Raw genomic sequence first — 57,215 nt, 5'->3', positions numbered from 1 at the left:
CTGCTGACAACGGGCAACGACAGCGCGCGCGCCGTGGCGCTGGCGCAGCGGCTGGTCAGGGCGATCGACGCCGCGTTCGAGCTGGACCGCTATCTGCTGCGCGTCTCGCTCAGCGTCGGCGTCGCCCTCTGGCCGCAGCACGGCCGCAGCAAGCAGGAGCTGATGTTCAACGCCGATTCGGCGATGTACCACGTTAAATACAGCGGCCGCAACGGCTGCTGCCTGTTCGAGCCGGCGATGAGCGCCAGCGCGCAGCACCAGCTGGCGCTGGCCAACGATCTGTGGCAGGCGCTGGAGCGCCAGGAGATGCGGCTGTTCTATCAGCCGAAATTCCGCTCCAGCGGCAGCGAGCTGATCGGCTTTGAGGCGCTGCTGCGCTGGCAGCATCCCACGCGCGGCCTGCTGATGCCCGATATCTTTCTGCCGCGCGCGGAGAAAACCGGCCAGATCGTCGCCCTCGGCAACTGGGTGATCAACGAAGCCTGCCGCCAGCTAAAACAGTGGCACAGCGACGGGCATGAGCACTGGACCGTCTCCGTCAACCTCTCGGCGCTGCAGTTTCACCAGCGCGATCTGCTGGAAACCGTGCGCCAGGCGCTGCTGTGCCATCAGCTGCCGGGCGGCGCGCTGACGCTGGAGATTGCCGAAACCGTCGCCATGCGCGATCCGCAGTTTAGCCAGCAGCGCATCAGCGAGCTGCAAAAAATTCAGGTAAGCGTGGCGATCGACAACTTTGGCATCGGCTACGCCAACCTGCTGCATCTCAAGCACCTCGACGCCAGCGAACTGAAGATCGACCGCAGCTTTATCAACAGCCTGCGCGCCGACAGCGAGGACGCCACCGTAGTCAGCGCGATGCTGGCGCTGGCGCAGACGCTGAATCTGCGCATGGTGGCGGAAGGGGTGGAAACGGAAGAGCAGCAAACGCTGCTGACGCGGCTCGGTTTCGACGCGCTGCAGGGCTATCTGCTGGGCAAACCGACCCCTGCCGACCGCGTCGGCGACTTCATTGTCAGCTGACGATAGATTTTAACGCTCAGAGACATCGGAAGCTTTCATCGTGGCTGGCTAATAACCCTTTGCCTTTTGCCGATAACCTGAGCAAATAATTCATCCCTGTGACTTTTTCATTACAACACCACAGCTGCGTTTTGGGCTTTAACGGAACTTCACTATGTTAGTGACCTCATACGATTCGTTTACCGTCATTGTGTCGATCCTCGTCGCAATGCTGGCCTCCTTTACCGCGCTGGATATGGCGGGCCGCGTCGCGACCTCGACCGGCAGAGTCGCGCTGATCTGGCTGTTTGGCGGCGGCTTCGCCATGGGCGTCGGCATCTGGGCGATGCACTTTATCGGCATGCTCTCCATGACTATGGAAATGGTGATGAGCTATGACGCGTCGCTGACCGGCGTCTCGATGGCGATAGCCGTTGTCGCCTCGATCTTCGCGCTCTGGCTGGTCTGCCAGGGCGATCTGCCGCTGAAAAAGCTGCTGGGCGGCGCGCTGGTGCTGGGCAGCGGCGTGGCGGCGATGCACTACACCGGCATGGCGGCGCTGATGTTCTCGCCCGGCATCCGCTGGAACTGGGGCTGGATCGCCGTGTCGGTGGTGATTGCGCTGGTGGCGTCGGGCGCGGCGCTCTGGCTGGCGTTCAACCTGCGCGACGGCACCACCGGCCGCACCACGGTCCTGCGCCTCGGCGCCTCGGTGGTGATGGGCTTCGCCATCGCGGGCATGCACTATACCGGCATGGCGGCGGCCAGTTTCCCGGCGCACAGCCACGCCATGCAGATGGGCGTCAACAGCAACTGGCTGGCGATTCTGGTCACGGTGGTGACGCTGGCGATCCTCGGCATTACGCTGCTGGTGTCGATGCTGGACGCGCGCATGCAGGCGCGCACCGCCATCCTGGCGCGGTCGCTGGCGGAGGCGAACCGCGAACTGGCGCAGCTGGCGCTGCACGACAACCTGACGCGTCTGCCGAACCGTATTCTGCTGGAGGATCGCCTGGAGCAGGCGATCAACAAGGCCAACCGCGAGCGCACCCAGTTCGCGCTGATGTTTATGGATCTTGACGGCTTCAAGGCGGTCAACGACGCCTTTGGCCATCACGTCGGCGACAACCTGTTGATCGCGGTTACCGAGCGCATGAGCGAGCAGATGAAGGGCTACTACACGCTGGCGCGCATGGGCGGCGACGAGTTCGTGCTGCTGATTGAGATAAACGATCCCAACGACGCCGCAACGGTCGCGGATACGCTGGTGAAAGCCATTGAGCGGCCGTTTGAGATCTCGCGCTACGAGCTGATGGTGTCGCTGAGCATCGGCATCGCGGTCTATCCCGGCGACGGCAACGACGAGCGCGAGCTGATGTTCAACGCCGATGCGGCGATGTACCACACCAAAAACAACGGCCGCAACGGGCACAACTTCTTCCAGCCGTCGATGAATACGCTGGCGCAGACCCAGCTGCAGCTCAACAACGATCTCTGGCACGCGCAGGAGAACAACGAGCTAAGGCTCTTCTATCAGCCGAAATATTGCGCGCCGCGCGGGCCGATCATCGGCTTTGAGGCGCTGCTGCGCTGGCAGCATCCCACGCGCGGCCTGCTGACGCCCGACGTTTTTCTGCCGCTGGCGGAGAAGACCGGCATGATCGTCACTATCGGCGGCTGGGTGATTAATGAGGCGTGTCGCCAGCTGCATCAGTGGCGTCAGCAGGGGCATCTGAACTGGTCGGTGGCGGTGAACCTGTCGGCGCTGCAGTTTGAACAGAGCAATCTGGTGGAGACGGTGACCGAGGCGCTGGCGACCCACGACATCCCGCCTGAGCTGCTGACGCTGGAGGTAACAGAAACCACGGCGATGCGCGATCCCGACGAGAGCGTGCGCATCCTGACCGAGCTGACGCGGCTGGGGGTAAAAGCCTCGATTGACGACTTCGGCACCGGCTACTCCAGCCTGCTCTATCTCAAGCGCCTGCCGGCCAGCGAACTGAAAATCGATCGCGCTTTCGTCAATGAGTTACAGCATCAGACCGAGGACGCCACCATCGTCTCGGCTATCGTCGCGCTGGCGCAGTCGCTGGATCTCAAAGTGGTGGCGGAAGGGGTAGAAACCGCCGAGCAGCAGGCTTTCCTCACCGGCTTAGGCTGCAACACGCTGCAGGGCTATCTGCTGGGCAAACCGGTGCCGCCGGAAAAGGTCGCCGAGCTGCCCAACTTCGCGCTGGAGGCGGAAGAGAAGCGCCAGGCGGCGCTGCCGCACAGCATCTGCGAGGCGACGCCGGGTTAACGCGTAGAATTGTTGCGATGTTATTTGTGTTTGGTTAGCAAAATCATGCTTTTATGTTGAATTTGCTGATCAGCGCACATTGCAACGGCACCGGGTTTTGCCACACTTAGCTGAACGCTAACCGGAGACCCTGTATGACTGCCTCTTCTTCCAGTCTGTTGTTGCTGATGTCCTTCGCGGCAGGCACGTTCGCTGCCGGATCGTCGAATAATCCGCAGCACCTGATGCTTGCCAACCCGTCGGGCGGCGTGCCGAATAATCCTCTGCCGCTGATCATCTGGCCGCGCGTCGCGCCGGATGACGCGGAGGAGGAGGATCCCGATCTCGCCAGCTGGTTCGAGCAGACCTTTGCCCGCCACGGCTGGCCGCCCGCCTGGCGCTACGACATTTTTCCCTACACCCATTACCATCCAAACACCCATGAGCTGCTGGGCGTGGCGCAGGGCTGGGCGGAAGTGCTGTTCGGCGGCGATACCGGCCGTATGGTGACGCTGCGCGCCGGCGATGCGGTGCTGATCCCGGCGGGCGTCGGCCATAAACAGGTCTACGCCAGCGAGGACTTTATGGTGGTCGGCGCCTATCCAGAGGGATTCTCGCCGGAGACCAGCCGCGACGAGCCGGCAAAACTGCAGGCGGCCCAGCAGCAGGTGAAGCAGGTGCCGCTGCCGACGCGCGATCCTTTTACCGGCGAAGCGGGCGCGCTGACCGAGATCTGGACGCCGATCGCTGACCATCTCTGACCCGCGCTGCGTCATCATACTGAAAACATCTCGCCTTATTTTTGGCGTCATCATCGTCGAAAAAAAGGCGCGTTATGTTTTCTGTCGATCAGGTTGTCGAACGTTTCTGGCCGCAGGCGCAGCCCGCCGGCTGGCAGCGTCGCGCGCTGCGCTGGGCGCTGCGCGAAGAGGAGTTTCAGCGCTTCGCCGCGCGCTATCCGCATCTGAAAGGGCTGGATATGGTCGAGCAGATGCTGGAGCACCTCGACGTGCGCTGCGAGCTGAGCGAGCGCGATCTGGAGCAGATCCCGCCGCGCGGGCCGGTGGTGATCGTCGCCAACCATCCGCTCGGCGCGCTTGACGGGCTGGCGCTGCTGTCGGCGGTGGCGCAGGTGCGGCGCGATGTCAAAATTGTCGCCAACCGCATGCTGACGATGCTAGAGCCGCTCAACGCGCTGATGCTGCCGGTCGACAATATGGGCAACCGCACCAGTCGCGATCAGCTTGAACATATGCAGCAGCATCTCGCCGGTGACGGCGTGCTGATTATTTTCCCGGCGGGTGAGGTATCGCGCCTTGGCAGCCGCGGCGTGCGCGACGGCCGCTGGCATCACACCTTTCTGCGGCTGGCGGCGCGCGCCCGCGCGCCGCTGCTGCCGGTATTTATCGACGGCCGCAACAGCGCGCTGTTCTACGCGGCGGCGAAGATCGCCCAGCCGCTGGCGCTGCTGATGCTGGTGCGCGAAATGTTCCGCCAGCGCGGCGCGCGCATCAAACTGCATATTGGCGCGCAGATCCCGTTTGCGCACTGGCATGACGGCCATACGCCGGGCAAAGCGCTGGCGAAGCGGCTACGCAAGCATCTCTATCGCATCGGCCAGCAGCGTCCTGGCCTGTTCCAGACGGAGAAAGCGATCGCCCGCGCGGAGGATCGCGCCGAGCTGAAGCGGGCGCTGCGCGACAGCGAGCACCTCGGCACCACCGGCGACGGCAAGCAGATCTACCTGTGGCGGCGCAACGGCGCCACCTGGGTGCCGCTGCTGCGCGAACTGGGACGGCTGCGCGAAATCGCCTTTCGCGCCGTGGGCGAGGGCAGCGGCCGCCGTCGCGATCTGGATAATTTCGACGACGACTATTATCACCTGATCCTGTGGGACGACGCGCAGCTGGAAATTGTCGGCGCCTACCGCTTTATTCCCGGCGAAGAGCAGCTCGCCCGACGCGGGCTGGAAGGGTTCTACAGCCACAGCCTGTTCCACTATGACGAGCGGATGATGCCGATTTTGCAGCAGAGCATCGAGCTGGGCCGCAGTTTTATTCAGCCTGCCTACTGGGGCAAGCGCGGTCTCGATTATCTCTGGCTCGGCATTGGCGCTTATCTGGCGCGCTATCCGCAGACGCGCTACTTGTTTGGGCCGGTCTCGATCTCCGGCGGCATGCCGCTGGCGGCGCGCGACCTGCTGGTGGCTTTTTACCGCCTCTATTTCCCCACCGAACTGCCGCTGGCGACGTCGCGTCGACCTTATCCCGCCTCGCTGCCGGAGGTGCTGGCGCAGTTCAGCGGCGACAACTATCAGGAAGATTTGCGCAGGCTCAAGCAGCTGTTAAGCAATCTCGGCTGCGCCATCCCCACGCTCTATAAGCAATATTCTGAGCTGTGCGCGCCCGGCGGCGTGCAGTTTATCGACTTCGGCAGCGATCCCGATTTTAATCACTGCATCGACGGGCTGGTGCTGGTGGATTTAACCCGGCTAAAGCCGTCGCGCTATGAGCGCTATATTGCGGTGCATCAGTTGCCGGTAAAGGAGCAGGCGTAAGGCGGCGGTATATTTACCCTTTAACTTTATCTACGCAGGGCGTATTTTGACGTATAACCCTTTTTTTAGCAGGGTTAAATTTTAGTTCGCTCGCAACAGGCTTACAGATAAACAGAGGTTTCAGATTTAGCCCTAATCAGGGCTACTGATTGCTCAGGGAAAATATCGCTATGAAAAAAATGCGTCAGAGAATAATCGTTTGTCCCGTCATACAAAATGAAGGCGAATACTTGCTATGCAGAATGGCCAAAGATCGCGGCGTTTTTCCGGGGCAATGGGCGTTACCAGGCGGGGGTGTGGAACCTGACGAAACAATCGAAAACGCGTTGCGGCGTGAAATCAGAGAAGAATTAGGCGACGCTCTTGAGATCGCCCATATTCAACCCTGGACATTCCGCGATGATAAGCGAATGAAAACTTACGCAGATGGCTCACAAGAAGAAATTTATATGATCTATCTGATATACGACTGCGTTACTGCCAACAGAGCGATCACGTTCAACGAAGAGTTTCAGGAAACGGCCTGGGTTGCTCCTGCGGCGCTTAAAACGATGGACCTGAACGAGGCCACCCGGCTCACTTTCCGTCAGAAAGGGCTGATATAAGCGCCTGAAGCTCAGAACTTCCCTGCTTATATCAAATCAGCCGCCCGCTAAGCGCAATCGCGGGCGGCTTTCACTATTTCTCTGCTAAAACAACGCGTTTTATTTGTCATCTTTACAACTGAACATTTTCTCGCCACTGCCGATAACCTACCTACTAACTTTCGTTTTCAGCGCATTTATGCTTGTCAAAACAGGGCATTTCAGATGTAGTCGAAGCGGTATTAAGACATTTCTTAATTTTTTTGGGGCCACTTTAAGCAGCGCAGCAACAGGCTAATAAAAATGGATAAAAATGCTGATGTTATGTATCGGTTACTGGTACAGAGCGTGATCGACTACGCCATCTATATGCTGAAGCCAGACGGCACCGTCGCTAACTGGAACGCCGGGGCGCAGCGGGCAAAAGGCTATACGCCAGATGAAATTGTCGGTAAACATTTCTCGCTGTTCTATAGCGAGCAGGATCGGCTGAACGGCGTGCCGCAGCGCGGTCTGGAGATCGCCGCGCGCACCGGCAGCTTCGAAACCGAAGGCTGGCGCTACCGCAAAGACGGCAGCGCCTTCTGGGCGCATGTGGTGATTGACGCCATCCGCGGCGACAGCGGCGAACTGATCGGCTTTGCCAAGATCACCCGCGACTGCACGGAGCAGCAGGAGCAGCAGCGCAAAGAGCGCGAGCAGGAAGCGCGCTTCCGCCTGCTGGTAGAGGGCGTCACCGACTACGCCATCTATATGCTGGATCACGACGGGCTGGTGGTGAACTGGAACGCCGGCGCGCAGCGCGCCAAAGGCTACGTGGCGGAAGAGATCGTCGGCCAGCACTTCTCCCGCTTCTACAGCGCGCAGGATCGCCAGGCGCATATTCCGGAAAAAAACCTGCAAACTGCGTTTCGCACCGGCCGCTTTGAAGATGAGGGCTGGCGCTATCGCAAAGACGGCAGCGCCTTCTGGGCGCACGTGATCATCGATGCGATCCGCGACGACGGCGGCAAGCTAATTGGCTACGCCAAAATCACCCGCGACTGCACCGAGCAGCAGGCGCTGCTGCGCGCGCAGCGCGAGCACGAGCAGCGCTTTCGCCTGCTGGTAGAGGGCGTGACCGATTATGCTATCTATATGCTGGATATCAACGGCTGCGTGGTGAACTGGAACGCCGGCGCGCAGCGCGCCAAGGGCTACCTCGCCGAGGAGATCGTCGGTGAGCACTTCTCGGTGTTTTACGGCTCGCAGGAGCGGCTACAGCGCACCCCGGACGCTAACCTGGCGATTGCGCTGGCCAGCGGCCGCTTTGAAGATGAAGGCTGGCGCTACCGCAAAGACGGCAGCGCCTTCTGGGCACATGTGGTGATCGACGCCATTCATAACGATGAAGGACGCCTGATCGGCTTCGCCAAGATCACCCGCGACGTGACCGAGCGCCGCGAGCAGGAGCAGAAGCTGCTGCGCGCCAAAGATCTGGCCGAAGCGCAGAGCGCGAAAATGTCGGCGCTGTCGAAATTTCTCGACAACATCATCGCCAATATTCCCTCCTGCGTGTTGGTAGAAGACGCCATCACGCGCGAAATCCTGCTGGTCAACGATCGGTCAGAGAAACTGTTCGGCGTGGCGAAGGCGCTGCTGGTCAACAAGCGGCCGCACGAGTGTATGTCGGCTGAACTCAGCGACTATTTCAACAGCCTGGCGGATATCGCGCTGCGCAGCGAGGGCATCCACCAGCGCGAGCAGCTGCTGCTTACCGCCAGCGGCGAACGCATCCTGCATACCCGCGCCACCACCATCGCCGGGCAGGACGCGCGCCAGAACTACATTATGCTGATCGTCGAGGATGTCACCGACCAGCGCGCCGCCGACGCGCGCATTCACCATATGGCGCATCATGACAATCTCACCAGCCTGCCGAACCGTATTCTGTTCCGCCAGCGGCTGAGCGAGGCGCTGCGCAACGACAGCCAGAGCGGCCGGCAGACCGCCACGCTCTGCCTCGATCTCGACAACTTCAAGAACGTGAACGACGCGCTCGGCCATCAGATCGGCGACGAACTGCTGCGCGCGGTGGCCAAACGGCTGCGCGGCACGCTGCGCGATCGCGATACGCTGGCGCGCATCGGCGGCGACGAGTTCGCTATCGTGCTGCCCGCCATCAGCAATGCGGATGAGGCGGCGATCGTCGCCCAGCGGCTGATTGAGGCGATACGTCCGCCGGTGAATATCGAAGGGCACAATCTCAGCGTCGGCCTCAGCGTCGGCATCGCCCTGAGCGCCACCATCACCAATACCCCGGAGCAGCTGCTGCGCTGCGCCGATATGGCGCTCTATGAGGCCAAACGCAACGGCCGCAACCGCTACGAGCACTTTACGCTGGCAATGGACGACGTGGCGCGCAGCCGCCGCGTGATAGAGAACGATCTGCGCGAGGCGATCAGCGGTCGTCAGCTGCGGCTCTACTATCAGCCGATCACCGACGGCGAAGCGGTGCAGTCGATTATCGGCTACGAGGCGCTGATGCGCTGGCACCATCCGGTGAAAGGGCTGATTATGCCGAACGACTTTATTCCCATTGCGGAAGAGAGCGGGCTAATTCATATGCTCGGCGCCTATGCGCTCTATGAAGCCTGCCGCGAAGCGACCACCTGGGAAGGTAAACAGTCGGTATCGGTCAACCTGTCGCCGCTGCAGTTTAAAAACAGCTCGCTGGTGTCGGTGGTGGAGGCGGCGCTGCGCGACTCTGGGCTGGATCCGAGCCGGCTGGAGGTGGAGATCACCGAGTCAGTGCTGCTCGACGACTCCCTCGGCAATATCCGCACCCTGGAGAGCCTGAAGAAACTCGGCGTGCAGATCGCGCTCGACGACTTCGGCACCGGCTACTCGTCGCTCAGCTACCTGCGATCCTTCCCCTTCGACAAGATCAAAATCGATAAGTCCTTTATCAACGATATGGGCGACAGCCGCGAGGCGCTGGCGATCATCCGCGCCATCACCGGCATGAGCCGCAGCCTGGATATCCAGATCACCGCGGAAGGGGTCGAGAGCAGTGAACAGTTCGCGAAGCTGCGTGAAGAGGGCTGTACGCTGTTCCAGGGCTACTACTTCGGCCGCCCGCAGCCGTCGGAGCTGCGCCTGAAGGCGCTGGATAATCCGGCTTAGTCGTAGAGGCCGTGCTGCTGCACTGGCGCGTGGCTGAGGTTGTCGCGAATGCGCCGCACCGATTCGCGCACCACCAGCTTGCCGTGCAGCAGCAGCGTGCCGGGCAGCGCCTGCGCATTCAGGCGCATGCTCTGCACCATGCGCACCGCCTCTGCGCCCAGCTCGTCGCGCGGCACCTGCACCGAAGTCAGCGGAATATCGTGGATGGCGGCGAGGTTAAAGCCGTCCATGCTCATCACCGACACATCCTGCGGCACGTGCAGCCCGGCGCGCTGCAGCGCCTCCACCGCGCCGGCGGCGATATAGTCGCCGCTCGCCAGAATCGCCGTCGGTCGCTGCGCAAGCGGACAGTGCTTCAGATACTCGCTCAGCCTCTCCGCCGCCTCAAGACGGCTGAAGCTGGTGAGGGTCAGCAGATGCTGGCGGCTGTCGAAGCGCAGGTTCATGGCGTGCCAGGCGTCGCGCACCCCCTGTAGCCGCTGCTCCATGGTGTAGCGGCGCAGGCAGTGCAGCGTCAGGATTTGCCGGTGTCCCTGCTCGAACAGATAGCGTGCGGCGCTTTCGCCAATCAGCTGATGATGCGGCGACACCGACGGCAGGCGCATGCGGCGATCCAGCGCGTTGACCAGCACGCAGGGCTTATGCATCTCCGCCGCCAGCTGATGAATATGGCTGTCGTCGATACCCACCAGCAGCGCGGCGTCGGTCTGCTGCATCTTCTCCAGAAACAGCGCCGCGTCGCTCTCATTCTCCTCCAGCGCGCAGTAGCGCAGACGCACCTCGTGCGGCGCGATCGCCTGCGCGACGCCCTGAATCACCTTGTAGTAAAAGATATCGCTGCGCACATCGAAGGCGCGCGGCGGCGCAAATACCATCAGGGTATTCAACAGCAGGCGGCCGCTGTGCAGGTTATCCAGCACCCCCTGCTGCTGCGCCACCGCCAGCACCTTGTCGCGCGTGCTGGCGCGAGTATTGGCCTTGCCCGCCAGCACGCGCGAAACGGTGCTGATCGACACGCCGCTCAGCGCCGCGATTTCGCCTATTTTCAGCCTTTGTTTCATTTTGTGATCCCCTTCAAATCTGCTGATGAAAAAATTTTCATCAGGTGCTGAATCGCGTCAGATAAGGCAAGTAACCCGTTTTAAACGCGCCAAAAAGTTTGCCATGAAAAAATTTGCAAAAAAGTGGCTATACCGAGGTTTCGCGATTTTTTAGGGTGCGGAGACGAAACACGGAGTACGCCGATGGGCGATGTGAAGGATTAACCTGGCCTTTAAAAGCCTGCACAGGAGCTGAAAAATGAGCCTTGAATCAACAACCAGGCCTGCCGTCGCCACGCGCACCGTGCGCGCCATCAAACATCTGCGCTGGTGGATGCTGGGGCTGTTTCTGCTGGGCGTGACGGTGAACTACGTGACGCGCAATTCGCTCGGCATTCTGGCGCCGGAGCTGAAAACCAGCCTGAATATGAGCACCGAGCATTACTCCTGGGTGGTGGCGGCCTTTCAGCTCGCCTATACCCTGTTTCAGCCGCTGTGCGGCTGGCTGATCGACGTTATCGGCCTGAAGATGGGCTTCCTGATCTGCGCGCTGATCTGGTCGCTGACCTGTTTACTGCACGCTGGCGCCGGCAGCTGGCTCCATCTGGCGCTGCTGCGCTTTGTGATGGGCGCGTCGGAAGCGGCGGCGACGCCCGCCAACGCCAAAGCGATCGGCGACTGGTTCCCGAAAAAAGAGCGGCCGGTCGCCGCGGGCTGGGCGGGCGTCGGCTTCTCGGTCGGCGCGATGCTGGCGCCGCCGATTATCTACGTGGCGCATATCTCGTTCGGCTGGCAGGGCGCGTTCCTGCTCACCGGCGGGCTGGGACTGCTGTGGGTCGGCCTCTGGTGGTGGGGCTATCAGTCGCCGGAAAAACATGCGCGCCTGTCAGATGAGGAGCGCGCCTGGATCACCCAGGATAACGAAGCGGTGGGCGAAAAGCTGCCGTTCTTCCAGGCGCTGAAAACCATCGGCAAAGAGAAAAAGTTTTACGGCATCGCCATTCCGGCCTTTCTCGCTGAGCCCGCCTGGGCGGTGCTGAGCTTCTGGGTGCCGCTCTACCTGGCCAACGAGCGCGGCATGGATCTCAAGCAGATCGTGATGTTCGCCTGGCTGCCGTTTCTCGCCGCCGATCTCGGCAGCGTCGCCAGCGGCTATCTCACCAAAATCTACGTCAAGTGGTTCGGCCTGACGCGCGTCAACTCTATCGTCGCCAGTTCGGTCACCGGCGCGGCGCTGATGATCTCACTGGCGCTGATGACCATGGTTAAAGATCCTTATCTGGCGATCGCGCTGATCTCGATCGGCGGCTTCGGCCATCAGGTGATCTCCTGCATGCTCAGCGCGCTGGTGGTGGAGCGCTTCGATCGCCGCCAGATGGCGACGGTAAACGGCATGCGCGGCTCCTGCGCCTGGATCGCCAGCTTTATTTTTTCCCTGATTATCGGCGTCACCGCCGACACCATCGGTTTCAACCCGCTGTTCGTCGCCATGGGCTTTTTCGACCTGGTGGGCGCGATTTTCCTGGTGATGTTTATCGCCGAACGCCGTCAGCGCAGCGCTGAACAATAAGGACACCGCAATGAAAACCCTGAAGAACTGGACGCTGAGTCAGCACGCCGATCATTTTGTCGAGCTGAAGGTGGATAACCGCCATCTGCTGCGCCTGTATGTGCTGGAGTCGGGCCTGATGCGCGTGCTGCTGAAGCGCGACGGCGAGCTGGCGCTGAACCGCACCTGGAGCATCGCGCCGGGCGACGACGTGCCCTGGGAAGGGCGCGATCGTGAATCTCTCGACGGATTCGGGCTGCCGGCGTTTCAGCTGGAGCATGAGGCGAACCAGCTGCGCGTCAGCACCGATCGTCTGCGGGTGACGGTGCACCATCCGCTCTGCCTGAGCTGGGACCATTTTCATCAGGGAGAGTGGCGGCCGCTGGCGGCCGATCGCCACACCGGCGCCTATCTGCTTAACGCGCACGGCGACGGCGTGGAGCACTATCAGCGCCGCCAGCCAGAGGATCGCGTCTACGGTCTCGGCGAGAAGAGCGGCGATCTCAACCGCAGCGGTCGCCGCTTCGAGATGCGTAACCTCGACGCGATGGGCTATAACGCCGCCAGCACCGATCCGCTCTATAAGCATATTCCCTTTACCCTGACGCAGCGCGACGGTGTCAGCTTCGGCCTGTTCTACGACAACCTGAGCAGCAGCTGGCTCGATCTCGGCAACGAGCTGGACAACTACCATCTGCCGTACCGCCGCTATCGCGCCGAGGCGGGCGATCTCGACTACTACCTGATGCTGGGGCCAAAGCTGCTGGATGTGACCCAGGCTTTCGTGCGCCTCACCGGGCGCACGATTTTTCAGCCGAAGTGGAGCCTGGGCTACAGCGGCTCGACCATGCACTACACCGACGCGCCGGACGCGCAGCAGCAGCTGCAGGGCTTTATTCGCCTCTGCCGCGAGCATGAGATCCCTTGCGACTCGTTCCAGCTCTCCTCGGGCTACACCTCTATCAACAACAAGCGCTATGTCTTTAACTGGAACTACGACAAGGTGCCGAATCCCAACGCCATGAGCGAGGCGTTCCACGCGGCGGGCATGAAGCTGGCGGCGAACATTAAACCTTGCCTGCTGCAGGATCATCCGCGCTATCAGGAAGTGGCGGCGCAGGGGCTGTTTATCCGCGACTCAGAGCAGGATCGCCCGGAGCGGTCGGTGTTCTGGGACGATGAGGGCTCGCATCTCGATTTTACCCATCCGCAGGCGGTGCGCTGGTGGCAGGAGAACGTCACCGCCCAGCTGCTGGAGAAGGGCATCGACGCCACCTGGAACGACAACAATGAATATGAGGTCTGGGACGGCGAAGCGCGCTGCTACGGTTTTGGACAAAGCATTGCGATTAAGCATATCCGTCCGGTGATGCCGCTGCTGATGATGCGCGCCTCGCTGGAGGCGCAGCAGCGTTTCGCGCCGGAAAAACGGCCCTATCTCATCTCCCGTTCCGGCTGCGCCGGGATGCAGCGCTACGTGCAGACCTGGAGCGGCGATAACCGCACCAGCTGGCAGACGCTGCGCTACAACATCCGCATGGGGCTGGGCATGAGCCTGTCCGGGCTGTTTAACGTCGGTCACGACGTCGGCGGCTTTTCGGGCGACAAGCCGGACGCCGAGCTGTTTGTGCGCTGGGTGCAGAACGGCGTGATGCATCCGCGCTTCACCATCCACTCCTGGAACGACGATCACACCGTGAACGAGCCCTGGATGTATCCAGAGGTGACGCCGCTGATCCGCGAGGCGATCCGTTTGCGCTACCGTCTGATGCCCTATCTCTACACGCTGCTGTGGCAGGCGAGCGCGCAGGATGAGCCGATGCTGCGTCCTACCTTCCTCGATCACGAAGAGGACAGCGAGACGTACCGGGAAAACGACGACTTTCTGCTGGGGCGCGATCTGCTGGTGGCCAGCGTAGTGGAAGAGGGCAGCCGCGCGCGCGAGGTTTATCTGCCGCGCAACGCCCACGGCTGGTATGACTGGCACAGCGGACAGTGGCTGGCGGGCGGGCAGACCGTAACGCTGGAGGCGCCGCTGGATCGGCTGCCGCTGCTGGCGCGCGCTGGCGCCGCCATTCCGCTGGGGCGCTGCGAAACCACCACCGACGCGCGGCTCGACAGCGTGCGTGAGCTGCAGCTGTGGCCCGCGCCGGGCGAGGCGCGCACCGATGGCGAGTTTTTCGACGATGACGGTGAGAGTCACGGCTGGCGTCAGGGCAACGCGCTGTGGATGCGCTGGACGCTGCACAGCAGCAGCGATCGTCTCGAGCTGACGCTGGAGAAGCGCGGCGACTATCAGCCGGCGTGGCGTGAGATTGAGGTGTTGCTGCCTGCGGGCGAGCAGCGCGAGCTGTGGATCAACGGCGAGAAGGGCGAGCGGTTTAGCTTGTAAAAACGAAGAAGAGATGTTTGCGAGCGAGGCGCGAAAGCAGGTGAGATGGCCCGATCGCAAAGACGCAAAAAACGGCATCCCGGCCAGCTCGGCCCGCGCGATTACGCACCTCATCCTTGAGGTGCGCCCGTTGCCGGGCCAACGCGTTGCGTTGTTCAAAAACGCTCCCGGCGTTTTTGTCCTTGTCGCGGGACGCTTTGCTCTTCGGGCCATCTTACCCGCGTTTTGACTCAAGTATCGTCTGTAAAACCTTTAGTTAGCGCCGTGGCTTTCCGTATTCATCCGCGCCAGATCTTTATCGATCAGGAACAGGCCTTCGCCTTTATTGCCGACCAGCGCCAGCTTATCGAGCACGGTTTTGAACAGCTTCTCTTCTTCATGCTGCTCCGCCACATACCACTGCAGGAAATTAAAGGTGGAGTAGTCGAGCGAGGTAATCGCTGCATGCGCCAGCTCGTTGATTTTACGCGTGATCAGCTTCTCATGATCCAGCGCCTGCTCCAGCAGCTCGGGCAGCGAGTTATAGGCGACCGGCGGCGCGGCGATGGTGCCCAGCACCGGCATCGCGCCGGTATCGCTCAGGTAGTCAAACAGGCGCTGCATATGCTCCATCTCTTCGCGAGAGTGCTCTTTCAGAAACGCCGCTGCGCCTTCCAGACCTTTATCGCTGCACCATGCGCTCATCTGCAAATAGAGGTTGGCGGAGAAAAATTCGAGGTTAAGTTGATCGTTCAGACGCGCGGTCATCTCAGCAGTAAGCATGGGCGATTCCTTTATAGAAAGAGAGAATAATTAAACAGGTGAGAAGTGGTGAATTATGCACCATAACGCCGCGCGAAAGATAGCGTTTTGCGGAAAAAACACGTTTTATCTGTTTGATTTAAATAGAATTATTTAGCTAATTGAATGCGAGCGATTATCATTCCTGGAACGATTCGGCATCGCACCAGCGCAGTGCGCGGCCGCTGCACCCGCCTGGTGCAGCGCATATTATCTTCTCGCCCTGCGGCGTCGAAATCCCTCCTGATTTACGCCGTATAGTTTCGTCACGGAATATAAATCGATGCAGTTGTATCCGGTTAATTAGCGCAAACAGGCTCAGAGGAAAACTTTATTTTCAAAAGGGACGATACGGGGCCGCTGGCATAAATCCTGCAACCAATAGAGTTCCATATATCGCAACTGCCAGGGTTATTAAACGGGAATAACAATGTCTGATGAAAAAATAGTGCTGACGGACGCGCGCGTCACTGCCAGCAAAGGAAGCTATCTGGCGCTGGTGGCGGCCATCCTCTTTTTTTCAGGAATGCTCTACCAGGTTGAAGGCTTTCACTGGCTGAGCGCCTTTGACTTCACCACGCTGGGCGGCAGCTTCGGCACCATGAAGGATCCCGCCAGCAATACCTTTCTCGGCGCGGGTGGCCTGAGTGCCAAAGCGGGTTTCCTCTTCGCGCTCTCGCTGACGCCCACGGTGATGCTGGCGCTGGGCGTACTGGAGATCTTCACCCACTACGGCGCGATGCGCGCGGCGCATAAGCTGCTGACACCGCTGCTGCAGCCGCTGATGGGCCTGCCGGGACGCTGCGGGCTGGCGTTGATCACCGATTTGCAGAGCACCGATGCGGGCGCGGCGCTGACCAAAGAGATGTTCGACCGCGGTCAGGTAACAAAAAAAGATATTGTGGTGATGAGCGCCTGGCAATATTCCGGCGCGGGCTTAATCAATAACTATTTCGCCATCGGCTCGGCGCTGTTCGCCTCGATGACCCTGCCGATTATTATTCCGCTCGCCTTAATGTTTGTTCTTAAATTTGTCGGTGCGGCGTTGACGCGTTGTGTGTTAAACAGTGTTTATAAGAAGGATTTCCCCCATGGAAAATAACGGCGCGGTAAAAAGCAGCCAAAATCCTTTTGATATTTTCGTCACCGGCGCGCGCAAAGGTTTTCATATCGCCATTCATAACCTGATGCCTAACGTGGTGATGGCCTATGTGCTGGCGGAAGTGCTGAATCTGCTCGGCATTATGCCGTTTCTGGGGCAGGTTTTCGCGCCGCTAATGGGGCTGTTTGGCCTGCCGGGCGAAGCCATTACCGTGCTGCTCACCGCCTGGCTCTCCTCGTCCGCTGGCACCGGCGTCGCGGTAAGCCTGCTGGCCAAAGGGGTGCTGACCGGCGCGGACGTAACCATCCTCGCGCCCGCGATTTTCCTGATGGGATCGCAGCTGCAATACATGGGGCGCCTGCTGGGCGTGGCCGACGTGCCGAAAAAATACTGGCCGCTGCTGATGCTGGTGAGCGTCATCAACGCGGCGATCGCGATGTGCGTTATGCGTCTTTTTATTTAGGAGAAAAGCGGTGTCAAAGGTATTAGAGCATTACCACTACCTGCACGAAATTCCTGAACTGGGGTTTGAAGAGTTTAAAACCTCCGCCTATATCGCCGATCAGCTGGAGAAAGCGGGGCTGAAGGTGACGCGCGGCGTCAACCAGACCACCGGCATCGTCGCGGAGATCGACAGCGGCGTGCCGGGCCCGGTGCTGGCGCTGCGCGCCGACATGGACGCGCTCGGCCATATCATCGACGGCGTCGCCTGCGCGCGCCATACCTGCGGTCATGACGGCCACTCTTCCGTGGTGCTGACCGCCGCGCAGGAGCTGCTGGCGGAAGGTGCGGTGAAAAAGGGCCGCCTGAAGATTCTGTTTCAGCCGGCGGAAGAGCTGGGCGCCGGCGCGCTGGCGATGGTGGAGGGTGGCGCGCTGGACGACGTGGAGATGATCCTCGGCTTCCATCTGCGTCCGCTGGAAGAGTGCGTGGTCGGCGAGGCGACGCCTGCGGTGCTCTACTCCGCCTGCTCGACGCTGGAAGCCACCATTAAAGGCGTGCCCGCGCACGCCGCGCGACCGCATCTCGGCGTTAACGCGCTGGACGCGGCGGTGCAGGCGGTTAATGCAGTTAACGCGATCCACCTTTCGCCGGGGCTGAACTGGAGCGTGAAGGCGACGCGTTTTCTCTGCGACGCCGGCGTCACCAACTCGGTGCCTGACCAGGCGCGCGTGGTGTGGGATTTGCGTTCGCAGGAGAACGCGCCGATGGAGGCGCTGAAAGAGAAGGTCACCCAGGCGATCCAGCACAGCGTCGCGGCGCTGGGCGCCAGCGCCGAGGTCGTGGTGTTGAAAGAGATGCCGGCGGCGGAGATCCATGATGAGGCCACAGCGGTGATCCGCGCGGCCATTACCGAGGTGCTGGGTGGCAACGGGCTGCTGGAGGCGAAAACCACGCCGGGCAGCGAAGACTTCTTCTACTATCCGGTAAAACGCCCGAACGTGAAGGCGGGTTTCTGGGGGCTGGGCACCAACCTGGTGCCGGGACTGCATCATCCTGATATGCACTTCGATCTCAGCGCGCTGGCCATCGGCGTGAAGATCTTCAAATCCTGCGTAACAAGGGTGCTAGGGTAAATAAGACGAGCATAATATCGTTACTCTGGAATGGTGAAAAAATAGTCATAAAATGAAGGGGCAATGCCCCTTTACTTATTTATAGCGTTTGACGTTCATTCCACGAATCAGTATAGATAATATTGCCGTCGCAATGTTTCCAGGTGATTCGTTCATAACGTAGTTCCACCGTTTCCATATGATTTTCATTTTTATTATCTGGAGCAGCCATAGAAGGAGAGATAGATACAACGCGAACGCCTTCAAGTAACATATTAAAGTATTCCGCTTCTTGTCCCGCATCGTTAATTTTATACCACTTTATTTCAGCGGAGGTTAAGTTCTGCCCAGTTGCAACAGCTTTATAAAGATAAGGGCTAGAATAATCAAACTCCTTAACGATAAGCATTGGCGAATGAATGCGTGTGCCTGTCACTTTTCCTGTAGCATTGTCAGTAGGGATCATCAAATTATGATGAAAGCCGCGCACTTCGATGCTAAATTCACGGTCCTGTACATCGACGCCGCCTTTAATAAGCGCGCCACCGTCGTCCCTAAGCCACATATACGCTGGTATAGGCATAGTTTATCCTCCTTGTAAAAGTACCATGTCAGATATTACTGCTATGACTTAATAATAAAATTGTCTCAGATCAATGTTCGTTTTTTATTCTCTTGTTAAATAATCATCAAGATTATACGTGATTATCTTACCCGCTATGCCATGTGTGACAGTCAAAGACGCTTTACTTGTGTCAGTAAGAATATAAAGGATGATGCGATGGATACTGTTGAAGAGATAAATGGGACTTATTTCTATCATGGACATAATAATCTCAGCGCAAGAGAGCTTTTTAACTTAATATTTCTCGAGAACTTTTCCAAAGCCTTTGGTTTAAGTATGACGTCTGGTGCCTTGATTTTGAGTGGGCAGCCTTTAATGAGTGTTTCGGGAAAATTAGATGCAGCGCATAATACGCCGGGCACCAGCGTCGCTTCGGTTCTCAGCAGGAAATTGCTTAAAGATGCGCGCTTTCCTTTTGGTTTGAGGCCAGTTGCGCCTGTGGGTTCCTTTAATAAACTGAAAATGGTACCTTCTAATAAAATAGCAACTTTTGTTGGCCGCTATATCCCCTGGATTGGTTATGCGAATGCTGTGGTGACGATTCAGCGGGTTTTGAGTAATACTAAAAGAGAATACAATCTAATTGTTCGTCCACGGGATCGCATACAATGGACAGCCTTCTGATGAGTGAAACTGATTATGAAAAAAAAGTAATCGATTATTTAATGGCGCACTATCCCGTAAAGAAACGCTGGTTTCGATCGGAAATTAAACAGATTACACCGGAGTGGAGTCTGAACGAAGATTTTCAGTTTACCCCTGAAGATGCGGAAGAATTTCTAATCGATGTATTCACTGCCTTTAATGTTGATTACAGCCAGCTTGATACGAGAAATTATCTTGAATATGAATATCCTTTCTGGCAACAGACGTTTAAAAAGAGAATAAAACCGCTTACGGTAGCAATGATTATTGAGTCAGTTAAAGCGGGACGCTGGCTTTATGATTGAGTGCTGATTCTGGTGCCGCACACGACCTTGTTCTCAACGTACCAGCTTCAGGCTCCCGCATCTTGCGAGCATGACTAGCCGCAGCGCATCTGTTCCCAACAATTTTTCCTGCCCCTGTTCGCCGCCGCGCGCAAAATATTGTATGCTATGCCGCCTTAACGAAGACCAGGTAACCGGAATCGCCGCCAATGTAGAACGCGCCTCGACCACCGCCTTCTGACGCCGTTGCGTCACCCTGGCTCCGTTTACCTGCCGGATTTCCGGCCATCATGATTACTCTGCAGCGTCCCCTTACGCGACGTTGCCTCGATGAGAAGAACTCACTCATGTCTAATTTCATGCAAGAGGTGGCGCGCCGCCGCACCTTTGCCATTATTTCGCACCCCGATGCTGGTAAAACCACCATCACTGAAAAAGTACTGCTGTTCGGACAGGCTATCCAGACCGCCGGTACGGTAAAAGGCCGCGGCTCGAGCCAGCACGCTAAATCGGACTGGATGGAGATGGAGAAGCAGCGCGGCATCTCTATTACCACCTCCGTGATGCAGTTCCCCTACCGCGAGAGCCTGGTCAACCTGCTCGACACGCCGGGACACGAAGACTTCTCGGAAGATACCTACCGCACCCTGACGGCGGTGGACTGCTGCCTGATGGTGATCGACGCGGCGAAAGGCGTCGAGGATCGTACCCGCAAGCTGATGGAAGTCACCCGTCTGCGCGACACGCCGATCCTGACCTTTATGAACAAGCTCGACCGCGACATCCGCGATCCGATGGAGCTGCTGGATGAGGTGGAAAGCGAGCTGAAAATTGCCTGCGCGCCTATCACCTGGCCTATCGGCTGCGGCAAGCTGTTCAAAGGGGTTTACCACCTCTACAACGACGAAACCTATCTCTACCAGACGGGCAAGGGCCACACCATTCAGGAAGTGCGCATCGTCAAAGGGCTGGATAACCCGGAGCTGGACAGCGCGGTCGGCGAAGAGCTGGCGGCGCAGCTGCGCGAAGAGCTGGAGCTGGTAAAAGGCGCGTCGCACGAATTCGATCAGGAGCTGTTCCTGAGCGGCGAGATCACGCCGGTCTTCTTCGGCACCGCGCTGGGCAACTTTGGCGTCGACCATATGCTCGACGGCCTGGTCTCCTGGGCGCCCGCGCCGATGCCGCGCGCAACTGACGCGCGTATCGTCACCGCAGAGGAAGAGAAATTCACCGGCTTCGTGTTTAAGATTCAGGCCAACATGGACCCGAAACACCGCGACCGCGTCGCCTTTATGCGCGTCGTCTCCGGTAAATATGAAAAGGGCATGAAGCTGCGTCAGGTGCGCACCGGCAAAGATGTGGTGATCTCCGACGCGCTGACCTTTATGGCGGGTGACCGCTCGCACGTGGAAGAGGCCTGGCCTGGCGACATCATCGGCCTGCACAACCACGGCACCATCCAGATCGGCGACACCTTCACTCAGGGCGAGAACATGAAGTTCACCGGCATTCCGAACTTCGCCCCTGAGCTGTTCCGCCGCATTCGCCTGCGCGATCCGCTCAAGCAGAAGCAGCTGCTGAAAGGGCTGGTGCAGCTGTCGGAAGAGGGCGCCGTGCAGGTGTTCCGTCCGGTGCACAACAACGATCTGATTGTCGGCGCGGTCGGCGTGCTGCAGTTCGACGTGGTGGTGGCGCGTCTGAAGAGCGAATATAACGTCGAGGCGATCTACGAAGCGATCAACGTTTCGACGGCGCGCTGGGTCGAATGCAGCGATGCGAAGAAATTCGACGAGTTCCAGCGTAAAAACGAGATCAACCTCGCGCTCGACGGCGGCGATAACCTGACCTACATCGCACCGACCATGGTTAACCTGAATATCACCCAGGAGCGCTATCCTGACGTGATCTTCCGTAAAACCCGCGAGCATTAATCTGCACTGCAACAGGGCCGCCCAGCTTTGGCTGGCCCTGTTCCTCCCCTCCAGACTCTTCCTAAAAACTCTGCTTTTTCTTTTAACTGGCGTGCGATCAACCAGTTATTCAGGCAAAACGCCAAACACCAGCTATGATTATTCTGTCGGACGGCAAAAGAGAAGTTGCTTCTCCCTTACGTCCAACGATGCAGCAGCGCCGTTTGCTGCTGTTGCGCCCACGGTTGTGGGTGAGCTCACTGACAGAAGGAAGATATCGATGAATAAGACTAAGATTGCCCAAACGCTGATGGCGGTAATGGTTGGTTCCGCCCTGTTAAGCGGCAGCGCCCTGGCTGACGACTCAATGACGCAGAAAGCGCAGCAGAGTGCGGACAACGCCGGTGCGAAAATCAATAGTTCTATGAAAAAAGTCGATGGATTTATGGATGACAGCGCCGTCACCGCAAAAGCCAAAGCGGCTCTGGTGGATGACGAAGCGATAAAAAGTACGGATATCTCCGTGAAAACGCACGATGGCGTAGTGACTCTGAGCGGTTTTGTCGCCTCGCAGGATCAGGCTGAAAAAGCCGTCGCCGTGGTGAAAAACGTGGAAGGTGTGAAATCCGTCAGCGACAAACTGCACGTTAAAGACAGCAAATCACAAAGTTTGAAAGGATATGCCGGAGATGCGGCAACGACGAGCGAAATTAAAGCTAAACTGTTAGCCGATGACATCGTCCCGTCGCGTAACGTCAAGGTAGAAACCACCGACGGCGTTGTTCAGCTCTCAGGAACCGTCGCGACTAAAGCGCAGTCGGATCGCGCTGAAAGCATCGCGAAAGCCATTGAAGGCGTTAAAAGCGTTAAGAATGACCTGACCGTGAAGTCTTAACGTCGTGAGCGCGGCGTCCGCGTGACGCCGTACTGACAAAACAAAACCCAAAATGGGAAAGAAACGAGCAGTTCGATTTCACTAAGGTAAGGAGAGGCTTATGTTTCGTTGGGGTATTATTTTTCTGGTAATTGCACTGATCGCGGCGGCGTTAGGATTTGGCGGCCTCGCCGGTACGGCAGCATGGGCGGCTAAAGTTGTCTTCGTTGTTGGTATTATTCTGTTCCTCGTGAGCCTGTTTACCGGCCGCAAACGACCCTGACCGGTTGAGTCATTCTGATTTTTGCAATGAGCATGCATAAAGCGGAGACCAGCCAGCCGCCGCGCAGCGTAAAGGAAAACGCATCACGCGCGGCGGCAGCCGCCAGCTAGTCTGGCGGCGGGTCAGGAGACAACATGGCTGGTTCTCCGGGATGCTGCTGAATTCAAACGGATAAACGCAACAGCAGACCTCTGAACCCTTTCTGAGGAACAGAAGTGGGTATTCGGATCCCCGTTACGCTGGGCGCGATTGAGCCCTTAGCCCTTTCCCCCTTTAAAGCGCGTAAAATCGCTCTGGTCTGCGAAGGTGGCGGACAGCGCGGCATCTTTACTGCAGGCGTGCTGGACGAGTTCCAGCGGGCGAAATTCAATCCCTTCGATCTCTTTATCGGCACCTCGGCCGGGGCGCAAAATCTCTCTGCCTTTGTCTGCGGCCAGCAGGGCTACGCGCGTCGCGTTATCACGCGCTACACCACCAGCAAACTCTTTTTCGATCCGCTGCGCTTCGTGCGCGGCGGCAACCTGATCGATCTCGACTGGCTTATCGACGTGACGCGGCGCGAACTGCCGCTGTCGCTGGAGAGCGGCAAGCTGCTGTTCGACAGCGGACGCGAATTCTATATGTGCGCCTGCCGCAGCGACGACTATACGCCCGGCTATTTCGCGCCGACCAGCGCCAACTGGCACGATCTCATTAAAGCCTCCAGCGCCATTCCCGGCTTTTACCGGCTCGGGGTCGACCTGGAGGGCATCAGCTATCTTGACGGCGGCATCAGCGACGCCATTCCGGTGCGTGAGGCGGCGCGGCGCGGCGCGGATACCATCGTAGTGATCCGCACCGTGCCGTCGCAGATGTTTTATACGCCAAAATGGATGAAGCGCATGGAGCGCTGGCTGAGCGCCAGCGCGCTGCAGCCGATGATCAACATCCTGCATCATCACGAAGCGAGCTATCGCGAGATCCAGCAGTTTATCGAGCAGCCGCCGGACGACCTGCGTATCATTGAAATCTATCCGCCGCACGTGCTGGCGAGCATGGCGCTCGGCAGCCGCGTCGCGTCGCTGAATCAGGACTACCATCTGGGGCGGCGCTGCGGCCGCTACTTCCTGGCGACGCTGGGACAGTGGCTCAGCGACGCCGAGCCGTTCGTGCGCTATACCACCGTCACGCCGCTGGCGCCGGTCGCCAACGCGCCCGACAACCGGCCGATCATGACGCCGCCGGTCGCAGGCAACGACGCAGACTATGATGAAGGGTCGCTGGCATGAGATTTACCGACACCCACTGCCATTTCGATTTCCCGCCTTTTGTCGGCGATGAGGAAAAGAGTATCGCGCGCGCCGCCGAGGCGGGGGTCGAGCGCATTATCGTACCGGCGGTGGACGCCAGCCGCTTTGCGCGCATTGTGGCGCTGGCGGCGCAGCATCCCGCGCTTTACGCGGCGCTCGGCCTGCATCCCATCGCTATCGATCGGCATGAAGACGCGCATCTCGACCAGTTGGAGAGCTGGCTGCAGCAGCAGCCAGCAAAGCTTGCGGCGATAGGCGAGATCGGCCTCGACCTCTATATGGAGAACCCGCAGTTTGCGCGTCAGGAGTTTTTGCTCGACGCGCAGCTGCGGCTGGCGAAGCAGTACGAGCTGCCGGTGATCCTCCATTCGCGCCGCACCCACGACAAGCTGGCGCTGCATCTGCGCCGTCACGACCTGCCGCGCCGCGGCGTGGTGCACGGCTTCGCCGGCAGCCTGCAGCAGGCGCAGGCCTTTATCAAACTCGGCTACGCCATCGGCGTCGGCGGCACCATCACCTACGCGCGCGCCAGCAAAACCCGTAATACCCTGGCGCAGCTGCCGCTGGAGGCGCTGCTGCTTGAAACCGACGCGCCCGATATGCCGCTGCACGGCTTTCAGGGCGAGCCGAACCGGCCGGAGCGCGCCCGTCTGGTGTGGCAAACCTTGTGCGAGCTGCGCCCGGAGTCGCCGCAGGCGATCGCCGAGGCGCTGTGGCGCAACACGTGCGCGCTGTTCAACCTGCCTGCGTAATCTTCTCTCAATGTGATAATAGTAACATTGCGTCTCTCTGCGTTATAATAACGCCATCGCTTTCTGTTGCTGATAGCGGTGTGACGGATAACACATTCGCCAGCCGCTGGAATTGTTAGAATTATCACATTCAGCCGGCGCTTTCGCGCCTGTTTGTTATCTGGAGAACACTATGACTGACATTACCGCTGCGGCGCAGCGCGCGCTGCACCTGATGGACCTGACCACCCTGAACGAAGACGACACCGATGAAAAAGTGATCGCCCTCTGCCGCCAGGCGAAATCGCCTGCGGGCAACACCGCCGCTATCTGCATCTATCCGCGCTTTATTCCGGTGGCGCGCAAAGCGCTGCGCGAGCAGGGCACGCCAGAGATCCGCATCGCCACCGTGACCAACTTCCCGCACGGCAACGACGACATCGACATCGCGCTGGCGGAAACCCGCGCGGCTATCGCCTACGGCGCGGATGAAGTCGACGTGGTGTTTTCCTATCGCGCGCTGATCGCCGGCAACGCCCAGATCGGCTTCGATCTGGTGAAAGCCTGTAAAGAGGCGTGCGCTCAGGCTGACGTGCTGCTGAAGGTAATTATCGAAAGCGGCGAGCTGAAAGAGGAAGCGCTGATCCGCCAGGCCTCTGAGATCGCCATCGACGCAGGCGCGGACTTTATCAAAACCTCTACCGGCAAGGTGCCGGTCAACGCCACGCCGGAAGTGGCGCAGATCATGATGAGCGTGATCCGCGATAAAGGCGTGAAAGAGCAGGTCGGCTTTAAACCGGCCGGCGGCGTGCGCAGCGCGGAAGACGCGGCGCTCTACCTCAAGCTGGCGGACGACATCCTCGGCGAAGGCTGGGCCGACGCGCGCCACTTCCGCTTTGGCGCATCCAGCCTGTTAGCCAGCCTGCTGAACGCGCTGGGTCATCAGACCGCCAGCAGCAAAGCCGGCTACTGATTGCGTGACGGCGGCCGCTGGCCGCCATTCTCATCTCAACCCTGATCATGGGGGCGATTTTGTTTCTGCCGCAAGAAATTATCCGTAAGAAACGCGACGGCCAGGCGCTGAGTGAAGAGGAAATCCGCTTCTTTATCAACGGCGTGCGCGACAACAGCGTGTCGGAAGGCCAGATTGCCGCGCTGGCGATGACCATCTTTTTTCACGATATGTCGCTGCCGGAGCGCGTGGCGCTGACCATGGCGATGCGCGACTCCGGCACCGTGCTCAACTGGCGGTCGCTCAACCTCAACGGACCGGTGGTCGATAAACATTCGACGGGCGGCGTCGGCGACGTGACCTCGCTGATGCTGGGTCCGATGGTGGCCGCCTGCGGCGGCTATGTGCCGATGATCTCGGGGCGCGGCCTGGGCCATACCGGCGGCACGCTGGACAAGCTGGAGGCGATCCCCGGCTTCGACATCTTCCCGGACGACGATCGTTTTCGTCAGATCATCAAACAGGTCGGCGTGGCGATCATCGGCCAGACCAGCTCGCTGGCGCCGGCGGACAAGCGCTTCTACGCCACGCGCGATATCACCGCCACCGTGGACTCTATCCCGCTGATCACCGCCTCGATTCTGGCGAAAAAGCTGGCGGAAGGGCTGGACGCGCTGGTGATGGACGTCAAGGTCGGCTCCGGCGCCTTTATGCCCACCTTCGAGGCGTCGCACGATCTGGCGCAGGCGATTGTCGGCGTGGCGAACGGCGCGGGCTGCACCACCACCGCGCTGCTCACCGATATGAATCAGGTGCTCGCCTCCAGCGCGGGCAACGCGCTGGAAGTGCGCGAAGCGGTGCGCTTTCTCACTGGCGCAGAGCGCAACCCGCGCCTGCTGGAGGTGACCCTGGCGCTGTGCAGCGAGATGCTGATCTCCGGCAAACTGGCGGCCAGCGAAGAAGAGGCGCGCGGCAAGCTGCTGCAGGTGCTGGACAGCGGCCAGGCGGCGGAGGTGTTCGCGCGCATGGTCGCCGCGCAGGGCGGCCCGGTCGACTTTGTCGAGCGCCACGACGCTTATCTGCCCCAGCCGATGCTCAGCAAAGCGGTCTACGCCGATCGTCCCGGCATCGTCAGCAGCATGGACACGCGCGCGCTGGGGATGGCGGTGGTGGCGATGGGCGGCGGGCGTCAGCGCGCCAGCGACAGCATCGACTACAGCGTGGGCATGAGCGATATGATCACCCTGGGGGAACGCGCCGACGCGCAGCGCCCGCTGGCGATGGTGCACGCTAGCAGCGAGGCGAGCTGGCAGCAGGCGGCCGCAGCGGTGAAAGCGGCGGTGACGCTGAGCGACAGCGCGCCAGAGGCGACGCCGGTGGTTTATCGCCGGGTCACCGCCAGCGACGGCTGAGCCTAAACCGCGGATAATATGGCGCGGGCCGAACGGGCAGGGATGCCGTTTTTGCGTTTTGCGATCGAGCCCTGTTATCCGCGGCCGTATCTGACGTGACGAAGCCGCAAATCTGCGGCTTTATGCTGCCGTCAGGCAGCCATTCGGGTATACTGATCTGATCGCTTTTTTTTGACTTGTCACGCGCGCAGGCGCAGGAGACTTGCATGAAACGTGCTTTTATTATGGTGCTCGATTCCTTTGGGATCGGCTCAAGCAAAGACGCCGACAAATTCGGCGACGCAGGATCGGACACGCTGGGCCACATCGCCGAAGCGTGCTTTAACGGCGAAGCGGACAAAGGCCGTAAAGGCCCGCTGCATCTGCCGAACCTCACCGCGCTCGGCCTCGGCAAAGCCGCCGAGCTTTCCACCGGCCGCTTTCCGCTGGGCCTCGATCCCAATGCAGAGATCACCGGCGCCTACGCCTACGCCAGCGAAATCTCCTCCGGCAAAGACACTCCGTCCGGCCACTGGGAAATCGCCGGCGTGCCGGTGCTGTTCGACTGGGGCTACTTCAGCGACAAAGAGAACAGCTTTCCGCAGGAACTGCTCGACAAGCTGGTGGAACGCGCCGATCTGCCGGGCTATCTCGGCAACTGCCACTCTTCCGGCACGGTGATCCTCGACCAGCTGGGCGAAGAGCATATGAAAACCGGCAAGCCGATTTTCTACACCTCGGCGGACTCGGTGTTCCAAATCGCCTGTCACGAAGAGACTTTCGGCCTTGACCGCCTCTATGAACTGTGTGAAATCGCCCGTGAAGAGCTGACCGAAGGCGGCTACAATATCGGCCGCGTTATCGCGCGTCCGTTTGTCGGCGACAAAGCGGGCCACTTCGAGCGCACCGGCAACCGTCACGACCTGGCGGTGGAACCGCCTTCGCCGACCATGCTGAAAAAGCTGGTGGACGAAAAGGGCGGCGAAGTGATTTCAGTGGGTAAAATCGCTGACATCTACGCTCAGCAGGGCATCACGCAGAAGGTGAAAGCCACCGGCCTGGACGCGCTGTTCGACGCCACCATCGAGCAGATGAAACAGGCGCCCGACCAGTCGATCGTCTTTACCAACTTCGTCGATTTCGACTCCACCTGGGGTCACCGTCGCGACGTCGCCGGCTATGCGGGCGGGCTGGAGCTGTTCGATCGCCGTCTGCCGGAGCTGATGGCGCTGGTGAAAGAGGATGACATTCTGATCCTCACCGCCGACCACGGCTGCGACCCGACCTGGCAGGGCACCGAGCACACGCGCGAGCATATTCCGATTCTGATCTACGGCCCGAAAGTGAAACCCGGCTCGCTGGGCTACCGCGAGACCTTCGCGGACATCGGGCAGACGATCGCGCACTATTTTGGCCTGTCCGATATGGACTACGGCAAGAGCATGCTGTAAACAGAGCCGCTAAATTTAAAAAGGACAAATAACCATGGCAACTCCTCACATTAATGCAGAAATGGGCGACTTCGCCGACGTGGTACTGATGCCGGGCGACCCGCTGCGCGCAAAGCACATCGCGGAAACCTTTCTGGAAAACCCGGTTGAAGTGAACAACGTGCGCGGCATGCTGGGCTACACCGGCACCTATAAAGGCCGCAAAATCTCCGTGATGGGTCACGGCATGGGCATCCCGTCCTGCTCGATCTACACCAAAGAGCTGATCACCGATTTTGGCGTGAAGAAAATCATCCGCGTCGGCTCCTGCGGCGCGGTGCGCCCGGACGTGAAGCTGCGTGACATCGTGATCGGCATGGGTGCCTGCACCGACTCTAAAGTCAACCGCATGCGCTTTAAGGATCACGACTTCGCGGCGATCGCCGACTTCGATATGGTGCGCAACGCGGTTGACGCGGCCAAAGCGCTGGGCGTGGACGCGCGCGTCGGCAACATCTTCTCTGCCGATCTGTTCTATACCCCAGATCCGCAGATGTTCGACGTGATGGAGAAGTACGGCATCCTCGGCGTGGAGATGGAAGCGGCGGGCATTTACGGCGTGGCGGCGGAGTTTGGCGCGAAGGCGCTGACCATCTGCACCGTGTCGGACCATATCCGCACCCATGAGCAGACCACCTCTGCCGAGCGTCAGACCACCTTCAACGATATGATTAAGATCGCGCTGGAGTCGGTGCTGCTGGGCGACTAAGCCTGCGCCTGCCTGTTCCCCGTGCCGGTCGGCGCGGGGAACATCCTGTTACGTTCGTAACATTCTCACCAAATGACACACTTTTCTCGACTCCTGTGCATCTTCCCGCTGGTGCTGCTCTTTTAGCTGCCTATCATTAGCGCGACTACAAAAAATAACTCATCTGCCAATGCCGCCTAATGAATTTCCGCAATTTCGAAGCTGAAGAAAAGCTCTTCGCGCGCCGTGCGCTGGTCGCCTTCGCGCTGGTCGTGACCTGTTTCATTATTCTCGGCGTCAATCTCTATCGTCTGCAGGTGCGCGATCACGGCTACTACCAGACGCGATCTAACCAGAACGACATCAAAATGATCCCCATCGCGCCGACGCGCGGGCTGATCTACGATCGCAACGGCATTCCGCTGGTGCATAACGTCACCTGGTACGACATTATGCTCACGCCGTATAAAATCGACGATATGCAGGCGACGCTGAAGGCGCTGACGCCGATTGTCGATCTGACGCCGGAGGAGATCGACACCTTTACCCGCACCCTGAAGCAGAACAGCCGCTACAAGCCGGTGGTGCTGAAAGAGGAGCTGACCGACGAGCAGGTGGCGCGCTTCTCGGTCAACCAGTACCGCTTTACCGGCGTCAGCATCGACACCTATCAGGATCGCGAATACCCCTACGGCGCGGACCTGGCGCACGTGGTCGGCTACGTCTCTAAAATCAACGATAACGACTATAAGCGTCTCAACGCCGCCGGCATCGCCGAGAACTATGCCGCCGATCACAACATCGGCAAGCAGGGCATCGAGGGGTATTACGAGTCGCTGCTGCACGGCAAGCCGGGCTATCAGGAAGTGGAAGTGGACAACCACGGCCGCATCGTGCGCGTGCTGAAAGAGGTGCCGCCGGTGGCGGGTAAAAACATTACCCTGACCATCGATCTTCATTTACAGCAGTATGTTGAAAGCCTGCTGGCCGGGCAGCGCGCCGCGGTGCTGGTGGAGGATCCGCACGACGGCTCGGTGCTGGCGATGGTCTCCAGCCCCAGCTACGATCCCAATCCCTTCGTGAAGGGCATCAGCTACCAGGCCTACAAAACGCTGCTGCAGGACAAAAACCTGCCGCTGATCAACCGCGTCACCCAGGGACTCTATCCGCCCGCGTCGACGGTAAAACCCTATATGGCGATGTCGGCGCTGCTGACCGGGGTCATCACGCCGCAGACCAGCTTCTTCGGCGCGCCCACCTGGACGCTGCCGGGCACCGATCGCCGCTACCGCGACTGGAAAAAAAGCGGCCACGGCATGCTCGACGTCACCAAAGCGATTGAAGAGTCGGCCGACACCTTCTTTTATCAGGTGGCCTTTATGATGGGCATCGATCGTATTCACAGCATGCTCAGTCAGTTCGGCTATGGCAAATCGACCGGCATCGATCTTAACGAGGAGTACAACGGTCTGCTGCCAAGCCGCGACTGGAAGCTGAAAGTGCATAAAAAGGGGTGGTATCAGGGCGATACGGTGTCGGTAGGCATCGGCCAGGGCTACTGGATCGCCACGCCGATTCAGATGGTGAAGGCGATGGTGGCGCTGATCAACAACGGCAAGGTGATCGCGCCGCATCTGCTGGCGAAAGCCGAACGCGGCAAATCGGTGGAGATGTATCAGCCGTCGCTGCCTCAGCCGCAGATTGGCGACGCGCGTTCGCCTTACTGGGCGCTGGTGCGCCGGGCGATGTTCGGCATGGCGAATGCGCCGAACGGCACCGGCTATAAATATTTCCATACCGCGCCCTATGGCATTGCGGCCAAGAGCGGCACCTCGCAGGTGTTCAGCCTGAAGCAGAACCAGACCTACAACGCGAAGATGATCCCGGTGCGCCTGCGCGACCATATCTTCTATACCGCGTTTGCGCCCTTTAACGATCCGAAGGTGGCGGTGGCGCTGATTCTGGAGAACGGCGGCAACGAAGGGGTAACCGCCGCGCCGGTGATGCGCGAGATCCTCGATCATATCTTCCTGCCGCCGCCGAGCGAAGCGCCGGTCGAGACGGCGCATCAGCCTTAATCGCCGGGCAGAACAAGGCCTCAGTTAAACCAGCTGCCGGCCTTTTTCTCCCGCGCTTTGCCTTCGCTCTGCAGCAAATCGCGTCCGCCCTGCGACAGGTTGCGCGTCGCATCCGCTTCCGACTGGACCACGTCGGTGCGCGCGGCGCGCGATTTCAGATCCTGATCGATATACTCATCTTCGCGCGCCACCCGTGCTGCTTCACGCTTCAGCGCCAGCTTGCGCTGCTCCAGCTCCAGCTGGCGCAGCTCATCTTCATAGCTTTGATCGCGCTTCTTGTCGGCCTGATGCTCCGCCAGCACGCGCGATTTTTCCGCAGAGGCGGCGGCGTCGCGCTGACGCTGACGTTCCGCGCTGGCGGCGGCGATTCTGGCGCGTCGCGCGTGCTCTTCACGCGCCTCGCGGTCGAACCTCGCCTGACGCGCATCCTCCTGCGATTGCTCCTGCGCCTTGCCGGCGTTCTCGGCTGCCGCCACGGCGGCAAGCTGATCCTGCAACGACGCGGCTTCGGCGCTGAGCGTCGCCGTCAGGCTAAAGGTCACCAGCGAGAGAAAAGTGATAACAGATTTCACTTATCCTCCTCAGGCTTTCTTCGGACAGGCCGTGTTCGGCTGGATGCGCGTTTCGTTATTTTTGGTCGAGATCACCACGGCCAGACCCGAAGTAAAGTCGCAGGTGCGGCCCACCTGAGTGGAGGTAAAGACTTTGGTGCCCTCTTTGTAGGTCAGCGACACGCCGTCCACCAGGGTTTTATCGCTGACCAGCGAACCTGCCGCCGCGCCGACCGCGCCGCCGCCCACCGCGCCTGCGGTCGTGCCGAGGCCAGAACCGGTGCCGACGTTATGGCCGGCGACGCCGCCCGCCACGGCGCCAAGGATGGCGCCGAAGGTCTGCGCCGCTTGTTTATTACGCGTGTTATCCACCGCTACTTTGGCGGGCAGGATAGAGATGATATTAACGGTTTTGGTTTCTTGTTTGTTGTTGAGCTGCGTGGTGTCGTAGACGTTTGCCGCATAGCTGTCGGCGTTGCTCTGACAGCCCGTCAGGACCAGAGGGGAAAGAATACTTAACAGTAATAATGGTTTTGCCAGCGTCATCTCGAAAACTCCTTTTAAGAAAAGTCCGAATTAATAGCACGTCAAGCCGAGATGAAAAGTAGGCGCTACCAGAATTAGAAAAATAACTGATGTGATCGGCAAAATTTGTCTTAAGGCAGGAAAATAGCCAGCGCTAAATGCAATTCAGAAAGCGGATAAAATTGTCTTTAATCATGGTGTTGTATCAGAGGTCTTGAAGCCTCGCGCTATTGGGTTTCGAAATCATATTATTTAAGGCAAATTTCCTGATAATCCAGTTGAGCATTATTTATGTTTAAGGCGAATAGTTGTTCAGTGCTGGTTAATTGCATCGCTATGGCGATTAAAATAAATGCAAACCATTTTACTGGCGGCATCGACTGGTGATAACGCAGTCTGGGGTCGCTCAGGGGCGGGCGGTCCTCGCGCCGCTGACGCGGTTCCTTCACGTCATTCGCCTGCCTGACGGACCGGTGGGGATGGAACATCCCTGTTCCAGCCCCACCTTTCGCCCGCATCCCTGCGGGCTCTCCTGGCAGCCTCATTCTGTTCAGCGCTGCGAAAGGCCCGCCCCTGATCGGCCCCAGCCTGCTGGCCAGCTTCCGTGCGCGCGGCCCGGCAGCAGAGGAGGTGCTGTGGCCCGCACCAGCATGCCCACACGCGTAAATAAAAAGGCCGCCATTTAGAGAACATAGCGGCCTTACCTGAACATGAGCTTAACTGACAAGCATTAGGCACAATGCCGGCTTTTCTGGCTACTCCTGACTCAGGGCTTCGGTGACGTGGCTGATAGCACGCACCACTTCCGATGAGCTGTCGCGCAGCTCGCTGATAACGCCGCCCGCCTGTTGGGCCAGCACCACGCCGTGATCGGCGCGCTTCATATTGGATTCGATGCTTTTCAGCGCCTTCGACGCCAGCAGATGGTTCTGCTGCACCCGGCTCTCGATCTCGGTGGTGGCCTGGTTGATATTGGCCGCCAGCGTGCGCACCTCGTTCGCCACCACCGCGAAGCTGCGGCCGTGAGCGCCCGCGCGCGCCGCCTCCACCGCCGCGTTAAGCGCGATCAGGTTGGTCTGATCGGCGATGCGGCGAATGCTGGCGACAATCGCGCCGATGCGGTCTGAGGAGTCGCTGAGGTCGGAGATATCGTCGGAGATGCCGTGCAGCTCGCCCGCCAGCGCGTTGATGGTCTCTACGCTGTTTTCGATCACGCTGGCGCCGTGGCGGGTGCTTTCCCGAGTCTGCAACGCGGTCTGGTAGGCCTGCTGCGCGGCGTCGCGCTCCAGCTGGTTTTTCTCGACCTGCGCCGTGACGTCAGTGGCGAATTTCACCACTTTATACAGAATGCCCTCCTCATCAAAAACCGGGTTGTAGGTGGCGCGCAGCCAGATGGTGCGGCCCTGTTTATTCACCCGCTGGAACTGGCCGGAGATAAATTCGCCGCGGTTGAGCTTCTCCCAGAACGCTTTGTATTCGGCGCTCTGGCGCAGCTGTTCGGAACAGAAACGGCTGTGCGGCAGGCCGATGACCTCGTCGGCGCGATAGCCCATGGTTTTCAGAAAATTGGCGTTGGCCTTCAGCACTTCGCCTTTGAGGTTAAAGGCGATGACCGCCATCGATCGCTCAATGGCGGTGGTCATGGCGCGCTGCTCCTGGGCGTCGACGATGCGCGCGGTAATATCGGTGGCCAGCTTGACGATTTTCACCACGCGGCCGCTGCGATCCTGCACCGGCACGTAGTTTGCCTCCAGCCAGACCGGCCGGCTGTGTTTCGCCAGCCGCAGGAACTTGTCGCTGAAGCTTTCGCCGCGCTTCAGGCGCAGCCAGAAGTCGCGGTAGTGCGACGACTGCACGAAATCGGCGGTGCAAAACAGGCTGTGATGCTGGCCGACGACCTCGCTGAGCGCGTAGCCCATGCGGTCGAGAAACAGCGGGTTAGCGCCCAAAATAATCCCTTCCGGCGTGAACTCGATCATGGCGATAGCGTCGTTTAGCGAGCTAAGCGTGGCCGAGGAGTGCGTTTTATTTTGCCACGCAAGGCGTGACAAAAGACCTGATGAAATAGTAGAAAACATGGTGCACCTTATTATGGGTATGAAGTGTCACGATCGTTATCGGCACGGCTGATGAAAAAAACAGCGCGGCGGGCGGCGAATGCGGTTTTTTTTACCAGTTGGTCTGCGGGTTGCTATAAAACGCAGCAGTCAGTGACAATTTGATGAAAAGCGTTTGACGCTGTGAGGGCATTAAGGTTTAATGCGCCCCGTTGCCCGAATAGCTCAGTCGGTAGAGCAGGGGATTGAAAATCCCCGTGTCCCTGGTTCGATTCCGGGTTCGGGCACCACGAATTAAAGAACCCAGCCTTATGGCTGGGTTTTTGCTTTTGTGCGGAACCCGTCATCGAACCGGTTCGATAACCTCGCCGCGTCCTGCGGCTCGCCCTGCGGGTTTGCCGCGCAGGCGCGGCAAAGCAAAAATGCTCCCGGCATTTTTGTCCGGGTTCGGGCACCACGAATTAAAGAACCCAGCCTTATGGCTGGGTTCTTTAATTCGTGGTGCGCAAGCAAAATAATCAAAAACGCAAACGCCATTCCAAAAAAAGTGTCAGTCTCACTCTCTCATATCAAACAGATCAAGCCTTATGCGCACCCGGCAGCACCGCCGCCATCGCCAGCGCCAGCGCGGCAAAGCCCAGCAACGCCGCACCCGCGCCCAACCCTGCATAAAACGCGCCGAACAGCGCCGATCCTGCCACCTGACCAGCCGCCAGCATAAAAAACGCCACGCCGACGCCCGAGGCGGCTGAAGCAGGAGTCGCGGCTGCGCCGTAGACCAGCAGCACGCCGGAGAGCGTAACGTAGCCCGCGCCGCCCAGCGCCACGGCGGGAAACAGCCACCATGAAAAACCGTTCAGGCTCGCCAGTAGCAGCAGCGGCAGCGCCATCGCGACCTGCGACAGCCGATAAATCTGCGCCATGCTGAGCCAGCGCCGCGCCAGGCCGGTCAGCGCGCCGGCAATGCCCGCGCCGCCGCTGATCAGCCACAGCAGGCTACTGTCGCGCCCATCCAGATGAAGATAGTTACGCAAAATCTCCGGGCCGAAGCTCCACCAGGCCGCGCTGGCGGATCCGCTGATAAACGCCACGATCCCCAGTCGCAGCAGGGATCGTTGCCGTACCAGATCGCGCCAGCTAAGCCGATCTTTTTCTGTCACGCGCCGATCCTTTGGCAGATAGCGCCGGGCCGGCAGCAGGCAGATCAACGCCAGCAGCGCAAAGAGCACGCAGGCCGCGCGCCAGCCGCCTGGCAGCAGCATCAGCACCGGCACGGAGAGCATAATGCCCGCACTGGTGCCGGCGTTGATCGCGGTATTGGCGGGATCCTGCTGCGCAGGCGGCAGCGTGTCGCCGACCGCGCTGGCAACGGCAGGCGAGGCGACACCCGCGCTCAGCCCGGCGATAAACAGCCCGGCGGCAAGCATCAGCGGGGAAACGGCGCAGGCGAGCAGCAGCAGCCCGCCCGCGGCGCAGAGCGCGGCAAGGCAAGCCGAGGCGCTGGCGCCAAAGCGCGCCACCAGCCCAGGCGCGGCGGCGGTGGACATACAGTAGGAGAGATAGCTACAGGCGGTCAGGATGCCGGCAAGATGCACGCTAAACGGGATCTCCTCGCTCACCGCAGGCATCATCAGGCCCCAGGAAAAGCGCGCCAGCCCGTAGGTGACGGCAATCAGGGAAAAGCCGGTAACGCCCAGCGCCAGGGAAGATCTCATCGCGGCTTCTCCCACGACAGCAGCTGCGCGGCGGCTTCGCCCGCGTGCTTCGCCGCGTCCGGACCGAGCATCAGCGCCGAAATTACCGCGCCTTCAAACAGCATCCAGACCGCATTCGCCAGCCCCTCATCCGCCACGCAGTCGCCGATATAGCGGCGCAGCGCGTAGCGATAGTCGAGCGCATGCGCCGCCAGCATCGCGTCTTTCTCCGCATATTCGCCCCAGGCCTTAATAAAAAAGCAGCCCTGCGCGCCATACTGCTCTGTCCATGCGCCCAGCGTCTCGAACAGCCGCTGTAGCGCCTGCGGATGCTGCGCAGGCAGCAGGTCGCCGAAAAATCGCGCGCGCCGCGCCGCCATTACGCTGAGGGTCAGCGCCTCGCGCGAGGCAAAATGATGGTAGAGCGTGCGCGTCGAGACGCCCGCTTCCCGGCAAAGCTGGTCGGTGCTGGTGGCGTGAAAACCGTTGTTGTAGAACAGCCTCTCAGCCGCCTGCAAAATATCATCGCGTTTGTTCATCTGTTAAAAGTAAACCGATCGTTTTACTTTTGCGTAGTAGCGAGGCGATTTTTTTCTGACGACGTGAAAATTACTCCAGACAGCGCAAATAACGCCCGCCCGATCGCCTCACCACCTGCTTCGCCTCTTGCGTCACATCCTGACCTTCGAACGCGCCATAGAGCCGGGAAAAATCCAGCGCGTCGCAGCGGCGCAGAATGTCGCTCACCGTCGCAGCAGAGAGCGGCAGCATATTGGGATAGCTCCACATAAAAGAGACCGCGTCTTTGCCCGGCGCCGCCTGAATAATATCGCCCGCCAGCACCACGCCGCCGTTGGCTTTCCAGTGCAGCACGCAGCCGCCGGCGAAATGGCCGCCGAGCCGTACAATATCCACCTCGCGGTTGAGCGGCAGCACGTCGCCCTGCCAGAACTGAATGGCAGGACTGTCGCGCATTACCCACTGGCGATCGTCGGCGTGCAGATAGATCGGCGCATTGAACTCCGCCGCCCACGCCTGCATGGTGGTGTAGTAGTGCGGATGAGAAATGGCGATTGCGGAGAGGCCGCCGATCCCGTGGATCAGTGCCGCGGTGGCGGGATCGAGGTTGGCGATGCAGTCCCACAAAATATTGCCGCCGCCGCTGCGCAGTAAAAGGGCGCGCTGGCCGATGGCGAAAGCCGGCACGGTTTTTATGCTCAGCAGGCCCGCTTCAAGCTGCTGCCACTTATTCTGATGGCTGCGCGTCAGCGCGGCAAAATCGATCCACTGCTGGCCGGTGGCGGGCACCCACTGCCGTTCGTCCTCGCAGATTAAACAGCGTTGCGGCGAAGCCGCCTCGTAAGCGGTGCCGCAGGTGACGCAAAGTTTCATTTTTTATCGCCTTATCCAGGAAAGGTATTCTGACTATAGCGGGTGGCGACGCCCCGGCCGGTACAGCGGCTAAATATGACGCGCTGCCGTTGAGTGTGGCGGAAAGCACGCTTTAAACCAGATAAAATCCCGTTATTAAGCGGATAAATCGCCGCTCATCACGTTTCCAGCGCCTCTCTTTACAGAAATATCCGCACAGGCAAAATACATCTTATTTCTCAACGTCCGCGTGCCATGTCTGAAGAAGCGCTGCGTCAGCAGATACAGATTTTGAAAAAGCATAATGCGCGACTCAAGCGTATAGCGCATGACGCCCGCAGCAAGCTCGACGCGGCGCTGGACGGCACCGGGCTCTGCCTGTGGCAGCTCGATATTCCTACCGGCAAGCTGGTGATTTTTAACCGGCGCTGGGGCGCGATGCTCGGCTATCAGCCGAAAGAGAGTCGGGCGCTTTTCTCTGAGTGGAAAGCGAGCCTGCATCCTGACGATGCCGCCGAGGTGCTGAAGGCGTTCTACGACCATATCGACGGCAAAGCGCCTTACTATGAGGCGCTGCACCGCATGATCGCCAAAAACGGCAGCATCACCTGGGTGCTGGATCGCGGTCGCATCAGCGAATGGGATGAGCAGGGCAGGCCGCTCAAGGTCACCGGCACCCATATCGACATGACCAAAGAGAAACAGTACGAAGCGCAGCTGGCAATGCTGGCGAATCACGATCCCCTGACGCAGCTCGCCAACCGTCACGCTCTGCGCAACGCCTTTAGCCAGATGCGCCAGCAAGCGGCGCTCTGCGTCGCCTTTATCGATCTCGACGACTTCAAGCATGTCAACGACACCTTCGGCCATCGCAGCGGCGACCGGCTGCTAATCCAGCTTAGCCAGCGGCTGAGCAAAGCCTGCCCCGAGTCGGTGGTGGCTGGCCGCCTCGGCGGCGACGAATTTGTGCTGCTGATGCCGTTCGGGCAGGACGATCCGCAGGTGGCTGAGGTCAGCTACGCCTGCCTCGAGGCGGCGATCGCCCCTTTCGAACTGGAAAACGGCACCGCCACTATCGGCGCATCAATCGGCATTGTGCAGGCGCGGCCGCAGGAGGGCTTTAGCGCGGTGCTGAGCCGCGCCGACGAGGCGATGTACCGCATTAAGCGCAACGGAAAAAACGGCGTCGGGCTGGGATAGGCGTCACGACCTTTCTGCCGCCGTCGGGCTATCCGCGCGGAATCAGCCAGTTTTTCAGCCAGCGCGTCAGCAGCGGCATCCACAGCCAGACCACCAGCGCAACCACGGTCGCATCCCCTAGAAAATGTCCCCACAGCGTGCCGCGGCTGGCGGGCAGCAGCGCGCCCCAGAGCGGCGGAACAATCAGGGTCGAGGGAAAAATCACCCCCAGCGTCAGCAGATACTGTTTCCACTTCGCCGGACGCGGCGCCACCTTGCTGGTGGGAGTAAACCAGAACGCCGCGCCGGGGCGCACGTCGATATGCTCCGGGCCGGAAAGCAGCTGCGGCAGCTCGCTAATCAGCCTCTTGCGCGCGTCGGACTGCGTCCAGTTGAACAGATTGTCGAGGCTGTCGAAGCGGATCAGCACGGTGTAGACGCTTTCGCCGTGTACCGGGCGCAGCACGTTTACCCCAAGATGACCGGGAAACTGCGCCGCCTGCGGCATAATTTGCTCCAGCCACTGCTCATACGCCTGCTGTTTCTCCGCCTGTACGCTGTGGGTGATCACCAGCGTGACGTGACTGGCCTGATGCGGATTGTTCATATCGCCTCCCGGCGCGCTAAAAGTGATTTACAGCGGTTGCGCTGTTGGATACAAAAATACGAGATGAGAATCTTTATTGTTAGCGGAATGATTTTGCGTTGTTGTTCAACAATTTTTGGGGAGAACTAAGGAATGCGATTAAACCTCGAGGCGCTGCTGATCCTGGATGCGCTCGACCGTCACGGCACCTTTGCGGCCGCGGCGGCGCGGCTGTTTAAAACCGCGTCGGCGTTAAGCTATACGGTGCAGAAGATGGAAGGCGACATGAAGATCACGCTGCTCGATCGCTCCGGCCATCGCGCCACGTTCACCCCAACCGGACGGCTGATGCTGGAAAAAGGCCGCGCGCTGCTGCGCGCCGTCAACGAGCTGGAGCAGCAGGCGCGCTACGTCGAGAGCGGCTGGGAGAGCAACCTGACCATCAGCGTCGACGCCTCGGTGCCGTTCTCACTGCTGTCGCCGCTGATTGACGAATTTTATCAGCAGCATCCTCATACCCAGCTGCAGTTTCGTCAGGACGTGCTGGCGGGCTGCTGGGAGGCGCTGAGCTACGGCGAGGCAGATCTGGTGTTCGGCGCGGTGCAGGAGCCGGCGACACGAAAAGATATCGGCTGCGTGGCGCTGGGCTGGCTCGACTATGTATTTGCCGTGGCGCCGGGTCATCCGCTGGCGCAAATGCCGGAGCCGCTGCTGCGCGAGCAGATCCGTCAGTATCGCGCGGTCACGGTGCACGACTCGTCGCGCCACGGCGCTGGCGTGGATTTGCGCGTGCTGGATGAGCAGAAGACGCTGAGCGTGCACGATTTTCACGCCAAGCTGCAGGCGCAGCTGGCCGGGCTGGGCTGCGGCTATCTGCCGCGCTATCTCGCCGCGCCTCATCTGGCCGACGGCACGCTGGTGGCGCGGCAGCTCGACAGCGAAACGCGGCGCGATATGGCTTACCTGGCCTGGAATGAAGGCGCCAGCGGCAATGCGGCGCGCTGGTGGCGCGACCGGCTGCAAACGCTGCCGGGGCTGCGCGACATTTACGCCGCGCCCTAAGCAGTAGACGCGCGGTTTTTGCACCGCGCGCCTGCGTTTACAGCGAAATAAAGTGATGCGCTTTCGGCGGGCCTTCGCCCTGATGGAACGCCAGCACCGCCGCCTGCAGCGCCGCGTCCGCTTTTGACACGCGCTGATGCTGACGCAGATGCTCCTGCCACGACTCTACTAAAAACCACTCCTGAATCAACGCCGCATCCTCGGTGTGCGTCATCACGCCCCAGGCGTAGGCGCCATCGCGACGGCGCGCCAGCGCCAGCTGATGAATAGCTTGCAGAAAAGCGGGGCGATCCGCTTCCGCCACGCGATAGTGGATCTGCACCATTACCGGGCCGCGACGCGCGTCGATGCTCTGCGCTACCGCCGGTTCCTGCCAGTGCAGCGCCGGCTGCAGATCCGCCTCCCCCTCCGGCAGCGCTTTGCGGCGCAGCAGCAGCGCGCTCAGCATCAGCGCGACGGCGGCGATGGTCAGGGTGACGACCACGCCCGCCAGCTGCGCCACCAGGCCCCACAGCAGGCTGCCGCCCGCCAGCGCGCCGTTAAACACCATCAGATAGACTGCCAGCCCGCGTCCGCGCACCCAGTCCGGCAAGACCGCCTGAGCGACGCCGTTCAGCGTGGTCAGGGCGACGATCCAGCCGCTGCCCAGCACCAGCATCAGCGCCAGCGCCAGCCACTGCGGCGGCGTCAGCGCCAGGCCGAGCATCACCAGGCCATTAATGGCCGCAGCGAGCAGCAGCAACGCGTCGGCGTTCATTCTGACGCGCAGACGCGGTAACAGCAGCGCGCCGCCGATGGCGCCGAGGCCGACGGCACCGAGCATCAGCCCGTAGAAGCCCGCCGTGCCCTGCAGCAGCTGGCGCGCCACCAGCGGCAGCAGCGCCCAGAGCGCGCTGGCGAAGAGAAAGAACATCGCAGCGCGAAACAGCACGCGATGCAGTTCGCGGCTCGCTTTGACATAGCGCAGCCCGGCGCGAAACGCGCCGAAGAAGTGCTCGTTGAGCGCATCCTGCGCTTTGGCGGGCCGCTTCCAGCAGAGCAGCGCGGCAATAACGATAAAGTAGCTGGCGACATCCGCGCCGTAGGCGGCCATCGCGCCGAGGCTCGCCAGCAGCAGGCCACCGGTGGCCGGGCCGATAGCACGCGCGATATTAATGCCGAGCGAATTGAGCGCGACGGCGTTTTTCATCTCCTGACGCGGCACCAGCTCCGGCACAATCGCCTGCCAGGCCGGGCCAAACAGCGCTGCGCCGATGCCGCCGACGAAGGTCAGCCCAATCAGCCACTCAGCGGTGAGCCAGTTATTATGAGAGAGGATCAGCAGCGTGCCGCTGACGCTGGCCATCAGGATCTGAATGGCGATCAGCAGGCGGCGACGGTCGAAAATATCGGACAGCACGCCCGCCGGCAGCGCCAGCAAAAACACCGGCAGCGTGGCGGCGGTCTGCATCAGCGCGACCGCGGCAGGGTTGTCAGAGAGGCCGGTGATCAGCCAGGAGCTAGCGACATCGCGGATAAAGCTACCGGTGTTGCCCAGCACCGACGCGCTCCATATCAGGGCGAACATCGCATAGCGAAAGGGGGAAAAGGCGCCGCCTGCAGGCGAGGGGGTCATGCTCTGGCTCATCTTCTTTCTCCTGCCGCGCCGGTGAGCGCAGCGTTATTAAGTGGTGATAGCTTGAACATTACGAGCACGCTGCCAGGCTTGATAGCGGAATATCTGCGGCAACTTGACCAGGATTTTTTCACAAGTTCAGGGCGCAAAAATCCTTGAACATCTTATTAAAATTTCTGCTTTAGGTTTTCACCACCCGCCAGGTTAGGTTGATTAGCAACAGACATCATCACTGATAACGGAGAACGGATATGAGCACCTTCACGACAAAAGATGGCGTACGCATTTACTTTAAAGACTACGGCAAAGGTCAGCCGGTGCTGTTCAGCCACGGCTGGCCGCTGGACGCCGATATGTGGGAAAGTCAGCTGGTTCACCTGGCGGAAAACGGCTACCGCGCTATTGCCTTCGACCGCCGGGGTTTTGGCCGCTCTGACCAGCCGTGGGAAGGCTACGACTACGATACCTTCGCCGACGACATTCACGGGCTGATTGAGCATCTGGGCCTGAACGACATTACCCTGGTGGGCTTCTCAATGGGCGGCGGCGACGTGTCGCGCTACATCGGCCGCTACGGCACGGCAAAGGTGAAAAATCTGGTGCTGCTGGGCGCGGTGACGCCAATTTTCGGCAAAACCGCCGATCACCCGGAAGGGCCGGAAAAAGCGGTGTTCGACAACATTATCGCCGGGCTGCGCAGCGATCGCGCCCAGTTTATTAAAGAGTTCGCCACGCCGTTCTACGGCACCAATGCCGGACAAACCGTTTCGGATGGCGTGCTGACGCAGACGCTGAATATTGCGCTGCTCGCCTCGCTGAAAGGCACCATCGACTGCGTCACCGCCTTTGCTGAAACCGATTTCCGTGGCGATCTGGCGAAAGTCGACGTGCCGACCCTGATCATTCACGGCAGCAATGACCAGGTGGTGCCTTTCGAAGCCACGGGCAAACTGGCGCACGCGCTGATCGCCGGCTCCGAGCTTAAGGTTTACGACAACGCCCCGCACGGTTTTGCCGTAACGCATCAGGATCAGCTTAATCAGGACCTGCTGGCCTTTTTACAGCAGCATTAAAGAAAATCTGTGAAAACGCCCTGATGGGCGTTTTCTTATTCCTGCTGCGCCCCAAGCTGGCGCTATAAATAGCGGTCGCCGCAGGTTCACTGCCGCTAAAGATGGCTAAGTTGATCATTTATCGATCATTTTTAATGACTTAGCAGTCAAAATAATCCTTTTTACCGCTTCGTTTTATTAACGCGCTCGCCATGCGCTCCTTTTGTAGAATTTTCTTAATTTTATCGCCAAAACGATCGTTTTGTGATCAACGGCTTCGCTTATAACTGCTGGCGCGCCTTCTCCTTACGCTTCGCTTAAAAGATGCCATTCATCCAGAATAAAGGTTAAATAGCCATGTTTTGATGGCTTATAACCACAAACCGCAACAAGTGAGCGCCGTTTTAGACATTTTAATCACCGCCAAACATGGTTTAGAGAGGAAATAGTTGGCTGGATGATTTGTTTGTTATCACGCATAACTTTTTGAAACGGGCAGGCAAGCAAAACTTGATCCATTAATTTTAAAAGCTACATTTAACCCTGCGCCATCAACGCTGATGAAGCGTAGGCTGTGATATTTTTATTATTAATCCTTAAGAGGAACACAGTATGTCTCAATATCGTGGTGGAGCTGGAAACTTTGCGGTTGATCGTGAGCGCGCAGCGGAAGCGGGAAGAAAAGGCGGCCAGAAGAGCGGCGGCAATTTCAAAAACAACCCTGAACGCGCTATCGAAGCTGGCCGCAAGGGAGGGAAGATCAGCCGCCGTAGCTGAAATATCAGGAAGTTAGATGGAGCAACAGTCAACATCTGACCGCGAGCGAGTCATCTTTTTTCTCTTTTAGTTCTCCTTGCGAAACACCTTTGACCGAAACCCGGTGCTGACGTGCATTGCGCATGGGTATCGCCTTAATTAAACCGGACAGGTTTTTTACCCGTCCGGTTTTTTTAATTCTTTTTGGCACGAGAAGGCTTTGCTGCATTTACTTTCAGATTAAGTCGTTAACTCGCGGCCGACAGCGCCGTTTAAAAATCAGTATAAATTTATACAAGCCATAGTAAGTTTGTACAATTATAATCAGCCTGCCACCATTTAATTTCACTCAGCAGGATAAAAATAAAATGCGGTAACTCCTTGGTGTAATTGGAAAAATGCATTTTACATGCCACTTTTGCGCAACAGACGCCAAATTTTTTTAAATATTGCGCTACAAAAAACACAGCGGTTTATCTGGTCTCAAAAAGAGCGCATGAAAAAGGTGGAGACCAGTCCTGCCATGTCGACGCAGAGAAAATATTTTGCAGCGTGACAATCGCGCTGGCGTTGAGACAGAGAGGATAGAGGCGTGGCGCGCGCTGGCAGCAGCACAACCTAATCCCCACGCGGTTTCTGCTGAGAGCCTAAATAAATAATGTGGCCGTTAAGGCGGCAGGCTGAATAAAGAAATGGCCTGCTGCTTAATTAACTTTTTCCCTAAAACCTTATGGCACAACAGACAGCGTGAAAGTATGCGCTTACTCGCTGCCTGGATGAAGGAGGAAAAGCTGGCTGGCCCGGCGGCAGAATTACGGCGAGGTGGGCTGCCAGGTGGCTGGCGCCTGCGCGTCGATGCGCGTCGGCAGCAATTTCGCGTCGTAGAAGGCGTCTGCGATGGTCTGCTGCTCCGCCAGGTCGCTTTTTTTCACCGGCTCGACCTGATAGCTGCGCTGCGCGTTGGCTTTTTCAATGGTGGCCACCGGCAGCTTGCCCCACAGCGGCGACAGCAGCGCCGCCGCGTCGGCCGGATGCGCTTTCAGCCAGGCTGCTTCCTGCTTCAGCGCCTGATAGACGCTATTCAGCACCTGCGGATGCGCGCTGGCGTAGGACGTGGAAGCCAGATAGTAGCGCTGGTAGTTCGCCAGCCCTTTGGCGCTGGTCAGCACGCGCGCGTGCTGCTCTACCTGCGCGCTGGTGACATAGGGCTCCCAGGTTACCCAGGCTGCCACGCTGCCGTTCTCCAGCGCCGCACGTCCGTCAGCGGGCGTCAGCCACGCCGGCGAAATATCGCTAAACCGCAGCCCGGCTTTATTAAGCGCGGCGATCAGCAGGTAGTGGCTGCCCGCCGCTTTGGTGACGGCAATTTTCTTGCCTTTGAGATCCTGCAGCGTTTTGATTGACGAGTCGGCGGGCACCAGAATCGCCTGCGCCTGTGGTGACGGGGTTTCACGCGCGTAGTAGGTCAGGCTGGCGCCGGCCGCCTGCGCAAACAGCGGCACGGTGTCCGCGACGTCGGCGGAAAGATCGACATTATTGAGGTTAAGCGCCTCCAGCAGCGGTAGCCCGCTGGAGAACTCATGCCAGCTGACTTTGACGCCCTGCGCCGCCAGCGCTTTATCAAGGTCGCCGCGCTGCTTGATCAACGTCAGCAGCGTAGAAGATTTCTGGTAGCCGATGCGCAGGGTCTCTTCTGCATGAGAAGCGAACGCAAAAAGCGCGGTGAGCAATAGCGCACCGCGCAGTCGGGGATGAAAAGAGTTGTTCATGGGCGTTCCTGGTGAAGGGTTATCATCAGGTTGATGATAAAAGCGCGTCAGGGACGCGCTAAACGCCTTTTTTGCATAAGCTTTGCGGTGGAGCGGGAAAGGGTCAGTCAGCCATCAGGTGGCCATACATCGCCATCAGACGGCGCGTCACGCCGTTGGTCCAGCCGAAGCCGTCCTGCAGCGGGTATTCGCCGCCGCCGCCTGGGCGCGCTCGCTCGCCGCTGATGTCATATTTTTCCACCAGCTTGTGGTGCAGCTGATAGAAGTTGTTCACCGTGTTCAGCCAGTTCACCGCGATTTCCGTTGCCAGCGTCTCTTCGCCATACTGATTCAGGCCGATAATCGCCATCCACTGCAGCGGCGCCCAGCCGTTGGGCTTGTCCCACTGCTCGCCGCTTTCCACCATCGACGCTACCAGCCCGCCGTTGGTGAGCAGCAGCTGACGCAGCGCAATCGCCTGCAGATGCGCCTGTTTTGGCGTCGCCAGGCCGACGAACAGCGGCACCACGGCGGCGGCGGTAAAGGCGCCGAAGCGTTCGCGACGCCAGTCGTAGTCGCGATAGACGCCTGCGGTGCTGTCCCACAGATAGCGATTAATGGCGCGCTTACGCGCTTCGGCTTTTTTCTGCCACGCCAGCGCGGTCAGCTCTTCCCCTTTAGCGTGAGAGAGCGTGGCGATCATCAGCTCCAGCTTGTAGAGAAACGCGTTCAGATCGATAGGGATGAACTGCGTGGTGCGAATGCTCGCCAGACGTTTAGGATCGCGCAGCCAGCGGGAAGAGTAGTCCCAGCCGGAGGCCGCGCCTGCGCGCAGGTCGCGATAGACTTCGCTCGCCGGACGGCTAGAGTGGCGCGCCGTTTCGACATCCTCAATCCAGGATTCATCGCGCGGCGTGTCGCGGTCGTCCCAGTAGCGGTTAAGCAGCGAGCCGTCGGCCATGCGCACCACGTGACGATACGCCTGACGCGGCATCAGCGAGCCGGCGCCGTCCATCCAGAACTGATACTCTTTCATCAGCTGATCGAGATAGCGTTTCGCGCCGCGCACGCCATCCTCTTCAAACAGTTCCACCATCAGCGCGAACACCGGCGGCTGCGAACGGCTCAGATAGTAGGTGCGGTTGCCGTTGGGGATATGGCCGTAGTTGTCGATCAGCCAGGCGAAGTTGTCCGCCATATGGCGCAGCAGGTCGTCGCGTCCGCTCTCCGCCAGGCCAAGCATGGTGAAGTAGGAGTCCCAGTAATAGGTCTCGCCGAAGCGGCCGCCGGGCACCACGTAAGGCTTGGGCAACGGCAGCAGCGACGAATGTGGCAGATGCTGCTGCGGCATCTTGGTTAATACCGGCCACAGCGCGTCGATATGCTCGTTCAGGGTTTTGTCCGGATTCGATACATAAAAACTTTCGTTTATCGCCGGTAAATAAAAATGGTCAGCCACAAAGCGCGCCAAATCGAAATCGCGGCTGCGCTTCTGGCGACGATAACGCATTAATACGTCCAGCGGATCGTATTTCGGTGAGCAGTCCGGAAAGGTTTTGCTGTCTTCAAAGATGCGCGACATCTGCACATGCTCGAACAGCTCCATGTAGCGATCGGCAGGCGTCAACGCGTCCGGCGCCGGCAAGCCTTCAATCAGCTCCGGTTCCGGTTCGGAATCCTGCATACGGTCAAGCTTAAGCTCGTGGGGATCGTATTGATACTCAACTTCCGCCCCTTTGCGAACCTCATCGAATGCGTTGAGTTGCTGGCGATAAGTATTAATAGCGGCCTCCTGGAGTCTGAGGGTTCATAAAAGAAAAATTATAGACTTATCGCGGGGGCGGACAACAATGCAGAATATCTATGAACGTAATAAAAATTGTCTATCAATAGGCTATTTAGCGGAATTGCTCTGCTTATCAAGCAAATAACGCGCTGCGCTTAAAACATTTATTTAGGAGTAATCTTTGAAGAACAGAAATAAATAGCGAAAGGCTGAAAAAAAGCGGCAAAAACTGACAAAAAACCGGTTTGCCGCTGCGCTGCGGCATGAGCTATTTGTGGCATTTTTGCAGCGTGAAAAGCAAACGCCCTCAAAAAGAGGGCGTTTGTTCAGGGGTGGGTTACTCGCTGACGCGATAACGCTCCAGCCAGTGCGCGTACGGCGCAGGCAGCACCCAGGACGGCTGCGGCTTATCGAGCGCCAGCGCCGCATGGTAAGGCCAGTGCGGATTCTTCAGGTGCGCGCGGCCGACCATCACCAGGTCGAGCTGCTCTTTTTCGACGGTGTCGTTGGCAATGTGCGGCGCATCAATGCCCCACGCAGAGGCGACGGCGATGTCAGCTTCGCGACGCACGCGCTCGGCAATCGGCGCCAGGAAGGCGGGCGTGCCCCAGGGAATGTTGGTGTCCGGCGTAGAGAAGCCCACGCTGACGCTCAGCAGATCGAGACCGTTAGCGCGCCAGTAGCGCGTCAGGTCGATCGCCTCCGCCAGCGTCTCTTCGTCGCGGCCGTCATACTCCAGCACGCCGAAACGCGCGGTGAGCGGCAGGTTTTCCGGCCAGACTTCGCGCACGGCGTCGAACGTTTCACGCAGGAAGCGGCTGCGGCCTGCGGCGTCACCGCCATACTCATCGGTGCGCTGGTTGGCGTGTACGGAGAAGAAGCTCTGCGCCAGGTAGCCGTGCGCGAAGTGCAGCTCCAGCCACTGGTAGCCGGCATCGCGCGCGCGGATGGCCGCCTGCACGAAGTCGTTGCGCACGCGCGCGATATCGTCCAGCGTCATGGCGCGCGGCACCTGCGGCAGATTATTGCCGAAGGCGACGGCGGAAGGCGAAATAGTCTCCCAGCCGCGTGCGTCGCCAGCCGCAATATGGTCGTCACCTTCCCAGGGTTTGTTGGCGCTGGCTTTACGACCGGCGTGGCCGATCTGAATGCCCGGCACGGCGCCCGCCGCTTTGATCGCCTGCGCGACCTGCGCCAGACCTTCGGCCTGCGCATCATCCCATAAGCCCAGACAGCCTGGAGTGATGCGGCCTTCCGGCGACACGGCGGTCGCTTCGACGATCACCAGGCTCGCGCCGCCGCGCGCCAGCGCCGCGTAGTGCACGCGGTGCCAGTCATTGATAAAGCCATTTTCGGCGCTGTATTGACACATTGGCGGCACGGCGATGCGGTTGCGCAGCGTCACGTCTTTCAAACGGAATTCAGAAAACAGAGACATAACACCCCTTTAATCATGTTTAATTTCAATCACTTGTTTTCCCGTGAAATCACGGTGCTGCAGCGCCAGCAGCTGCTGCGGTAGCGCCGTAAACGGGAAGCTCAGGATCGATTCGCTCAGCAATGTACCCTGAGATATCTCTTGCAGCATACGCTCCCCGTGCTGCGTCAGCGCCTGCCACTGGGCGGCGTCGCCGTGCTGATGCAGCGCGCCGAGCGCCACTTCATGCAGAGAGAGTGCGCGGCCAAAGGGCGCGTTGGGCCACTGTTCGACGCGGCCCTGAATGCAGACCAGATGGCCGTTGGCCTGTAGGGCGTGGGAGAGGCGCGCCGCCTGATCGGCGCCCACCGCGTCGATGACCGCGTAGTAGGGCTGGCGCCACTGCATCAGCGGATCGGCCAGGCACTGCGCCGCGCCCAGCTGCCGCAGGCGCGGCCAGTGGCGCTCATGGCTGGCGGTGATCACCTCGAAGCCGCGCGCATGCGCCAGTTGCGTCAGATAGTGGCCGACCGAACCACCTGCGCCGGCGATCAGCAGTGGCGCGCCGGGAGGCGGCGGGATCTTCTCCAGCGCCTGAAAAGCGGTCAGCGCCGGACAGGGAAAGGCGGCCGCGACGCGGTAGCTCAGCGCCTCAGGCAGGCGCATCAGCACCTGCGCGGCGATTGGCGTATATTCGGCGAAGCTGCCCGGCTGTTTCAGGCTCTGATGATAAGCGACGCGCGCGCCGAGCCAGCGCCCATCCACATTCGGTCCCAGCGCCACCACCTCGCCCGCGCCGTCGACGCCCGGCACGTTATCCCGCTGGGTATCCAGCAGCTTCCAGTCCACCGGGTTCAGGCCGATGGCGTGGTTGCGCACCAGCACCTGACCCGGTTGCAGCGGCTGCGTCACGCTTTCGCTCAGGCGCAGTTCGGCCGGCGAGCCGCCGCCGTGCCAGCGCCATTCGAACCCGCTTGCAGGCAGCGCGTCAGACATAGGCGCCTGCCGAGTAGGTCAGCTCGTAGCTGTGGCTGTAGATCTCGATGATATTGCCGAAGGGATCTTCCATATAGACCATGCGATAGGGCTTCTCACCGGGATAATATTCGCGCACCGGCATGCGCTGCTTGCCGCCCGCGGCGACGATTTTCGCCGCCAGGCCCTCGACGTCGGGATCCTGCACGCAGAAGTGAAACACGCCGCTTTTCCAGTATTCAAAATTGTTTTCCCGCTTCTCGGCGTCGCGAAACTCGAAAATCTCCACGCCGACCCGATCGCCGGTCGAGAGATGCGCGATGCGCAGCGCGCCCCAGCCCTGGCCGAACACGTCGCTGCACATCACGCCGATGGCGGAGTCATCTTCCTGGATGGCGGTAGGCGGCATAATCAGATACCAGCCCATCACCTCGGTATAAAATTTTACCGCCGCATCCAGATCGGTGACCGACAGGCCGATATGGGAAAAGGCGCGTGGATAGGTCGTTGCCATGTTGCATCTCCGGTTGTGGAAAAGATAAACAGGCTAGCGGTGCACAGGTATAATGAAAACAGTGATTCAGTTATAAGGATGATAAAAAATCATTATGTACCAGCCGCAGTGGCTTCGATCGTTTGCGACGCTGGCCGACGTGGGCAGCTTTACCGAAACCGCCGATCGTCTGGGGATCACCCAGGCGGCGGTCAGCCAGCATATCCGTCATCTGGAGCAGACGCTCGGGCCGCTAATGCTGCGCAGCAAGCGGCCGCTGGAGCTGACGCCTGCCGGGCAGGCGCTGCTTATCTACTGCCAGGAGATCGATCGCGCCGACCAACGCCTGACGCTGCGCCTCAGCGAGGCGGAGGTCACCTGCGGCGAAATCAGCGTTATCACGCCCGGCAGCATCGGGCTGCAGATCTATCCGCTGCTGCTGGCGCTGCAGCAGCAGCATCCCGATCTGGTGATGCGCCATCGGTTCGCGCCGGACAGCGAAGTGATGGACGCGGTGCTGCACAACCGTTTTGAAATGGGGATGGTGACGCAGAAGCCGGACGATCGTCGACTCAGCGCGACGCGCTTCGCCGAAGAGCCGCTGGAGCTGGTCGCGCCCGCTGGTGCGCAGGCGGCGAGCTGGCAGGATCTGGAGGCGCTGGGCTATATCGATCATCCTGACGGTCAGGCGATGGCGACGCGGCTGCTGAGCCGGCGTTTTCCCGGCAATCCCGGCGTGCGCAATCTGCCGCTGCGCGGCTTCAGTAATCAGATCAGCTTGATCCTCGAACCGGTGGCGCGCGGGCTGGGCTTTACCGTTATCCCGCGCTATGCGCGACTGGCGTTCGCCCGACCCGAGACGATTCAGGTCATCGAAAGCGAGATCGGGCTGGTGGATACCATCTGGCTGATCCACCGCGCCGAATGGCCGCTATCGTCGCGCGCGAAGCTGGCGCTCGCCTGGCTGCAGGAGAGGCTAGGGTAGCGCGCTCCCGCCTGCGGCTTATTTCGCCAGCGTCGCCTTGATCACTTCCTGATAAGGCGTGGTGGCGCGGCCAATTAGCTGGCTCAAGCTGCGTGAGTCGTCAAACAGCCCGCCCTGCGACGCGCCCTTGTCAGAATCCGCCAGCATCTCCGCCAGACCCTCCGGCAGGCCAGCGCCCTTCAGCGCGCTGGCGAATTCGGCGGGCGACAGATTAACGTACTCCACCTGTTCGCCTGACTGACGCGCAATCTCAGCGGCGAATTCCGCCAGCGTATAGCTGTCGTCGCCCGCCAGCTCGTAGATTTTGCCCGCCTGATCGTCGCGAGCGATCACCGCCGCCGCCGCCTCGGCGTAGTCACGGCGCGCCGCCGACGCGATACGCCCTTCGCCAGCCGAACCGATAAAGGCGTGATGCGTCAGGGCTGGCGCGATGCTGGCAGCGTAGTTTTCGGTGTACCAGCCGTTGCGCAGCAGGGCGAAGGGGATACCGGAGGCCTGCAGCAGCGCCTCGGTGGCGCGGTGTTCGACGCCGAGACCGAGCGGCGAGCTGTCGGCGTGCAGCAGGCTGGTGTAGGCGATAAATTTCACGCTGGCGGAGTTGGCCGCGTTAATCACCGCCCGATGCTGCGCTTCGCGCTGGCCGACCTCGCTGCCGGAGATCAGCAGCAGCTTCTCCACGCCGGAGAAGGCGGACATCAACGTGTCCGGCTGGCTGTAGTCCGCTTTGCGCACGGTTACGCCTTTTGCCGCCAGGTCTGCGGCTTTTTCCGGCGATCGCACGGCGGCAACGATTTGCTCCGCTGGCACGCTTTTCAGCAGGGCGTCAATGACCAGACGGCCTAGCTGGCCGGTTGCACCTGTTATTGCAATCATGTTCTCTCCTTTCTGCATGGGCTGTTGTTACAAACAAGGTTAGGGGATAAGCTAACTTTTAGTAAGTACTTACAGATTTGTTAGTTTGGAGAATTGTCGATAAATGTCTGAAAAGATAAGTGAAAAATTTAGCCGCGGCGAACTGCTGAACGTCGACTGTCCGTCGCGCGAGGTGCTCAGGCGCGTCACCAGCCGCTGGAGCGTGCTGATCTTTCTGGCGCTGCGTCACGACAAACTGCGCTTCAGCGAGCTGCGTCGCGCCGTCGGCGGCGTTAGCGAGCGCATGCTGGCGCAGACGCTGCGCCATATGGAAGAAGACGGCTTCGTCGAACGCATCGCCTATAACGTGGTGCCGCCGCACGTCGAGTACGCGCTGACGCCGCTCGGCCGCGAGCTGGAAGGGCAGGTGGTCGGCCTTGCGGACTGGCTGGAGCTGAATGTGAACCGTATTCTGGCACAGCGTAAGCAAGCCTGACGGCGCGCGCTACGTCAGATAGCGCTGAAACCACGCCAGCGTCCGGCTCCAGGCGAGTTCAGCCGCTGCGCGGTCGTAGCGCGGCGTCGAGTCGTTGTGAAAGCCGTGGTTGACGCCAGGGTAGATCCACGCCTCATACACGTTGTGGTTCTCTTTCAGCGCCGCCTCAAAGGCAGGCCAGCCTGCGTTGATATTGCTGTCCAGTTCGGCATAGTGCAGCAGCAGCGGCGCCTTGATGCGCGCCACATCCTCCGCTTTCGGCTGACGGCCATAGAAGGGCACGGCGCAGGCGAGATCGGGAAACGCCACCGCCGCCGCGTTTGCCACGCCGCCGCCGTAGCAGAAGCCGGTGATGCCCACCTTGCCGCTGCTTTCCGCATGCTGCTTCAGGAAATCGACCGCCGCGAAAAAGTCGTTCATCAGCTTAACGGGATCGACCTTCGCCTGCATAGCGCGGCCTTCGTCGTCGTTGCCGGGATAGCCGCCCAGCGAGCTGAGGCCGTCCGGCGCCAGCGCGATATAGCCCGCTTTTGCCACGCGGCGCGCCACATCTTCAATATAGGGATTCAGCCCGCGGTTCTCATGCACCACCACCACGGCGGCGGTTTTGCCCCTGGTCTGCGTCGGGCGCACCAGATAGCCGCGCACCTCGCCGTGGCCCTGTGGGGAAGGGTAGTGGATATAGTCGGCCTTAATGGCGGGGTCGGTAAATTCCACCTGCTGCGCCAGCGCGTAGTTGGGGCTCATCAGGCTGAGCAGCGTCGCGCCGGTCATGCCGCCGATCGCCAGCTTGCCGGCCATGGCGATGAACTCGCGCTTGCTGATCCTGCCGTGGGCGTAATAGTCGTAAAGCTCGAGCAGTTCCTGGGGAAAATCTTGTGCCGTCAGACGTGCCATCGGGACTCCTTAACGCAGATTAACCAGAGCCACTAACAGAGCACAGCCTGCGACGGCTGGCAAATCGGACGACGCATTCTGTTAACAACGTCCGATGGCACCGATCCAGCGGGCGCTGGAAAGCGCAATGGCACACCCGCCTTGCCGCTGCGTCAGTAAAGAGCCGGCTGCTTTTATTACCGCAGCGTAACCGTCGGCGCTTATTAACAACTTTATTTCATCTCTTCTGCGCGGCGCAATTAAGCGCGGCGCAATTATTAATAATGCCCATCTGCCATAAAAGGGGATTTTTAAACAAAACGGCTTAAAAAAAATTCCAGACGGGCTAAATGCTTAATTTGCATTAGATATGGCCTGTACTAATCTACAAGATTGACCGCTTTTCACCTGTGGGTATAGGGAAAATAACACGCCAAAACAGGGCGTTGCAGTGGTAAAAAAGCGCTGTGCCGTCAACGTCTCCTGCCTCAATAATCGTGCAACAACAAATAACAAAGATGTCACATTAAGGCCTGTGAATTAACCTAAAGTCTGGCGTTAAATTAGATAATTGCGGACAAAAACAATGACCAAAATCAAAAAACACTGTTATAGTTTTTGCATCCCAGACTGTTTCTGTTTGTCAGGCGCGAGTTCTTATAAATTCGCGCCAGCAATAGGTTTAAGCGCAGCGTAAATATTAACGCTGTGCTTTAGTTGTTAATTATAAGTAAATATATGGTGTTATATGTGGCAACGAGGTAAGCAATGTTCGGATTAGACGCCTTTCATCTGGCCAGGATACAGTTCGCGTTTACTGTCTCCTTTCACATTCTTTTTCCCGCCATCACCATCGGTCTCGCCAGTTTTCTGGCCGTGCTCGAAGGGATGTGGTTGAAAAGCCGTAATGAGACCTACCGCGATCTCTATCACTTCTGGTCCAAAGTTTTTGCCGTTAACTTTGGTATGGGCGTGGTATCGGGTCTGGTGATGGCCTATCAGTTCGGCACCAACTGGAGCGGCTTCTCGCAGTTTGCGGGCAGCATTACCGGTCCGTTGCTCACCTATGAAGTGCTGACCGCCTTCTTCCTCGAAGCGGGCTTCCTCGGCGTGATGCTGTTCGGCTGGAACCGCGTCGGTCCTGGCCTGCACTTCTTCGCCACCTGCATGGTGGCGCTCGGCACCCTGATCTCCACCTTCTGGATCCTCGCCTCCAACAGCTGGATGCATACGCCGCAGGGCTACCTGATCCAGAACGGAATTGTGGTGCCGGAAGACTGGCTGAAAATCATTTTCAACCCCTCGTTCCCTTATCGCCTGTTCCATATGTCGGTGGCAGCGTTCCTCGCCAGCGCCTTTTTTGTCGGCGCGTCCGGTGCATGGCATCTGCTGCGCGGCAACGATAACCCGGCTATTCGCAAGATGTTCTCCATGGCGCTGTGGATGGCGCTGATCGTCGCACCGATTCAGGCGATGATCGGCGATGCGCACGGGCTGAACACCCTGGAGCATCAGCCGGCGAAAATCGCCGCGATTGAAGGCCACTGGGAGAACCCGCCGGGCGAAGCGACGCCGCTGATCCTGTTCGGCATCCCGGATATGGATGAAGAGCGCACCAAATACGCGGTGGAAATTCCCTATCTCGGCAGTTTGATCCTGACGCACAGCCTGGATAAGCAGGTGCCGGCGCTGAAGACCTTCCCGAAAGAGGATCGTCCTAACTCGCTGGTTATCTTCTGGTCGTTCCGCGTGATGGTGGCGATGGGGCTGCTGATGATCACCCTCGGCGTGGTCAGCCTGTGGCTGCGTTATAAAGGCCGCCTTTATCAGTCGCGTCCGTTCCTGTGGTTCGCCCTGCTGATGGGGCCGTCCGGCCTGATTGCGCTGCTGGCGGGCTGGTTCACCACCGAGATCGGTCGTCAGCCGTGGGTGGTCTACGGCGTGCAGCGCACCATTGACGCGGTGTCCGGTCATGGCGATCTGCATATGAGCATCAGCCTGCTTGCCTTTATCGTGGTCTACTCTGCGGTGTTCGGCGTCGGCTATGTCTATATGATCCGCCTGATTAAGAAAGGCCCGCTCACCGGCGAAGGCAAAGATGTTCGTCACGGCGGTCCAGGCCATGGCAAAACGCCGGCTCGTCCGCTCTCTGCGGCGCATGAAAGTCTGAACGATCCGCAGGAGGGAAAATAAGATGATCGATTTTTCCATTATCTGGTTCGCGATTATCGTTTTCGCGACGCTGATGTACATCGTGATGGACGGCTTCGATCTCGGTATCGGGCTGCTGTTCCCCTTTAATAAGGATGCGGTCGAGCGCGACATGATGGTGAACACCGTCGCGCCGGTCTGGGATGGTAACGAGACCTGGCTGGTGCTGGGCGGCGCGGGCCTGTATGGCGCCTTCCCGCTGGCCTATTCGGTGATCGCCGATGCGCTCTCGATTCCGCTGACGGCGATGCTGATCGGCCTGATTTTCCGCGGCGTCGCCTTCGAGTTTCGCTTTAAGGCGACCGAAACGCACCGCGCGTTCTGGGACAAATCTTTCGTCGCGGGTTCGATTCTGGCGACCTTTAGCCAGGGCGTTGCGGTCGGCGCGATGCTCGACGGCATTAAGGTGACGGGCCGTCACTTCAGTGGTTCTGCAATGGACTGGCTGGCGCCGTTCCCGCTGTTCTGCGGCGTGGGTCTGGTGATCGCCTATGCGCTGCTGGGCTGCACCTGGCTGATTATGAAAACCGAGCATGAGCTGCATCGCAAGATGTCGGCGCTGGCGACGCCGCTGGTGATCGCGCTGCTGGTGGTGGTGGGCATTATCAGCCTGTGGACGCCGTTCAGCCATGACGCCATCGCGCAGCGCTGGTTCACCCGTCCGAACCTGTACTGGTTCCTGCCGGTTCCGGCGCTGGTGCTGCTCTGCTCGTGGGGCATTATTCGCGCCATCAAGCGTGAAGCGCACTACTCGCCGTTCCTGCTGACGCTGGCGCTGATTTTCCTCGGCTTTTCCGGCCTGGGCATCAGCGTATGGCCGAATATTATTCCGCCTTCCGTTACCATCTGGCAGGCCGCGTCGCCGGCGATTAGCCAGGCCTTTATGCTGGTGGGCAGCCTGTTAATTATTCCGATGATCCTCGGCTACACCTTCTGGAGCTACTACGTGTTCCGCGGGAAAATCAAAGCAGACGAAGGATACCATTGATATGCAAACTGAGGTCGGCAACGTGAAACACCACAATGAACCTAAAGCGCCGTTGTGGAAACGCATTCTGTGGCTGGTGGTGATCTATGGAGCAAGCGTGCTGGCGCTCGGTGTGGTGGCAACGCTGTTCCGTATGATGATGACTGCGGCGGGTATGCGCAGCCACTAATGGTTTCTGGTTGAGTAAAGGCTGGCATTGCCATAATGCTTGTCAGTTAAGGCCGCCGTTTTTTCAAAACGGCGGCCTTTGTTTTATGTGGGTCAGCATGCCGGTGCGGGCCGCCGCGCCTCCTCTGCTGCCGGGCCGTCCTCGCGCCGCTGCGCGGTGCCTTCGGCTGCAACGTCGTGCCGGACGGACCGTTCGGGTACGGCCATCCAGGCCTACCCGAACTGCCTGTCGCATCCCTGCGACCGGCTCCGGGCACAACGTCTCCGCCTCAGCGCTGCGAATAGCCCTCTACAGCAGAGGAGGCGCGGCGGCCTCATACAGGGTGCCCTGTGTAGCCGTAAAAACGCCGCCGTCCTTTTCCAACAGCGCACACGGAAGCTGGCCAGCAGGCTGGGGCCGCTCAGGGGCGGGCATTTCGCAGCGCTGAACAGAGTGAGTCTGCCAGGAGAGCCCGCAGGGATGCGGGCGAAAGGTGGGGCTGGAACAGGGATGTTCCATCCCCGCCGGTCCGTCAGGCAGGCGAATGGCG

Annotated in this window: 51 protein-coding genes and 1 tRNA gene (1 of these 52 running past the window's edge); 33 read left to right on the top strand and 19 right to left on the bottom strand. The window is 59.7% G+C overall.

Features of this window, described 5'->3' with window-relative positions; genetic code table 11:
- From B2J69_RS12970 to B2J69_RS12945, 6 genes are all read left to right on the top strand, one after another.
- On the top strand, positions 1-1,020 hold the 3' end of the coding sequence (locus tag B2J69_RS12970; protein WP_081139778.1) for a putative bifunctional diguanylate cyclase/phosphodiesterase. Its footprint begins 1,026 nt before the window's first position; the window shows 1,020 of its 2,046 coding nt (coding positions 1,027-2,046); its start codon lies beyond the left edge, outside the window; the stop codon is at positions 1,018-1,020.
- Positions 1,021-1,174: 154 nt separating this feature from the next.
- Entirely contained in the window at positions 1,175-3,298 is a 2,124-nt protein-coding gene (locus B2J69_RS12965) for a putative bifunctional diguanylate cyclase/phosphodiesterase (protein WP_081139776.1), read from the top strand.
- 134 nt (positions 3,299-3,432) lie between these two features.
- A complete protein-coding gene (locus tag B2J69_RS12960) occupies positions 3,433-4,038 on the top strand; it encodes a cupin domain-containing protein (RefSeq protein WP_081139774.1) in 606 nt (201 codons plus the stop codon).
- Between the two features lie 74 nt (positions 4,039-4,112).
- Entirely contained in the window at positions 4,113-5,834 is a 1,722-nt protein-coding gene (locus tag B2J69_RS12955) for a lysophospholipid acyltransferase family protein (RefSeq protein WP_081139772.1), read from the top strand.
- A 179-nt stretch (positions 5,835-6,013) separates the two neighbouring features.
- Complete coding sequence (gene nudI, locus B2J69_RS12950; RefSeq protein ID WP_081139849.1) at positions 6,014-6,439, top strand: nucleoside triphosphatase NudI; 426 nt, start codon at positions 6,014-6,016, stop codon at positions 6,437-6,439.
- Between the two features lie 282 nt (positions 6,440-6,721).
- Positions 6,722-9,583 (top strand): sensor domain-containing protein, encoded by a 2,862-nt coding sequence (locus B2J69_RS12945; RefSeq protein ID WP_081139770.1) that lies wholly within the window; start codon positions 6,722-6,724, stop codon positions 9,581-9,583.
- On the opposite strand, the gene B2J69_RS12940 is transcribed toward B2J69_RS12945, so the two are convergent.
- The gene (locus tag B2J69_RS12940) at positions 9,580-10,644 is read right to left on the bottom strand and encodes a LacI family DNA-binding transcriptional regulator (protein WP_081139768.1); all 1,065 of its coding nucleotides are present in this window, start codon (positions 10,642-10,644) and stop codon (positions 9,580-9,582) included. The two genes, B2J69_RS12945 and B2J69_RS12940, sit on opposite strands and share 4 nt — an antisense overlap.
- Positions 10,645-10,882: 238 nt before the next feature.
- Between B2J69_RS12940 and B2J69_RS12935 the strand changes: the two genes are divergently transcribed.
- Both B2J69_RS12935 and B2J69_RS12930 read left to right on the top strand, forming a co-directional pair.
- A complete protein-coding gene (locus B2J69_RS12935) occupies positions 10,883-12,193 on the top strand; it encodes an MFS transporter (RefSeq protein ID WP_081139766.1) in 1,311 nt (436 codons plus the stop codon).
- Between the two features lie 10 nt (positions 12,194-12,203).
- Positions 12,204-14,564: a glycoside hydrolase family 31 protein gene (locus tag B2J69_RS12930; protein WP_081139764.1), complete on the top strand. Its 2,361-nt coding sequence runs from the start codon at positions 12,204-12,206 to the stop codon at positions 14,562-14,564.
- Positions 14,565-14,816: 252 nt separating this feature from the next.
- Here B2J69_RS12930 and ftnA read toward each other — a convergent pair whose 3' ends face one another.
- Positions 14,817-15,326 (bottom strand): non-heme ferritin, encoded by a 510-nt coding sequence (gene ftnA, locus B2J69_RS12925; RefSeq protein WP_081139762.1) that lies wholly within the window; start codon positions 15,324-15,326, stop codon positions 14,817-14,819.
- A 448-nt stretch (positions 15,327-15,774) separates the two neighbouring features.
- Between ftnA and B2J69_RS12920 the strand changes: the two genes are divergently transcribed.
- Genes B2J69_RS12920 through B2J69_RS12910 form a run of 3 tightly spaced genes read left to right on the top strand, consistent with a single transcriptional unit; the run spans position 15,775 to position 18,023 of the window.
- The gene (locus B2J69_RS12920) at positions 15,775-16,446 is read left to right on the top strand and encodes a nucleoside recognition domain-containing protein (protein ID WP_081139760.1); all 672 of its coding nucleotides are present in this window, start codon (positions 15,775-15,777) and stop codon (positions 16,444-16,446) included.
- Positions 16,436-16,909, top strand: coding sequence for a YjiG family protein (locus tag B2J69_RS12915; protein ID WP_081139758.1), 474 nt, complete (start codon positions 16,436-16,438; stop codon positions 16,907-16,909). The genes B2J69_RS12920 and B2J69_RS12915 overlap by 11 nt, the downstream gene beginning before the upstream one ends.
- A gap of 10 nt (positions 16,910-16,919) precedes the next feature.
- Entirely contained in the window at positions 16,920-18,023 is a 1,104-nt protein-coding gene (locus B2J69_RS12910; protein WP_081139757.1) for a M20 peptidase aminoacylase family protein, read from the top strand.
- Positions 18,024-18,102: 79 nt separating this feature from the next.
- On the opposite strand, the gene B2J69_RS12905 is transcribed toward B2J69_RS12910, so the two are convergent.
- Complete coding sequence (locus B2J69_RS12905) at positions 18,103-18,585, bottom strand: Hcp family type VI secretion system effector (protein WP_081139755.1); 483 nt, start codon at positions 18,583-18,585, stop codon at positions 18,103-18,105.
- Between the two features lie 198 nt (positions 18,586-18,783).
- Between B2J69_RS12905 and B2J69_RS12900 the strand changes: the two genes are divergently transcribed.
- The 12 genes from B2J69_RS12900 (at position 18,784) to mrdA (ending at position 31,242) form a co-directional block, all read left to right on the top strand.
- Positions 18,784-19,251, top strand: a complete 468-nt coding sequence (locus tag B2J69_RS12900) for an STM2901 family protein (protein ID WP_081139753.1) — start codon at positions 18,784-18,786, stop codon at positions 19,249-19,251.
- Positions 19,251-19,577, top strand: coding sequence for a DUF1493 family protein (locus B2J69_RS12895; protein ID WP_081139751.1), 327 nt, complete (start codon positions 19,251-19,253; stop codon positions 19,575-19,577). The genes B2J69_RS12900 and B2J69_RS12895 overlap by 1 nt, the downstream gene beginning before the upstream one ends.
- Before the next feature lie 326 nt (positions 19,578-19,903).
- Positions 19,904-21,487 (top strand): peptide chain release factor 3, encoded by a 1,584-nt coding sequence (gene prfC / locus B2J69_RS12890; RefSeq protein ID WP_081139749.1) that lies wholly within the window; start codon positions 19,904-19,906, stop codon positions 21,485-21,487.
- 259 nt (positions 21,488-21,746) lie between these two features.
- A complete protein-coding gene (osmY, locus tag B2J69_RS12885; protein WP_081139747.1) occupies positions 21,747-22,361 on the top strand; it encodes a molecular chaperone OsmY in 615 nt (204 codons plus the stop codon).
- A gap of 100 nt (positions 22,362-22,461) precedes the next feature.
- Positions 22,462-22,623, top strand: a complete 162-nt coding sequence (locus B2J69_RS12880; RefSeq protein ID WP_065426276.1) for a DUF1328 domain-containing protein — start codon at positions 22,462-22,464, stop codon at positions 22,621-22,623.
- Positions 22,624-22,838: 215 nt separating this feature from the next.
- The gene (locus B2J69_RS12875) at positions 22,839-23,891 is read left to right on the top strand and encodes a patatin-like phospholipase family protein (RefSeq protein WP_081139745.1); all 1,053 of its coding nucleotides are present in this window, start codon (positions 22,839-22,841) and stop codon (positions 23,889-23,891) included.
- Positions 23,888-24,664, top strand: coding sequence for a TatD family hydrolase (locus B2J69_RS12870; protein WP_081139743.1), 777 nt, complete (start codon positions 23,888-23,890; stop codon positions 24,662-24,664). The genes B2J69_RS12875 and B2J69_RS12870 overlap by 4 nt, the downstream gene beginning before the upstream one ends.
- 172 nt (positions 24,665-24,836) lie before the next feature.
- Positions 24,837-25,616, top strand: coding sequence for a deoxyribose-phosphate aldolase (gene deoC / locus B2J69_RS12865; protein WP_081139741.1), 780 nt, complete (start codon positions 24,837-24,839; stop codon positions 25,614-25,616).
- A gap of 59 nt (positions 25,617-25,675) precedes the next feature.
- Positions 25,676-27,007 (top strand): thymidine phosphorylase, encoded by a 1,332-nt coding sequence (gene deoA, locus B2J69_RS12860; protein ID WP_081139739.1) that lies wholly within the window; start codon positions 25,676-25,678, stop codon positions 27,005-27,007.
- Between the two features lie 206 nt (positions 27,008-27,213).
- Positions 27,214-28,437, top strand: coding sequence for a phosphopentomutase (gene deoB, locus B2J69_RS12855; protein ID WP_081139737.1), 1,224 nt, complete (start codon positions 27,214-27,216; stop codon positions 28,435-28,437).
- Positions 28,438-28,471: 34 nt separating this feature from the next.
- Entirely contained in the window at positions 28,472-29,185 is a 714-nt protein-coding gene (gene deoD / locus B2J69_RS12850) for a purine-nucleoside phosphorylase (protein WP_081139735.1), read from the top strand.
- Positions 29,186-29,364: 179 nt separating this feature from the next.
- A complete protein-coding gene (gene mrdA, locus B2J69_RS12845) occupies positions 29,365-31,242 on the top strand; it encodes a penicillin-binding protein 2 (protein ID WP_081139734.1) in 1,878 nt (625 codons plus the stop codon).
- Between the two features lie 20 nt (positions 31,243-31,262).
- Here mrdA and B2J69_RS12840 read toward each other — a convergent pair whose 3' ends face one another.
- From B2J69_RS12840 to B2J69_RS12825, 4 genes are all read right to left on the bottom strand, one after another.
- Positions 31,263-31,814 carry a DUF5384 family protein gene (locus B2J69_RS12840; RefSeq protein ID WP_081139732.1) on the bottom strand — a complete coding sequence of 184 codons (552 nt, stop codon included), beginning with the start codon at positions 31,812-31,814 and terminating at the stop codon, positions 31,263-31,265.
- A gap of 9 nt (positions 31,815-31,823) precedes the next feature.
- Positions 31,824-32,339: a hypothetical protein gene (locus tag B2J69_RS12835; protein ID WP_081139730.1), complete on the bottom strand. Its 516-nt coding sequence runs from the start codon at positions 32,337-32,339 to the stop codon at positions 31,824-31,826.
- Positions 32,340-32,566: 227 nt separating this feature from the next.
- A complete protein-coding gene (locus B2J69_RS24090; RefSeq protein ID WP_158083436.1) occupies positions 32,567-32,806 on the bottom strand; it encodes a hypothetical protein in 240 nt (79 codons plus the stop codon).
- A gap of 267 nt (positions 32,807-33,073) precedes the next feature.
- The gene (locus B2J69_RS12825; protein WP_081139728.1) at positions 33,074-34,396 is read right to left on the bottom strand and encodes a methyl-accepting chemotaxis protein; all 1,323 of its coding nucleotides are present in this window, start codon (positions 34,394-34,396) and stop codon (positions 33,074-33,076) included.
- Positions 34,397-34,589: 193 nt separating this feature from the next.
- Here B2J69_RS12825 and B2J69_RS12820 point away from each other — a divergent pair.
- Positions 34,590-34,665, top strand: a tRNA-Phe gene (locus B2J69_RS12820).
- A gap of 288 nt (positions 34,666-34,953) precedes the next feature.
- Here B2J69_RS12820 and B2J69_RS12815 read toward each other — a convergent pair.
- From B2J69_RS12815 to B2J69_RS12805, 3 genes are all read right to left on the bottom strand, one after another.
- Positions 34,954-36,090 carry an MFS transporter gene (locus tag B2J69_RS12815; RefSeq protein WP_081139726.1) on the bottom strand — a complete coding sequence of 379 codons (1,137 nt, stop codon included), beginning with the start codon at positions 36,088-36,090 and terminating at the stop codon, positions 34,954-34,956.
- Positions 36,087-36,608, bottom strand: a complete 522-nt coding sequence (locus B2J69_RS12810) for a TetR/AcrR family transcriptional regulator (RefSeq protein WP_081139724.1) — start codon at positions 36,606-36,608, stop codon at positions 36,087-36,089. The genes B2J69_RS12815 and B2J69_RS12810 overlap by 4 nt, the downstream gene beginning before the upstream one ends.
- A 70-nt stretch (positions 36,609-36,678) precedes the next feature.
- The gene (locus B2J69_RS12805; protein ID WP_081139722.1) at positions 36,679-37,461 is read right to left on the bottom strand and encodes an MBL fold metallo-hydrolase; all 783 of its coding nucleotides are present in this window, start codon (positions 37,459-37,461) and stop codon (positions 36,679-36,681) included.
- 234 nt (positions 37,462-37,695) lie between these two features.
- Here B2J69_RS12805 and B2J69_RS12800 point away from each other — a divergent pair, with 234 nt between their 5' ends.
- On the top strand, positions 37,696-38,640 hold the full coding sequence (locus B2J69_RS12800) for a sensor domain-containing diguanylate cyclase (protein ID WP_081139721.1): 945 nt from the start codon (positions 37,696-37,698) through the stop codon (positions 38,638-38,640).
- A 28-nt stretch (positions 38,641-38,668) separates the two neighbouring features.
- Here the strand turns inward: B2J69_RS12800 and B2J69_RS12795 are convergent, their stop codons facing one another.
- Positions 38,669-39,226, bottom strand: coding sequence for an antibiotic biosynthesis monooxygenase (locus B2J69_RS12795; RefSeq protein ID WP_081139719.1), 558 nt, complete (start codon positions 39,224-39,226; stop codon positions 38,669-38,671).
- 132 nt (positions 39,227-39,358) lie between these two features.
- On the opposite strand from B2J69_RS12795, the gene B2J69_RS12790 reads away from it, so the two are divergent.
- Positions 39,359-40,267, top strand: a complete 909-nt coding sequence (locus tag B2J69_RS12790; RefSeq protein ID WP_081139718.1) for a LysR substrate-binding domain-containing protein — start codon at positions 39,359-39,361, stop codon at positions 40,265-40,267.
- 37 nt (positions 40,268-40,304) lie between these two features.
- Here B2J69_RS12790 and B2J69_RS12785 read toward each other — a convergent pair whose 3' ends face one another.
- Positions 40,305-41,894, bottom strand: a complete 1,590-nt coding sequence (locus B2J69_RS12785; RefSeq protein WP_081139716.1) for an MFS transporter — start codon at positions 41,892-41,894, stop codon at positions 40,305-40,307.
- Positions 41,895-42,133: 239 nt separating this feature from the next.
- Between B2J69_RS12785 and B2J69_RS12780 the strand changes: the two genes are divergently transcribed.
- Positions 42,134-42,955: an alpha/beta fold hydrolase gene (locus B2J69_RS12780; protein WP_081139715.1), complete on the top strand. Its 822-nt coding sequence runs from the start codon at positions 42,134-42,136 to the stop codon at positions 42,953-42,955.
- Positions 42,956-43,546: 591 nt separating this feature from the next.
- Positions 43,547-43,711 carry a con-10 family general stress protein gene (locus B2J69_RS12775; protein WP_071997459.1) on the top strand — a complete coding sequence of 55 codons (165 nt, stop codon included), beginning with the start codon at positions 43,547-43,549 and terminating at the stop codon, positions 43,709-43,711.
- 791 nt (positions 43,712-44,502) lie between these two features.
- Here B2J69_RS12775 and B2J69_RS12770 read toward each other — a convergent pair.
- From B2J69_RS12770 to B2J69_RS12750, 5 genes are all read right to left on the bottom strand, one after another.
- Positions 44,503-45,459: an aliphatic sulfonate ABC transporter substrate-binding protein gene (locus tag B2J69_RS12770; protein WP_081139713.1), complete on the bottom strand. Its 957-nt coding sequence runs from the start codon at positions 45,457-45,459 to the stop codon at positions 44,503-44,505.
- Positions 45,460-45,562: 103 nt separating this feature from the next.
- Complete coding sequence (locus tag B2J69_RS12765; RefSeq protein ID WP_081139712.1) at positions 45,563-47,221, bottom strand: alpha,alpha-trehalase; 1,659 nt, start codon at positions 47,219-47,221, stop codon at positions 45,563-45,565.
- Positions 47,222-47,561: 340 nt separating this feature from the next.
- Positions 47,562-48,662, bottom strand: coding sequence for an NADH:flavin oxidoreductase/NADH oxidase (locus tag B2J69_RS12760; RefSeq protein ID WP_081139710.1), 1,101 nt, complete (start codon positions 48,660-48,662; stop codon positions 47,562-47,564).
- A gap of 9 nt (positions 48,663-48,671) precedes the next feature.
- Positions 48,672-49,637, bottom strand: coding sequence for a zinc-binding dehydrogenase (locus B2J69_RS12755; protein ID WP_081139708.1), 966 nt, complete (start codon positions 49,635-49,637; stop codon positions 48,672-48,674).
- Positions 49,630-50,130 (bottom strand): lactoylglutathione lyase family protein, encoded by a 501-nt coding sequence (locus B2J69_RS12750; protein ID WP_081139706.1) that lies wholly within the window; start codon positions 50,128-50,130, stop codon positions 49,630-49,632. The genes B2J69_RS12755 and B2J69_RS12750 overlap by 8 nt, the downstream gene beginning before the upstream one ends.
- Positions 50,131-50,224: 94 nt before the next feature.
- Here B2J69_RS12750 and B2J69_RS12745 point away from each other — a divergent pair, with 94 nt between their 5' ends.
- Positions 50,225-51,094 (top strand): LysR family transcriptional regulator, encoded by an 870-nt coding sequence (locus B2J69_RS12745; protein WP_081139704.1) that lies wholly within the window; start codon positions 50,225-50,227, stop codon positions 51,092-51,094.
- Positions 51,095-51,112: 18 nt separating this feature from the next.
- Here B2J69_RS12745 and B2J69_RS12740 read toward each other — a convergent pair whose 3' ends face one another.
- A complete protein-coding gene (locus tag B2J69_RS12740; protein WP_081139702.1) occupies positions 51,113-51,967 on the bottom strand; it encodes an SDR family oxidoreductase in 855 nt (284 codons plus the stop codon).
- Between the two features lie 103 nt (positions 51,968-52,070).
- Here B2J69_RS12740 and B2J69_RS12735 point away from each other — a divergent pair, with 103 nt between their 5' ends.
- A complete protein-coding gene (locus B2J69_RS12735; RefSeq protein WP_081139701.1) occupies positions 52,071-52,442 on the top strand; it encodes a winged helix-turn-helix transcriptional regulator in 372 nt (123 codons plus the stop codon).
- A gap of 9 nt (positions 52,443-52,451) precedes the next feature.
- Here B2J69_RS12735 and yghX read toward each other — a convergent pair whose 3' ends face one another.
- Complete coding sequence (gene yghX / locus B2J69_RS12730; RefSeq protein WP_081139699.1) at positions 52,452-53,339, bottom strand: YghX family hydrolase; 888 nt, start codon at positions 53,337-53,339, stop codon at positions 52,452-52,454.
- 747 nt (positions 53,340-54,086) lie between these two features.
- Between yghX and B2J69_RS12725 the strand changes: the two genes are divergently transcribed.
- Genes B2J69_RS12725 through B2J69_RS12715 form a run of 3 tightly spaced genes read left to right on the top strand, consistent with a single transcriptional unit; the run spans position 54,087 to position 56,686 of the window.
- Positions 54,087-55,511, top strand: a complete 1,425-nt coding sequence (locus B2J69_RS12725; RefSeq protein WP_081139697.1) for a cytochrome ubiquinol oxidase subunit I — start codon at positions 54,087-54,089, stop codon at positions 55,509-55,511.
- 1 nt (position 55,512) lies between these two features.
- The gene (gene cydB / locus B2J69_RS12720) at positions 55,513-56,517 is read left to right on the top strand and encodes a cytochrome d ubiquinol oxidase subunit II (RefSeq protein ID WP_081139695.1); all 1,005 of its coding nucleotides are present in this window, start codon (positions 55,513-55,515) and stop codon (positions 56,515-56,517) included.
- Between the two features lies 1 nt (position 56,518).
- Entirely contained in the window at positions 56,519-56,686 is a 168-nt protein-coding gene (locus B2J69_RS12715) for a DUF2474 domain-containing protein (protein ID WP_081139694.1), read from the top strand.
- Positions 56,687-57,215 lie beyond the last annotated feature (529 nt).

The organism is Pantoea latae (genome assembly GCF_002077695.1).
Taxonomy (GTDB): Bacteria; Pseudomonadota; Gammaproteobacteria; order Enterobacterales; family Enterobacteriaceae; genus Pantoea; species Pantoea latae.
This window is presented reverse-complemented; position numbering and strand designations above follow the sequence as displayed.

Coding starts and splice junctions, on each gene's coding strand:
- B2J69_RS12905 (WP_081139755.1), bottom strand. CDS start 18,585: ATGCCTATACCAGCGTATATGTGGCTTAGGGACGACGGTGGCGCGCTT.
- B2J69_RS12745 (WP_081139704.1), top strand. CDS start 50,225: ATGTACCAGCCGCAGTGGCTTCGATCGTTTGCGACGCTGGCCGACGTG.
- B2J69_RS12880 (WP_065426276.1), top strand. CDS start 22,462: ATGTTTCGTTGGGGTATTATTTTTCTGGTAATTGCACTGATCGCGGCG.
- B2J69_RS12915 (WP_081139758.1), top strand. CDS start 16,436: ATGGAAAATAACGGCGCGGTAAAAAGCAGCCAAAATCCTTTTGATATT.
- B2J69_RS12750 (WP_081139706.1), bottom strand. CDS start 50,130: ATGGCAACGACCTATCCACGCGCCTTTTCCCATATCGGCCTGTCGGTC.
- B2J69_RS12965 (WP_081139776.1), top strand. CDS start 1,175: ATGTTAGTGACCTCATACGATTCGTTTACCGTCATTGTGTCGATCCTC.
- B2J69_RS12935 (WP_081139766.1), top strand. CDS start 10,883: ATGAGCCTTGAATCAACAACCAGGCCTGCCGTCGCCACGCGCACCGTG.
- deoC (WP_081139741.1), top strand. CDS start 24,837: ATGACTGACATTACCGCTGCGGCGCAGCGCGCGCTGCACCTGATGGAC.
- B2J69_RS12940 (WP_081139768.1), bottom strand. CDS start 10,644: ATGAAACAAAGGCTGAAAATAGGCGAAATCGCGGCGCTGAGCGGCGTG.
- B2J69_RS12790 (WP_081139718.1), top strand. CDS start 39,359: ATGCGATTAAACCTCGAGGCGCTGCTGATCCTGGATGCGCTCGACCGT.
- B2J69_RS12760 (WP_081139710.1), bottom strand. CDS start 48,662: ATGTCTCTGTTTTCTGAATTCCGTTTGAAAGACGTGACGCTGCGCAAC.
- B2J69_RS12740 (WP_081139702.1), bottom strand. CDS start 51,967: ATGATTGCAATAACAGGTGCAACCGGCCAGCTAGGCCGTCTGGTCATT.
- B2J69_RS12945 (WP_081139770.1), top strand. CDS start 6,722: ATGGATAAAAATGCTGATGTTATGTATCGGTTACTGGTACAGAGCGTG.
- B2J69_RS24090 (WP_158083436.1), bottom strand. CDS start 32,806: ATGTTCCATCCCCACCGGTCCGTCAGGCAGGCGAATGACGTGAAGGAA.
- B2J69_RS12770 (WP_081139713.1), bottom strand. CDS start 45,459: ATGAACAACTCTTTTCATCCCCGACTGCGCGGTGCGCTATTGCTCACC.
- B2J69_RS12755 (WP_081139708.1), bottom strand. CDS start 49,637: ATGTCTGACGCGCTGCCTGCAAGCGGGTTCGAATGGCGCTGGCACGGC.
- B2J69_RS12805 (WP_081139722.1), bottom strand. CDS start 37,461: ATGAAACTTTGCGTCACCTGCGGCACCGCTTACGAGGCGGCTTCGCCG.
- B2J69_RS12810 (WP_081139724.1), bottom strand. CDS start 36,608: ATGAACAAACGCGATGATATTTTGCAGGCGGCTGAGAGGCTGTTCTAC.
- B2J69_RS12955 (WP_081139772.1), top strand. CDS start 4,113: ATGTTTTCTGTCGATCAGGTTGTCGAACGTTTCTGGCCGCAGGCGCAG.
- B2J69_RS12785 (WP_081139716.1), bottom strand. CDS start 41,894: ATGAGCCAGAGCATGACCCCCTCGCCTGCAGGCGGCGCCTTTTCCCCC.
- prfC (WP_081139749.1), top strand. CDS start 19,904: ATGTCTAATTTCATGCAAGAGGTGGCGCGCCGCCGCACCTTTGCCATT.
- B2J69_RS12870 (WP_081139743.1), top strand. CDS start 23,888: ATGAGATTTACCGACACCCACTGCCATTTCGATTTCCCGCCTTTTGTC.
- B2J69_RS12960 (WP_081139774.1), top strand. CDS start 3,433: ATGACTGCCTCTTCTTCCAGTCTGTTGTTGCTGATGTCCTTCGCGGCA.
- mrdA (WP_081139734.1), top strand. CDS start 29,365: ATGAATTTCCGCAATTTCGAAGCTGAAGAAAAGCTCTTCGCGCGCCGT.
- nudI (WP_081139849.1), top strand. CDS start 6,014: ATGCGTCAGAGAATAATCGTTTGTCCCGTCATACAAAATGAAGGCGAA.
- B2J69_RS12775 (WP_071997459.1), top strand. CDS start 43,547: ATGTCTCAATATCGTGGTGGAGCTGGAAACTTTGCGGTTGATCGTGAG.
- B2J69_RS12725 (WP_081139697.1), top strand. CDS start 54,087: ATGTTCGGATTAGACGCCTTTCATCTGGCCAGGATACAGTTCGCGTTT.
- B2J69_RS12825 (WP_081139728.1), bottom strand. CDS start 34,396: ATGTTTTCTACTATTTCATCAGGTCTTTTGTCACGCCTTGCGTGGCAA.
- B2J69_RS12795 (WP_081139719.1), bottom strand. CDS start 39,226: ATGAACAATCCGCATCAGGCCAGTCACGTCACGCTGGTGATCACCCAC.
- ftnA (WP_081139762.1), bottom strand. CDS start 15,326: ATGCTTACTGCTGAGATGACCGCGCGTCTGAACGATCAACTTAACCTC.
- deoB (WP_081139737.1), top strand. CDS start 27,214: ATGAAACGTGCTTTTATTATGGTGCTCGATTCCTTTGGGATCGGCTCA.
- B2J69_RS12715 (WP_081139694.1), top strand. CDS start 56,519: ATGCAAACTGAGGTCGGCAACGTGAAACACCACAATGAACCTAAAGCG.
- B2J69_RS12735 (WP_081139701.1), top strand. CDS start 52,071: ATGTCTGAAAAGATAAGTGAAAAATTTAGCCGCGGCGAACTGCTGAAC.
- B2J69_RS12930 (WP_081139764.1), top strand. CDS start 12,204: ATGAAAACCCTGAAGAACTGGACGCTGAGTCAGCACGCCGATCATTTT.
- cydB (WP_081139695.1), top strand. CDS start 55,513: ATGATCGATTTTTCCATTATCTGGTTCGCGATTATCGTTTTCGCGACG.
- osmY (WP_081139747.1), top strand. CDS start 21,747: ATGAATAAGACTAAGATTGCCCAAACGCTGATGGCGGTAATGGTTGGT.
- B2J69_RS12895 (WP_081139751.1), top strand. CDS start 19,251: ATGAGTGAAACTGATTATGAAAAAAAAGTAATCGATTATTTAATGGCG.
- B2J69_RS12800 (WP_081139721.1), top strand. CDS start 37,696: ATGTCTGAAGAAGCGCTGCGTCAGCAGATACAGATTTTGAAAAAGCAT.
- deoD (WP_081139735.1), top strand. CDS start 28,472: ATGGCAACTCCTCACATTAATGCAGAAATGGGCGACTTCGCCGACGTG.
- yghX (WP_081139699.1), bottom strand. CDS start 53,339: ATGGCACGTCTGACGGCACAAGATTTTCCCCAGGAACTGCTCGAGCTT.
- B2J69_RS12835 (WP_081139730.1), bottom strand. CDS start 32,339: ATGACGCTGGCAAAACCATTATTACTGTTAAGTATTCTTTCCCCTCTG.
- B2J69_RS12920 (WP_081139760.1), top strand. CDS start 15,775: ATGTCTGATGAAAAAATAGTGCTGACGGACGCGCGCGTCACTGCCAGC.
- B2J69_RS12780 (WP_081139715.1), top strand. CDS start 42,134: ATGAGCACCTTCACGACAAAAGATGGCGTACGCATTTACTTTAAAGAC.
- B2J69_RS12900 (WP_081139753.1), top strand. CDS start 18,784: ATGGATACTGTTGAAGAGATAAATGGGACTTATTTCTATCATGGACAT.
- B2J69_RS12815 (WP_081139726.1), bottom strand. CDS start 36,090: ATGAGATCTTCCCTGGCGCTGGGCGTTACCGGCTTTTCCCTGATTGCC.